At 61.6% G+C, this 57,671-nt stretch carries 51 protein-coding genes and 3 pseudogenes (2 of these 54 cut by a window edge); 36 read left to right on the top strand and 18 right to left on the bottom strand.

Annotated features, from left to right (window positions below; all coding sequences use genetic code 11):
* The 3 genes from A5483_RS08680 to fabG form a co-directional block, all read left to right on the top strand.
* On the top strand, window positions 1–697 hold the 3' portion of the coding sequence (locus tag A5483_RS08680) for an ABC transporter ATP-binding protein (RefSeq protein ID WP_042843102.1). The gene continues 47 nt to the left of window position 1, outside the view; 697 of the gene's 744 nt are visible here — the last part of the coding sequence; the start codon falls outside the window, past its left edge; its stop codon occupies window positions 695–697.
* Window positions 679–2,292, top strand: a complete 1,614-nt coding sequence (locus A5483_RS08675) for a hypothetical protein (protein ID WP_063811592.1) — start codon at window positions 679–681, stop codon at window positions 2,290–2,292. The genes A5483_RS08680 and A5483_RS08675 overlap by 19 nt, the downstream gene beginning before the upstream one ends.
* A 94-nt stretch (window positions 2,293–2,386) precedes the next feature.
* Window positions 2,387–3,148 carry a 3-oxoacyl-ACP reductase FabG gene (fabG, locus tag A5483_RS08670; protein WP_002549873.1) on the top strand — a complete coding sequence of 254 codons (762 nt, stop codon included), beginning with the start codon at window positions 2,387–2,389 and terminating at the stop codon, window positions 3,146–3,148.
* A gap of 1 nt (window position 3,149) precedes the next feature.
* Here the strand turns inward: fabG and A5483_RS08665 are convergent, their stop codons facing one another.
* From A5483_RS08665 to trmB, 6 genes are all read right to left on the bottom strand, one after another.
* Entirely contained in the window at window positions 3,150–3,962 is an 813-nt protein-coding gene (locus A5483_RS08665; protein ID WP_063811590.1) for an ECF transporter S component, read from the bottom strand.
* Window positions 3,959–5,614 carry an ABC transporter ATP-binding protein gene (locus A5483_RS08660; RefSeq protein WP_063811588.1) on the bottom strand — a complete coding sequence of 552 codons (1,656 nt, stop codon included), beginning with the start codon at window positions 5,612–5,614 and terminating at the stop codon, window positions 3,959–3,961. Before A5483_RS08660 ends, A5483_RS08665 begins: the two co-directional genes overlap by 4 nt.
* Window positions 5,611–6,873: a CbiQ family ECF transporter T component gene (locus A5483_RS08655; protein WP_193790467.1), complete on the bottom strand. Its 1,263-nt coding sequence runs from the start codon at window positions 6,871–6,873 to the stop codon at window positions 5,611–5,613. The genes A5483_RS08660 and A5483_RS08655 overlap by 4 nt, the downstream gene beginning before the upstream one ends.
* A 74-nt stretch (window positions 6,874–6,947) precedes the next feature.
* Entirely contained in the window at window positions 6,948–7,568 is a 621-nt protein-coding gene (locus tag A5483_RS08650) for a class I SAM-dependent methyltransferase (RefSeq protein WP_063811586.1), read from the bottom strand.
* Entirely contained in the window at window positions 7,565–8,404 is an 840-nt protein-coding gene (gene truA, locus A5483_RS08645) for a tRNA pseudouridine(38-40) synthase TruA (protein WP_063811584.1), read from the bottom strand. The genes A5483_RS08650 and truA overlap by 4 nt, the downstream gene beginning before the upstream one ends.
* Window positions 8,401–9,072: a tRNA (guanosine(46)-N7)-methyltransferase TrmB gene (trmB, locus tag A5483_RS08640; protein WP_042843105.1), complete on the bottom strand. Its 672-nt coding sequence runs from the start codon at window positions 9,070–9,072 to the stop codon at window positions 8,401–8,403. Before trmB ends, truA begins: the two co-directional genes overlap by 4 nt.
* A gap of 449 nt (window positions 9,073–9,521) precedes the next feature.
* On the opposite strand from trmB, the gene A5483_RS08630 reads away from it, so the two are divergent.
* On the top strand, window positions 9,522–9,815 hold the full coding sequence (locus tag A5483_RS08630; protein ID WP_082864032.1) for a DUF1540 domain-containing protein: 294 nt from the start codon (window positions 9,522–9,524) through the stop codon (window positions 9,813–9,815).
* A gap of 131 nt (window positions 9,816–9,946) precedes the next feature.
* Here the strand turns inward: A5483_RS08630 and A5483_RS08625 are convergent, their stop codons facing one another.
* Window positions 9,947–10,852: a hypothetical protein gene (locus tag A5483_RS08625; protein WP_002549904.1), complete on the bottom strand. Its 906-nt coding sequence runs from the start codon at window positions 10,850–10,852 to the stop codon at window positions 9,947–9,949.
* 152 nt (window positions 10,853–11,004) lie between these two features.
* On the opposite strand from A5483_RS08625, the gene A5483_RS12635 reads away from it, so the two are divergent.
* The 4 genes from A5483_RS12635 to glmM all read left to right on the top strand — a co-directional run bounded on the left by A5483_RS12635 (window position 11,005) and on the right by glmM (window position 16,987).
* On the top strand, window positions 11,005–14,229 hold the full coding sequence (locus tag A5483_RS12635) for an endo-beta-N-acetylglucosaminidase (protein WP_063811580.1): 3,225 nt from the start codon (window positions 11,005–11,007) through the stop codon (window positions 14,227–14,229).
* A 264-nt stretch (window positions 14,230–14,493) separates the two neighbouring features.
* Window positions 14,494–14,937 (top strand): 50S ribosomal protein L13, encoded by a 444-nt coding sequence (gene rplM / locus A5483_RS08615; RefSeq protein WP_003866468.1) that lies wholly within the window; start codon window positions 14,494–14,496, stop codon window positions 14,935–14,937.
* A gap of 22 nt (window positions 14,938–14,959) precedes the next feature.
* On the top strand, window positions 14,960–15,481 hold the full coding sequence (rpsI, locus tag A5483_RS08610) for a 30S ribosomal protein S9 (protein WP_002549886.1): 522 nt from the start codon (window positions 14,960–14,962) through the stop codon (window positions 15,479–15,481).
* A 153-nt stretch (window positions 15,482–15,634) separates the two neighbouring features.
* Window positions 15,635–16,987, top strand: a complete 1,353-nt coding sequence (glmM, locus tag A5483_RS08605) for a phosphoglucosamine mutase (RefSeq protein ID WP_003866451.1) — start codon at window positions 15,635–15,637, stop codon at window positions 16,985–16,987.
* Between the two features lie 103 nt (window positions 16,988–17,090).
* Here glmM and coaA read toward each other — a convergent pair whose 3' ends face one another.
* The 3 genes from coaA to A5483_RS08590 form a co-directional block, all read right to left on the bottom strand.
* Window positions 17,091–18,074 carry a type I pantothenate kinase gene (gene coaA / locus A5483_RS08600; RefSeq protein ID WP_002549930.1) on the bottom strand — a complete coding sequence of 328 codons (984 nt, stop codon included), beginning with the start codon at window positions 18,072–18,074 and terminating at the stop codon, window positions 17,091–17,093.
* A gap of 135 nt (window positions 18,075–18,209) precedes the next feature.
* A complete protein-coding gene (locus tag A5483_RS08595) occupies window positions 18,210–19,223 on the bottom strand; it encodes an esterase/lipase family protein (protein WP_063811579.1) in 1,014 nt (337 codons plus the stop codon).
* A 128-nt stretch (window positions 19,224–19,351) separates the two neighbouring features.
* Window positions 19,352–20,371, bottom strand: coding sequence for an esterase/lipase family protein (locus tag A5483_RS08590; protein ID WP_063811577.1), 1,020 nt, complete (start codon window positions 20,369–20,371; stop codon window positions 19,352–19,354).
* 179 nt (window positions 20,372–20,550) lie between these two features.
* On the opposite strand from A5483_RS08590, the gene glmS reads away from it, so the two are divergent.
* The 3 genes from glmS to A5483_RS08575 all read left to right on the top strand — a co-directional run bounded on the left by glmS (window position 20,551) and on the right by A5483_RS08575 (window position 24,320).
* Window positions 20,551–22,398 (top strand): glutamine--fructose-6-phosphate transaminase (isomerizing), encoded by a 1,848-nt coding sequence (gene glmS, locus A5483_RS08585; RefSeq protein ID WP_063811575.1) that lies wholly within the window; start codon window positions 20,551–20,553, stop codon window positions 22,396–22,398.
* Between the two features lie 39 nt (window positions 22,399–22,437).
* A complete protein-coding gene (locus A5483_RS08580) occupies window positions 22,438–22,785 on the top strand; it encodes a holo-ACP synthase (protein ID WP_002549860.1) in 348 nt (115 codons plus the stop codon).
* Window positions 22,786–22,874: 89 nt separating this feature from the next.
* On the top strand, window positions 22,875–24,320 hold the full coding sequence (locus A5483_RS08575) for an NAD(P)H-hydrate epimerase (protein WP_042843106.1): 1,446 nt from the start codon (window positions 22,875–22,877) through the stop codon (window positions 24,318–24,320).
* A gap of 67 nt (window positions 24,321–24,387) precedes the next feature.
* Here the strand turns inward: A5483_RS08575 and A5483_RS08570 are convergent, their stop codons facing one another.
* The gene (locus A5483_RS08570) at window positions 24,388–25,527 is read right to left on the bottom strand and encodes a glycosyltransferase family 4 protein (protein WP_063811573.1); all 1,140 of its coding nucleotides are present in this window, start codon (window positions 25,525–25,527) and stop codon (window positions 24,388–24,390) included.
* Between the two features lie 647 nt (window positions 25,528–26,174).
* On the opposite strand from A5483_RS08570, the gene A5483_RS08565 reads away from it, so the two are divergent.
* From A5483_RS08565 to A5483_RS08555, 4 genes are all read left to right on the top strand, one after another.
* A complete protein-coding gene (locus A5483_RS08565; protein ID WP_042843107.1) occupies window positions 26,175–26,867 on the top strand; it encodes an ABC transporter ATP-binding protein in 693 nt (230 codons plus the stop codon).
* A complete protein-coding gene (locus A5483_RS12245; RefSeq protein ID WP_063811571.1) occupies window positions 26,867–29,206 on the top strand; it encodes an FtsX-like permease family protein in 2,340 nt (779 codons plus the stop codon). The genes A5483_RS08565 and A5483_RS12245 overlap by 1 nt, the downstream gene beginning before the upstream one ends.
* A gap of 541 nt (window positions 29,207–29,747) precedes the next feature.
* Window positions 29,748–30,236, top strand: coding sequence for a hypothetical protein (locus tag A5483_RS12630; RefSeq protein ID WP_082864038.1), 489 nt, complete (start codon window positions 29,748–29,750; stop codon window positions 30,234–30,236).
* Window positions 30,212–31,687: a DEAD/DEAH box helicase gene (locus A5483_RS08555; RefSeq protein WP_042843109.1), complete on the top strand. Its 1,476-nt coding sequence runs from the start codon at window positions 30,212–30,214 to the stop codon at window positions 31,685–31,687. The genes A5483_RS12630 and A5483_RS08555 overlap by 25 nt, the downstream gene beginning before the upstream one ends.
* 9 nt (window positions 31,688–31,696) lie before the next feature.
* On the opposite strand, the pseudogene A5483_RS08550 reads toward A5483_RS08555, so the two are convergent.
* A pseudogene (locus tag A5483_RS08550) lies at window positions 31,697–32,377 on the bottom strand (HNH endonuclease family protein).
* 206 nt (window positions 32,378–32,583) lie between these two features.
* Here A5483_RS08550 and tsaE point away from each other — a divergent pair.
* The 6 genes from tsaE (at window position 32,584) to A5483_RS08520 (ending at window position 37,701) form a co-directional block, all read left to right on the top strand.
* The gene (tsaE, locus tag A5483_RS08545) at window positions 32,584–33,474 is read left to right on the top strand and encodes a tRNA (adenosine(37)-N6)-threonylcarbamoyltransferase complex ATPase subunit type 1 TsaE (RefSeq protein ID WP_002549897.1); all 891 of its coding nucleotides are present in this window, start codon (window positions 32,584–32,586) and stop codon (window positions 33,472–33,474) included.
* Window positions 33,474–34,133, top strand: a complete 660-nt coding sequence (gene tsaB / locus A5483_RS08540; protein WP_003866493.1) for a tRNA (adenosine(37)-N6)-threonylcarbamoyltransferase complex dimerization subunit type 1 TsaB — start codon at window positions 33,474–33,476, stop codon at window positions 34,131–34,133. Before tsaE ends, tsaB begins: the two co-directional genes overlap by 1 nt.
* Window positions 34,133–34,600, top strand: coding sequence for a ribosomal protein S18-alanine N-acetyltransferase (gene rimI / locus A5483_RS08535; RefSeq protein ID WP_063811569.1), 468 nt, complete (start codon window positions 34,133–34,135; stop codon window positions 34,598–34,600). Before tsaB ends, rimI begins: the two co-directional genes overlap by 1 nt.
* Complete coding sequence (gene tsaD, locus A5483_RS08530; protein ID WP_003866507.1) at window positions 34,593–35,636, top strand: tRNA (adenosine(37)-N6)-threonylcarbamoyltransferase complex transferase subunit TsaD; 1,044 nt, start codon at window positions 34,593–34,595, stop codon at window positions 35,634–35,636. The genes rimI and tsaD overlap by 8 nt, the downstream gene beginning before the upstream one ends.
* Window positions 35,637–35,766: 130 nt before the next feature.
* Window positions 35,767–37,101 carry a C1 family peptidase gene (locus tag A5483_RS08525; RefSeq protein ID WP_003866457.1) on the top strand — a complete coding sequence of 445 codons (1,335 nt, stop codon included), beginning with the start codon at window positions 35,767–35,769 and terminating at the stop codon, window positions 37,099–37,101.
* A 264-nt stretch (window positions 37,102–37,365) separates the two neighbouring features.
* Window positions 37,366–37,701 carry a hypothetical protein gene (locus A5483_RS08520; RefSeq protein WP_141563358.1) on the top strand — a complete coding sequence of 112 codons (336 nt, stop codon included), beginning with the start codon at window positions 37,366–37,368 and terminating at the stop codon, window positions 37,699–37,701.
* Between the two features lie 404 nt (window positions 37,702–38,105).
* On the opposite strand, the gene A5483_RS08515 is transcribed toward A5483_RS08520, so the two are convergent.
* Both A5483_RS08515 and A5483_RS08510 read right to left on the bottom strand, forming a co-directional pair.
* Complete coding sequence (locus tag A5483_RS08515) at window positions 38,106–38,936, bottom strand: ATP-binding cassette domain-containing protein (RefSeq protein ID WP_241497700.1); 831 nt, start codon at window positions 38,934–38,936, stop codon at window positions 38,106–38,108.
* A 138-nt stretch (window positions 38,937–39,074) separates the two neighbouring features.
* Window positions 39,075–39,599: an EXLDI protein gene (locus tag A5483_RS08510; RefSeq protein ID WP_063811567.1), complete on the bottom strand. Its 525-nt coding sequence runs from the start codon at window positions 39,597–39,599 to the stop codon at window positions 39,075–39,077.
* A 403-nt stretch (window positions 39,600–40,002) separates the two neighbouring features.
* Here A5483_RS08510 and A5483_RS08505 point away from each other — a divergent pair, with 403 nt between their 5' ends.
* The 4 genes from A5483_RS08505 to A5483_RS08490 all read left to right on the top strand — a co-directional run bounded on the left by A5483_RS08505 (window position 40,003) and on the right by A5483_RS08490 (window position 43,640).
* Entirely contained in the window at window positions 40,003–40,494 is a 492-nt protein-coding gene (locus A5483_RS08505; protein WP_063811565.1) for an NUDIX hydrolase, read from the top strand.
* A 125-nt stretch (window positions 40,495–40,619) separates the two neighbouring features.
* Window positions 40,620–41,789, top strand: coding sequence for an ABC transporter substrate-binding protein (locus A5483_RS08500; RefSeq protein ID WP_063811564.1), 1,170 nt, complete (start codon window positions 40,620–40,622; stop codon window positions 41,787–41,789).
* Between the two features lie 55 nt (window positions 41,790–41,844).
* Window positions 41,845–42,891: a FecCD family ABC transporter permease gene (locus A5483_RS08495; RefSeq protein WP_063811626.1), complete on the top strand. Its 1,047-nt coding sequence runs from the start codon at window positions 41,845–41,847 to the stop codon at window positions 42,889–42,891.
* Window positions 42,888–43,640 (top strand): ABC transporter ATP-binding protein, encoded by a 753-nt coding sequence (locus A5483_RS08490; protein ID WP_063811562.1) that lies wholly within the window; start codon window positions 42,888–42,890, stop codon window positions 43,638–43,640. The genes A5483_RS08495 and A5483_RS08490 overlap by 4 nt, the downstream gene beginning before the upstream one ends.
* A 27-nt stretch (window positions 43,641–43,667) precedes the next feature.
* On the opposite strand, the gene A5483_RS08485 is transcribed toward A5483_RS08490, so the two are convergent.
* The gene (locus A5483_RS08485) at window positions 43,668–44,093 is read right to left on the bottom strand and encodes a hypothetical protein (protein WP_063811624.1); all 426 of its coding nucleotides are present in this window, start codon (window positions 44,091–44,093) and stop codon (window positions 43,668–43,670) included.
* Window positions 44,094–44,344: 251 nt separating this feature from the next.
* Here A5483_RS08485 and A5483_RS08480 point away from each other — a divergent pair, with 251 nt between their 5' ends.
* The 5 genes from A5483_RS08480 (at window position 44,345) to groL (ending at window position 49,562) form a co-directional block, all read left to right on the top strand.
* Complete coding sequence (locus A5483_RS08480; protein ID WP_002549859.1) at window positions 44,345–45,535, top strand: THUMP-like domain-containing protein; 1,191 nt, start codon at window positions 44,345–44,347, stop codon at window positions 45,533–45,535.
* A gap of 12 nt (window positions 45,536–45,547) precedes the next feature.
* Entirely contained in the window at window positions 45,548–46,363 is an 816-nt protein-coding gene (locus tag A5483_RS08475) for an LppM family (lipo)protein (RefSeq protein WP_003866444.1), read from the top strand.
* An 87-nt stretch (window positions 46,364–46,450) separates the two neighbouring features.
* Entirely contained in the window at window positions 46,451–47,452 is a 1,002-nt protein-coding gene (locus A5483_RS08470) for an LppM family (lipo)protein (protein WP_063811560.1), read from the top strand.
* 206 nt (window positions 47,453–47,658) lie between these two features.
* Window positions 47,659–47,955: a co-chaperone GroES gene (groES, locus tag A5483_RS08465; protein WP_002514778.1), complete on the top strand. Its 297-nt coding sequence runs from the start codon at window positions 47,659–47,661 to the stop codon at window positions 47,953–47,955.
* A gap of 11 nt (window positions 47,956–47,966) precedes the next feature.
* A complete protein-coding gene (gene groL, locus A5483_RS08460) occupies window positions 47,967–49,562 on the top strand; it encodes a chaperonin GroEL (RefSeq protein WP_002549889.1) in 1,596 nt (531 codons plus the stop codon).
* Window positions 49,563–49,726: 164 nt separating this feature from the next.
* Here groL and A5483_RS08455 read toward each other — a convergent pair whose 3' ends face one another.
* Window positions 49,727–51,397, bottom strand: a complete 1,671-nt coding sequence (locus tag A5483_RS08455) for an alanine/glycine:cation symporter family protein (RefSeq protein ID WP_063811623.1) — start codon at window positions 51,395–51,397, stop codon at window positions 49,727–49,729.
* On the opposite strand from A5483_RS08455, the pseudogene A5483_RS12445 reads away from it, so the two are divergent.
* The 5 genes and pseudogenes from A5483_RS12445 (at window position 51,389) to A5483_RS08430 (ending at window position 56,417) form a co-directional block, all read left to right on the top strand.
* Window positions 51,389–51,739 (top strand): annotated as a pseudogene (locus A5483_RS12445) (hypothetical protein). The gene A5483_RS08455 and the pseudogene A5483_RS12445 sit on opposite strands and share 9 nt — an antisense overlap.
* Before the next feature lie 6 nt (window positions 51,740–51,745).
* On the top strand, window positions 51,746–53,275 hold the full coding sequence (gene mptB, locus A5483_RS08445) for a polyprenol phosphomannose-dependent alpha 1,6 mannosyltransferase MptB (protein ID WP_063811621.1): 1,530 nt from the start codon (window positions 51,746–51,748) through the stop codon (window positions 53,273–53,275).
* Window positions 53,276–53,372: 97 nt separating this feature from the next.
* Window positions 53,373–54,887, top strand: coding sequence for an IMP dehydrogenase (gene guaB, locus A5483_RS08440; RefSeq protein WP_002549887.1), 1,515 nt, complete (start codon window positions 53,373–53,375; stop codon window positions 54,885–54,887).
* A gap of 33 nt (window positions 54,888–54,920) precedes the next feature.
* Window positions 54,921–56,024, top strand: coding sequence for a GuaB3 family IMP dehydrogenase-related protein (locus A5483_RS08435; protein ID WP_002549955.1), 1,104 nt, complete (start codon window positions 54,921–54,923; stop codon window positions 56,022–56,024).
* Window positions 56,025–56,081: 57 nt separating this feature from the next.
* The gene (locus tag A5483_RS08430; protein ID WP_063811558.1) at window positions 56,082–56,417 is read left to right on the top strand and encodes a chorismate mutase; all 336 of its coding nucleotides are present in this window, start codon (window positions 56,082–56,084) and stop codon (window positions 56,415–56,417) included.
* Between the two features lie 15 nt (window positions 56,418–56,432).
* Here the strand turns inward: A5483_RS08430 and cysE are convergent, their stop codons facing one another.
* The gene (cysE, locus tag A5483_RS08425) at window positions 56,433–57,005 is read right to left on the bottom strand and encodes a serine O-acetyltransferase (protein ID WP_063811556.1); all 573 of its coding nucleotides are present in this window, start codon (window positions 57,003–57,005) and stop codon (window positions 56,433–56,435) included.
* Window positions 56,995–57,183: pseudogene (locus A5483_RS12135) on the bottom strand (hypothetical protein). Before A5483_RS12135 ends, cysE begins: the two are co-directional and overlap by 11 nt.
* A 12-nt stretch (window positions 57,184–57,195) precedes the next feature.
* Here A5483_RS12135 and guaA point away from each other — a divergent pair.
* Window positions 57,196–57,671, top strand: the 5' portion of a protein-coding gene (guaA, locus tag A5483_RS08415; protein ID WP_063811554.1) for a glutamine-hydrolyzing GMP synthase. It continues 1,078 nt past the right edge of the window; only the first 476 of its 1,554 coding nucleotides appear in the window; it begins with the start codon at window positions 57,196–57,198; its stop codon lies beyond the right edge, outside the window.

The raw sequence follows: 57,671 nt of genomic DNA, 5'->3' as shown, positions 1-57,671 counted from the left end.
CAACCTCACGATGTGGGTTCCGCGGGGATCGATGTTCGGGTTCGTCGGCCCCAACGGCGCCGGTAAAACGACGACTTTGTCAATGGTCACCGGGCTGTTGCGTCCCGACGCCGGCCGGGTGGAGGTACTTGGCCATGACGTCTGGGCCGATCCGGCTGCGGCTAAGGCTCAGATGGGCGTCCTGCCTGACGGAATGAAGACCTTCGACCGTCTTTCCGGGCGAGAGCTGCTCCGCTTTTGTGGGATACTGCACCGTCTCGACGAGGCCACTGTCAATGAACGCGTCGACGGGCTCCTAGATGCTCTTGGACTGACGGAATCTGCGGACACTCTGGTCTGCGACTACTCCGCCGGTATGACCAAGAAAATCGGTTTGGCCTGCGCCATCGTTGCCGATCCTGCCGTCCTCGTTCTCGACGAGCCCCTCGAGTCCGTCGATCCAGTATCGGGTCAAACGATTCGGTCTATTTTGCGCCGCTTCGTTGCCGGTGGCGGGACGGTCATCATCTCTAGCCATGTCATGGAGCTTGTCGAGTCCCTATGCGACTCGGTGGCCGTCATCGCGCAGGGGCACCTTCACGCGATCGGGACCCTCGACGAGGTCCGTCAGGGCAAGTCGCTGCAGGATAGGTTCGTCGAACTGGTCGGTGGGAACGCCAACACGGGGGAGGGGCTCACGTGGTTGCGCAGGTCCTAAAGCACCAGTGGAGCACCACCCTGGCTCCCCTTCGCAAAGGTGCTAAGCCGGCCGAGATCTTCGGACTCATCCTCCTGGTTCTCATGTCCTTGTTTCTCGGCGGAAACTACTTCGCCTATGTGCGGGCAGCCGGGCAACTCGGCATCGATGCGCGCGGTGCCAGCACCGCCGTGGCCGGGGCGTCGCTCATCGTCTTTTGGGTCATCGTGCCGGTGCTTTTCGGCGCTCAGCCTACCTACACAGATCCGTCGCGATACGCGGTCTTTTCGCGGCGGGCGGGGGAGCTCATGCCCGCTTTCGTTGTCGTCGGGCTGTTGGGCTGGGGAGGGATCGTCACTCTTGTGGCGTCGGTCTCACATATCTTCGCGTGGTCGAGTGCCGGGGCTGCCCCGATCGTGGCCGCTGTGCTTGGTGACTTGCTGGGATGGGCAGCTGCCCTGATCGCATCGAACCTCCTGCTGGCAGCGATGTCGATCGTGATGGCCAAGCGGCGGTTTCGTGAGGCCACGATGGTCCTTGTCGCGCTGTTGTGCTGCGGTCTTGGCGTTGGGATGCAGGTTGTGATGAAGGCCGACCCAGTCACCCACAGGATTCCGGTCAGCGCGGGGCGGATCGTCGGATGGACCCCGCTGGGCTGGGCATGGTCAATGCCGTGGGAGGCTGCCCGCGGTTCCTGGCTAGCTTTCGTTATTAAGCTCATCGTCAGTATCGCCGCGGTGGCCGTTATGGTGTGGGCGTGGCAGGCCATCGTCGCGCGTCGCCTCGTAGCCCCGGTCGGGGACGGCGCAAGCGCTGCGAAGGTGAAAGCGGCGAATCGGATCGACCGGATGATGTCGGCCACCCCGACGGGGGTGATTGCTGGACGCACCCTGAGGTACCTCAAGCGGGATCCCCGAATGGTGTCCCTGCTCCTCGACATTTTCCTCGTCCCGCTGCTGGCCGCTGTCCCGATGCTCGTCAATGGCGGGGACGAGGTGCGTAGCCCGCAGGCGGCTCTCATCGTCACCGCGATCCCGTTTGCCGTAATGCTCATTGCGACGCCGATGTACGTCGGGTCACTCATCAGCTACGACGGAACGGCGCTGTGGCACCACATCGAGGCGTCGGTCACGGGGGAAGAGGATCGACGCGGTCGCGCGATTGCTGTTCTCCTCGTCACGATGCCGGTCAGCCTGGTGCTGGCTGTCGTTATCACGGGGTGGTGCGGCCAGTGGGAGCTGCTGCCGGTGGTGATGACAGAGGCGTTAGGGGCTCTCCTGCTCTCGACCGGGATCGGCTCCTGGATGGGGGTCGTCAATCCAATGCGGGTTGCGGAGAACCGCAAGGGCAGCGGGTTTAACTCAGGATCGTCGGCCGGTGCCGGGTGCCTCGGGGGCCTTCTCGGTATGGTGGCAGGGATTCCTGTTGCGATCCCCATGATTGCCCTCGTGGTGCTGGTGGCGATGGAGGAAAATGCATGGTGGAGCATCCTGCTGGCTTTCGTTGGCGGGCTGGGATGGTCCTTCCTGGTGCTGCACTTCGGGATCGTAGTAGGCGGACGACGTCTCGACCGCACCTGGGACAAGGTGCTGACGAAGATCACCCCGGTGGGGTGACGTGCCCGGTCGGGGACACCGATTCGCGGTGTTTCCACGCCAGCTTGCTACCATACGTGTGTCTCCTGCGATCAACGATGTTGGAGGAGTGACAATGACTGGACTGCTTGCTGGTCGTACCGCGCTGGTGAGCGGTGGGACCGCTGGAATCGGTCGCGGAATCGCGGAGGTACTCACATTCCACGGTGCCCGTGTCGCCGTGACCGGTGTGACCGAGGAAAGGTGTGCGCAGGCGCGCGCCGATGGACTCGATGTTTACCAACTCGACGTGCGGGACAAGAAAGCCTGCATCCGTGTGGTGAATGATGTTGCTGCCGAGTTTGGTGGCCTGTCCGTGCTCGTTGCTAACGCTGGTGTGTATCCCCAAGTTCGTCTCGCCGATCTTGGCGATGACCAAATTGACTTCATCTTTGACGTGAATGTCAAGGGCATGGTGCATATGGTGCAAGCGGCCACGCCAGCCCTGAGTGAGTCTGGTCGCGGACGCATCGTGGTTACATCGTCGATTACCGGCAACATCACCGGTTATCCAGGATGGTCGCACTACGGTGCCACCAAGGCGGCACAGATGGGATTCATCCGCTCGGCCGCGATGGAGCTGGCGGGCGACAAGATCACCATCAATGCAGTGATGCCGGGCAACGTCGTAACCCCAGGTCTGGAAGCGCTCGGCGATGACTACCTCGCTGAGATGGCGAAGGCCGTGCCGCTGGGGATGCTTGGTGAGGCCAAGGATATCGGTGAAGCGGTGGCGTACCTCGCGTCGGATGGGGCGCGCTATGTGACCGGTCAGTCCATCGTGGTGGATGGCGGGCAGATCCTGCCCGAGGGGCCAGACGCACTGGCGGAAATGTAGGTTAGCTTTCGTCGGGGCTGGTATGGACTGCATCCGGCATGAACTGGGCACGTCGGGAGGCCCGCCGTAGTACTCGGAGGACCGGGCCTCCTAACAGCGCCAGGCAAACCACGTTGGTGAGTGCACGTCCCAGATTCCATCCCATGGACGTCGCCAAGTTGAACAACACGAAATGCCACAGGTTCGTCAGTGGGGACGCGTGCGGGTCGAAGGACAGCTGGGTGCTGGTGCCGAGGTTAAAGGGCCAGAAAGCGAAGTCCATCAACCATCCGTAGAGGAAGGCTGAGACGAATCCCCAACCACACAGCCAGGCGATCTCGGCTCTTCCCCGCGCGCGGGGGAGCAGCCCCGCTCCCAACCCGACGAACCCAGAGGCGATCATCTGGTAGGGCAGCCACGGCCCGAAACCTGCGGTGAGTAGGGCGGATGCGAACATTGTGGTGGTGCCGAGGACGAAACCGAAGGCTGCACCGAACACTCGTGCCCCGGTAATCATGAGGATGAAGACGAAGGAAATCCCCGCCAGCGACGGGCTGAGGGTACGTAGTGCTGCCCCGCACGCGGTGAGGACACCGATCATGGCGAGGGCCTTGACGTCGATCCCGTCCGAACTGAGTTGGGAGACCACCACCGCCAACACCACGGGCAGGATCGCGGCGAAGAGAAATGGGGTGCGCGTCTCATAGTCGGCGGCGCTTCCCGGATTGAGGAAGAGCGGCCAGCAGAAGGCCAGCAGCCCCATAACGGCGGTGGCGATGAGCAGCACCCGAGATGTCGCTGAGGTGCGGACGGCGACGTGCTGCCTACTGCTCATCGGTGGCTTCCTGCCGGGATGCTCACAAGCCTCTCGACGTCGGCAATCGTCATGACGTCGGCCGGATGAAAGACCTTGGCGATTTGTGGACTGAACCCAGGCGAGGAGGTGCACACTGAGCGCGTGGATCCGTCGGCAACTACTTGGCCGGTGGCCATGACGATGGTGCGATCTGTCGTTGTTGCGGCGAATTCCACGTCATGGGTGGCCAGTAGCACCGCTGCTGGTTCCCCGGTAGCGCCGGCGGCAATATCCCGGACGATTCGTGTGAGCTCGTTCTTCATGGCGTAGTCGAGACCGCGGGTCGGCTCGTCGAGGAGAAGAACGTCGGGGTGGCTGGACAGCTGAATTGCCAGGACGAGGGCCAGTCGCTGGCCTTCTGACATGTCCCGGGGATTGCGATCTTCCGGCAGTTCTACCTTGAGACGGGACAAGATAGCCCGCGTGGTGCCCTCAGGCACTTCGGACTCCTTGTCAGCCTGGGCACACTCCTGCGCGACGGTCGGTAAGTAGAGCAGGTCGGAGGCTGACTGCGGGACGAGGCTCACCATCTGTCGGGCGGTAGCGGCGTCGGCCTTGCGGGGGTCGGCCCAGGAACCGTCGTGGTTAACCAGCACTGTGCCTGAGGACTTCGTCGCCCCCTGGATCGCCCACATCAGGGACGACTTACCTGATCCATTTCGCCCCATGAGGCAGGTGATGGTGCCACGGTCCACGGTGATCGTCATGGCGTCGACGGCGCGGACTTGGCCGTAATTGACTCCAAGAGTTTCCAAACGCAGTACCTCGGTGCCGCCGCCTCGCCAGGTCATCGCCTCGGAGGGACGCGGAGCACGTGGGAGGTCCGGATGCGGACCGACCCGACGACGAGCTTCACGCACTGATAGCGGGACAGCCGACCATCCCATGGTGCGACTCAGGGCAACCAATGGCGGGACGACATCGGCGCGAGCTAACACGTCCTCGGGACGTCCCTGGACCACCGAACCATCACCGGGTAGCCACCAGACGGCGTCGGCGGCATGCATAACGCGTTCTAGGCGATGCTCGGCGAGGACCACGGTTAAGCCGACGTCATGGACCAGTGTGGTAATAGAGGCAAGTACGTCCTGGGCTGCTGTGGGATCGAGGGCGCTGGTCGGTTCGTCGAGCACAAGGATGCGAGGTTGGGCGGCCAGAACGGCGGCGATGGCTACCCGCTGTTGTTGGCCGCCAGACAGGCTCAGTAAGGCTCTGTGACGCAGATCGGCGATCCCCATGAGGTCCAGGGTTTCTTCGACTCTCTTGCGCATCACGGACGGCGAGATCCCCAGCTGCTCCATGCCGTAGGCGATCTCGTCCTCCACGGTGTCGGTAACGAACCCGGCGACCGGGTTCTGCCCGACCACACCGACGACGTCGGCTAGTTCCCGGGGGCGGTGGGTGCGGGTGTCGCGCCCGGCGACTGTCACAGTGCCGTCGAGGCGCCCGCCAGTGAAGTGCGGGACGATCCCGTTGAGAGTCCCCAGCAGGGTCGATTTGCCGGTGCCAGTGCGCCCGGCGACTAGGGTCAGGTCCCCTTCCTTGACGGTGAGGTCAATATTCCTGAAGATCGGAGTCGAGGCCCCCGGGTGGGTTATCGACACGTTCGACACGGTGATGACATCGCTCATGACTGGGGTACCTCATCTTTTCGGGGTGTCCACGACGCGGCCTGCTCTGGGTCAGCCTGGGTAGATCTTTGGGGTGCAGGGGTGAAAATCCCAGGTAAAGCGGCCGTTATCGCGAGGAGGAGCATCGCCGGTTCCAGCGGTGGCCAAAGCACTGGCGAGGTGGAGACGGTGATGGCCTTGGGGCTGGTTCGAGACAGCCAGATCATGGCGACTACCACGGCTGCTCCGCACAGGCATGACGCCGTCGCCTGCCAGGTCCATGGGTCAGGGCGGTACCGACTCACCTGGAGGCGTCGTCCCGAGATCCGTAGCCCGATGACCGAGCCGATGATCCCGGCGATAATGAGCACGATGCCGATGTGCTGACCCATCCGGTCGGCCAGGAACCACGAACATAGGCTGCCGGGGGCGCAGGTTGACGGATTGGCGGCGAAGGCCCCGGTCGGGTTGGCGAGCACGCCGTAGCATCCGAGGGTCAGCGCCATCACAGACACTACGAGCAGAACGCTGGTTCCAGGGCGGACGCGACGGTTGTCACGGGTGCGCCCGTATCCACGAGACTCCATCCCACGGGCTAGGGACATCGACATCTCCACTGAGTCCTCCAGCACTGGGACGAGCACGGCCGCCAGGGTGCCAATCCCTGTTCTGGTGTCTCCGCGCAGGCGTCGGGCTCGTCGGACCCGCTGTGCCGAGGCGATGAGTTGGGGAAACACCGATAGCGCGATGACGACGGCCACCGAAATGTCATGTAGTGCCGCCGGCACGGATTTAAGGACGCGTCTGGGGTTGGCCAAGGAGTTTGCGGCACCAAAGCAGGCCAGCATTCCGGCTAGTCGGAGGGCGTCGTAACTGGTGGCGGCTAGCCCCTCAGCAGTTACCGGCCCGCCGAGGCGAATCCCGGCCGCCCAGTCGGGCAGGGACACTTCGGGAAGACGGAAGAGCACCGTCCCTCTGCCGTTACCACCCATAAGAATCTGAAAGAACACGCGAATGATGAGGACTGTGAGGGCCATACCGGCATAGACCCCTGCGGACTGGGCCCACGGCTCGTCAGTGCGCCGCAAAGCAACGACGAGGGCGACGGCTCCGGTGATGAGGACGACGAGAAGCGGATTATTGGTGAGGCTGATGGCGATACCGCAGCCTGCCGCCCAGGCCCACCACGACCACGGGTGGACGGTCCTGGTATTGTCTGGGGCGCTCGCTACCGCAATCTCGACGACCGGGTCGGGCGTCCTCGTCACCAATCTGGACACGGTTCAGCGCCGGTTCCAGGCGTCGTGAGGTACGGCTTGGCTTTCCATTGGCACCATTTCAGTTTATGACCAGGTCAGGCGTCGACGTCGATGACCCGGAACCCTTTCGCGGAAGCGATCCGGGCCGCATTGAACCCCTGCTCACACAGCCAGCGGGTGAGAGAATCTGCGCCGAGGTTTTTCCCAACGACGAGGTGAGCGACCCCCTCGTCGCTTAGACGCGTCAGCCACGTAGTCAAGATCTCGTGTAGGACCGCCTTGCCCACCCGGATCGGCGGGTTTGACCAGATCTCGTCGAAACGGAGGTCAGGGTCGACCTCCTCTGGGCGACAGGCGTGGACGCGCCCGCCGACCCCGAGGGCTTTGGCGTTGCGGGTCGTCAAGTCGATGGCTAGGTCGTTGACGTCGACGGCGATGACCTGGGATCCAGGGCAGGCCCGGGCCAGCGCACAGGCGATCGGGCCGTACCCGCAGCCGAGGTCGAGGAACGTGCCGTCGGACGGTGGCGGGGTCACCGATCTCATGAGGACAGCGGTTCCGGGATCGAGCCGAGCCCCCGAGAACACCCCACCGGCCGTCGTCATCGGCATGGAATCATCCCGGATATTTACGGTGATAGTGCGGGTCTTGACCGGCCCTTCTGGGGTGGTGAAGTAATGCGTGGGCGAGTGGTCGTCGCGGCTGGATTGGCTCATCGGTCCTCCCAACAGGGTTCGCAGATGTCGTCGTGGCTTCGACGGGAACGGGCCTGGGCGGCGCGCTCGGCAAGGTTCTCGTCGGTGGGGTAGCCGACCTCCTCGAGGGTGAGTCCGCAGGCCGGCATGACGAGCACCGATGATGCCCGCGAGGTGGAGGCGGCGACCTCGTCGAGCCAGTCTTGGCCGCGCCGCCCTGAGGCGACTGCGGTGAGAGCCCCAACGAGGGATCTCACCATGGAGTGGCAAAACGCGTCGGCGCGGACGGTCACCTCGATGGTGCCGCACGGGTTGTCGAGCCGTTCAGCGTGGCAGTCGAGGAGGGTACGGATTGTTGTGGCACCCTCGCGGTGTTTGCAGAAGGCGGCGAAGTCGCGCAGCCCGAGAAGGGAGGTGCCGGCGGTGTTGAGGCGGTTGAGGTCGAGGTGTCCCCGCACGGGTGCCACATGGAAGCGCGTCACCGGGTCAGGGCGGGAGGACTCGTCCCACAGGCGGTAAACGTAGCGACGCCACAGCGCCGAGAACCGGGCGTCGAACGTGCTGGGAACGGGGCGTACTGATTTGACGACGACGTCAGGGTCAAGGGCCCGGGAGAGCCGACGCAGCATCGCCGAGGTGTCGACGTTGTCGGGGAGGTCGACATGGGCCACCTGGCCGCGGGCATGAACGCCAGCGTCAGTTCGCCCGGCCACCGTCAGCGGGGTGGGTTCGTCAATCCGCAACACCCGAGGGATCCATGTCTCTAGCTCGCCTTGGACGGTGCGACGGTCGGGCTGTGCGGCCCATCCGGAGAAATTCGCCCCATCGTAGGCAATGTCTAGGCGCCAGCGGGTCATGGCTGCTCCACGCGACGCCAGGTGAGGTCATGGACGGTCCGTCCGGCCGTCAACCCCTTGTTCTCGTAGCGGGTCACCGGACGTTCGGACCAGCGCGGGCTAAATCCGTCCGGCCCGGCGTCGATCGGCTCGAGTAATGGCTCGGCCGAGAGCACCTCGAGCATCCAGTGGGCGTAGTCATCCCAGTCGGTTGCTAGACGCCACAGACCGCCCGGACGCAGCCGCGACGTCACCAGCCGGGCCGTGTCGGGGTTGACGATGCGACGCTTGTGGTGACGCTTCTTGTGCCATGGGTCAGCGAAGAAGGTCCACAGTTCATCGAGGTCGTCGGGTCCGAAGAGGTGCTCCAGCCCTGCTGTGGCGTCAGCCATGATGATCCGGGCGTTGCTTGCACCAGCGTTCTCGAGTTTGTTCAGGGTCGTCGCGATGGAGGGTAGATAGACCTCGAAACCAATGAAGTCTCGCTCGGGATGGGCGGCCGCCAGCGTTGCCAGCACGTCGCCAGATCCGATGCCGATTTCCACGGTGAGCGGGGCGGTGCGACCGAATATCGCGGGGAGATCCAGACGGGACCCGGGTGCGACCGAAGTACTGGTGGCGTCGCGGGGGACGTCGATCAGGTATGTGCTGGCCAAGGTGTTCATGGCCCGTTGTTGGGAGACGTTCATCCGGGGGGATCGGCGCACGAAGGAGACGACGCCGCGCCGGACCCGGTCACCCGAGCGATGTGCCCCGGCTGACACTTCGACCCCCAGCCCCGGCTGGTGGCGGCGGTCCTGGGCGGGGGAGGCGTCGGCGGGCTGGGACGGATCGGGGGGAGCGGAGTCGGGTCGCACGGGCTCGAATGATAGTCGATGGCTCTGAGTGACGCTGTGGGTTCGCTGGACGAGGTGATGGAACAGCAATCCCCCTCAGGAGTTGGTGAACATGAATGTTTTGGAATTGGTGGCATTGTGGAAAGTGAGGTCGGAAAGAGCGTGGGAAAGAAGAGATCGATCTTCTCTGATTCCAGGCGGCATTCCTTGCTGGCAAGGGATCTGAGATCAGCCTAGCCTTGCTTGCGGGTGGTATTTCCAGTGCTTATCGTTGAAAACGTCAGGCACGCGGTGGTCATTTTATGAAAGGTCTCGACATGCCTACCGCAACTCCCGTTGTTTCTTGTTCCGTTACCGATTGCGCTTTTAACGACTCCGGCTGCACCGCCTTCGCGATGACCGTCGGTGGGGCTTCTGGGCTACCCACTTGCGCAACTGTTACCCATCTCGATGCTCGCGCCGGGCTGTCTTCGGCCAATGGTCGCGTTGGCGCGTGCCAGCGCATGGAGTGCGTTCACAATGACAAGCTCATGTGCACTGCCCAGGAGGTCGCAGTTAGCGATACCGCGACCTGCACCGCTTACGAGACTCGCTGAGTCGCGTACAGGCATCTGCTGTTTCTGCACGGATAGCCATCAGGTATCGCCTCCGGCGCAACTGACCGCCGTGGTTCAGGCGTGGGCCCCCTCGGGGGAGAGAGGGCCCACGCTACCTCGGGATCCGGTTGTCAGACACGCGTAGGGCGTACCGGATCCGAGCTCAGGGGGAGCCGGGCCACAGCGGCCTTCAGCTCGGTAAGGGACGTGGCGTCCTGCTCTAGGGGTATGAACATCGCACCCGTTTGGTCAGGGTTGACGTACATGAGGGTCAGCCCGGTGCGATCGATGTCAGCGCAGAATACCCGGCCCACGGTATGCGGGCACGCGTGGTGAGTCGCGCGAGACCAGCAGCTGCAGCCGAGCACAGTTTTCTTGCGTACCCCGTCGCACAGCTGCGAGAGGTGGAGGTTGCCGAGTGAGGCGACGATGTCCAGGGCGGAGAGCTCGTCCTCGGCAGATGGGAAAACTTCGTCGGCGGGAATGTCGTTAATGAGGGCAGGGATGTCGATCTCGGTGCTGCCCATGGCGTCGTGAAGGATTGCGCGATGCGGGGCGATGACCCCGATGAGTGCGTCGTCGAATCCAGCGATGATCGACACCTCGCTCGGCAGCACGTCCGTGGCCAACAGGTGGTCGATCTGGTCGGGAGTCAACCAGGTGACTGTTGCGAGCACATGGAGGGAGGCTGCCAGGAGGCGGATGGCCGGTTCCGGGGCATCCTTAGAGATTTCCAGACGAACATCGGTGGGCAGTCCAGCCGGGACTTGGCACAGGGCCTGGGTGGGGTGGGAGCGCAGGGCGACGAGGAAACGTCCTGACGCCGTGATGCCGTGGGCTTGGAGATCGCAGGTCCACTCCTCGGGGCTTTCATGAGCGGAGATCATGCTGTGGGCCACCATTGTTGCCATACCGGCACCGCTAAGGATGCGGCGAGCCAAGGAGGAGCAGCGCTGCGACAAGGTTGATGCGATTCGATCCGTGTCCTTCTGGGCGCCGGAGTTGTCGGAGGTGTCACCGTGTCGTGGAGCAGTCATTGTCACATCCTTTAGCCTTAGGTGAGCCTAATCTAACACATGACTCGATATGGTGGCGGGGCGGCCGTCGAATCCGGGGGCTTGGACTGTCTTCCGCGGTGAGCTAAAGCGATTTACTATTGAGCGGTACTTTCATCGTAGAAAGGAACACCGTGAAACGAGCGCTCATCGCCGGGGTCGCTGCCCTGGTGGGGCTCGCGGCCCTAACATCCCCTGCTGTCGCCGATGACTCCGTCGCACCCGTGGGAGCTCATGCCCTGGCACCGGCCCAACCTCGCAACGCTGGGCATCGACTTCAAGACATCCGAACATGGCGCCCTCAGACCGATCCTTACGCCCGGTACCTGCGCGCCGAGGTGCCCCTGCAACCCCGTATCGCTGGCGACCCGTCCACCCAGATCCGACCGGAACTAGATGCCAAGGCTCAGGTCATGCTCATGCAAGGCGATTATGGAAACTCCTTCTTCGGGAATTTCCGTGCCAATGACGGGTTCGCCCACAACGTCCTCAACTTTTGGCAGTATGCCGATTACTGGAGCCCTTGGCATGGGTCAGCGACCGCATGGACCCCACAGTCGCTCTACGACCCCGCCACCAGTGACTGGCGGACGCGCAACTTCGAGTTCGGCGTCGTGGACATCCCTCATCCCGCATACACCAATGCCGCCCATCGCAACGGTGTCAAGTCCATCGCGACAATATACTTTGACCCGGCTTTCCGTCCTGGGCTGACCTTTAAAGAAGCCTTCGATAAAGATCCCAAATCCCAGGGGTATGTCATCGCCGAAAAATTGGTCGAGATGGCCAAGTGCTTCGGATACGACGGGTATTTCCTCAATGAAGAGGAAGGCAGTCTTCAAGACGCGAGGTTCAAGCCGTTCATGAGCTATCTCACGTCGAAAGGGCTCTACACCCAGTGGTACACGAACTCTCCAGGTACGTGGTCCTCGGCCAAGGCTGGGCTGCTAGACCACGGCAGGATCATGAACTCAGTGTTCCTCAACTACAGCTGGCCGGGGACTCAGGCTCAGTCGATCGAAGCGGCCAAGGCCGAAGGGTATGACCCATACCAGTCCTTATTCTTCGGGGTCGAGGCGAACCAAGCGGGGTTCAATGGCAAGCATCGGACCGCGACCGAACTGCCGAACCTGTACAAGTCGAGGCGGAATCACAGCCCCAAAGCCTCCGTTGCCCTTTTTACCCCTAGCGACATGTACCAACGAGGACTGGCCGATGCGGTCAAGCCCAAGGACGCGCACAAGGACGTGCCACTGTTCCAGCAGGACCCCTACCAGTGGATGGTGGCTGAGCGTGAGCGGATGTACTTCTCAGGAGTGACGTCAAACCCGAAGGACACCGGCTCCCATCCTGGCCATTCCCGTCCGGACGTCGGCGTGGCAGACTCGTCTTCCTGGGTAGGAGTCGCCGACTTCACCCCGGCCCGCTCGGTCATCGGCGGGAAGCACTTCTACACTGACTTCAATACCGGGCACGGCATGAAGTGGTATTCGGCGGGCGACGTCTCGGCTGATGCATCGTGGACCGACATGGACGCTCAGTCGATCCTGCCAAGCTGGCAGTGGTGGATCGACACCGATGGGACACGCCCCTCGGTTGACTTTGACTATGGTTCCTCAGAGCGGCGCAAGGACGTTCATGGTGCTCCGGTCAGGCTGCCGTACCGTCAGGTCGGGGCCTGGCGCGGCGGGTCTTCCCTCGTCGTCCACGGGACGATGAGCAGACCGACGACGTTGCGGCTGTTCAAAACCCGGTTGGCCATGACAGCCGACACGAGCATGCCCATCACCTTCCGCAAGAGCTCGAAGGACCACGGCACCATGCGGGCCGCCCTCGTTTTCGCTGACGATCCCGGTCGCGTCGTCACGGTTGACGTACCCGGCAGCGATGTTAAAGGTGGCTGGCGTACCGCTACGCTCCACCTGGGCCGGTTTGCAGGCCGGACGCTGACCACCCTCGGATTGCAGTTCGAAGCTGCCTCCGACTACCAGATGAATGTCGGTGCCATCTCGGTGCGTGACGGTTCGAGGGCACCTGCGGCGCCGCGCAAAGTGCATCTTGACACGGTGTACGACGACGGGCAGGCCGTCCTATCCTGGCAAGCCGCGCCGTTCGACGAGGTCGCTGAGTATGTCGTCGAGTCGATGGGTCCGAACGGCAGGATCGTCCATCTGGCCTCCGGCTACACCGATCTCGCCTATCTCAAGGCAGTGCCGGGGACGACCGGGAAGGTCACCTTCAGGGTGCGTGCGGTGGGCCATGACGGTCAGATGTCAGCCCCCTCGACGGTGAGCTACGACTACTCCGCCCAGCCTCGCCACATTAAGGTGGCCGAGGCTGCGACGGCGTCGAAGCTGCTCACTGATGCTGCCAGGCCGGGAATGCTCGATGTCACGTGGGACGCCGCGGGTGCGAGGGCGTCGATATGTCGGGTCGACGTCCACCTCGTTGACATCGCGAAGGGCGACATCGACAACCAGCCCTACGGCCTTGACGTGCCCTGCGCTGCGGGGCACGCCGCGGTGCCGGTTCCGGTGCGCGAGGGGCATCCCTACGACCTCACGGTGACGACCGGTCATGGGCTGGGGCTGAGCTACCGTGGTCGCACTCATGACTCGTGGGCCGCGCCGGTGACCCTCGATGACATTGTCGTGGAGAAGAAGCGGTCAGGATTCCACATGAGGAATCTCACTTCACCCGACTGGTACGGCCTCCAGATCACGTGGAAGGGGACGGGCGGCACTGCCAGGAAACTCACGACGATTCGTCGCGGCGGATCGGTGCGTGGGGGATGGGGCGCTGGCCCGACGACTGACGACCCGTCTGCTTTCCATTCCTTTCCCTCGTCTCAGGGAACCCTTGTTATGACGGTGACCGACTATGCCGGCAACACGACCACCCAGCGTTTCGCGGTCAAGAATAACGATCTGGTGCGTCCTGCCACCGCTCCCCGATTCACCGTGGTCGGGCTCCAGCGGCAACGGGTGATGGTCTCAGACCCGATCACTCCGGTAAGGATCTCGGTGTCCAGCCAGCAGCCGGTGTCCTGGCGACTTCGCGGTGCATTGCCTGCCGGGCTGCGCTGGACCAACGACATGTCAGCGAACGGACTGACCTCCTTGGCCGCCACCCTCTCGGGATCGCCGAGATCGGTGGGCAACCATCGGATTGTGGTGGAGGCGAGCGACCTGTTTGGCAACACGGTGACACGAAGTGTCATGGTGGAAGTGGGCCGCGGTGGAGTCCCGGATGGTCCCGGTGGATCACCCGGACCATCTGCTTGCGCGAGTGGTAGTCCCGCCGTTGTGCCCGGGCCCGGATCAGCTCGGCCGGTGAGGATGCCTCTCAGTGGGCGCTGACCGGGGAAGAGCCGGCCAGGGGCCGATTACCGTTCGGCAATTCGCTCTTTGTCTGGTGAGTGTGTAAAATGCTCACGTTGCCCTCGAGCAAACGGGAGTTGACCGCCGCGGTCGCTCCGTCTGTCCGACACAGCGATGTCGTGATGCGGTTCCGGTCTCCGGCGTGTCACGCCGTTGAGTGAAGGAATCGCCCGCAGAGCACCACCATGTTGCAAGATCCCTGTGCGTGACTTCACGCATGGGACCGAGTTCGAGAAGGTACCTGTGACCACCTATAGCCCCAAAGCCGGCGAGGTGCAGCGCAACTGGTACGTCATTGACGCCGAGGACATCGTTCTGGGTCGTCTGGCTACCACCGTTGCCAACCTCCTGCGCGGCAAGCACAAGCCGCAGTACGCCCCCCACATCGACACCGGTGACTTCGTCGTCGTCGTCAACGCCTCCAAGATTGCGCTGACTGGCAAGAAGGCCACTGACTCGCTGCGTTACGACCACTCCGGGCGCCCGGGTGGCCTACGCGTCACCAGCATCGGCGAGATGCTTGAAAAGGACCCGCGTCGCGCCGTGGAGCGCGCGGTGTGGGGCATGATGCCCAAGAACAAGCTGTCGCGTCAGCAGCTCAAGAAGCTGAAGGTGTACGGCGGCCCTGAGCATCCGCACGCTGCGCAGAACCCGCAGCCTTACGAGATCACCCAGATCGCCCAGTGATCGCCCACGAAGGATTGTGACAGTGACTGACACCCCAACCGAGAACCTCGAGAACACCGAGGTCACCCCGTTCACCGAGGGCGACCGTGAGATCGCCTACCGCACCGATTCCAACCCGACCGTGGCCGCTGGTGAGTCCAAGCGCCCCGCCATGATTGCCGCCGGTGCCGCCACCGGCCGTCGCAAGGAAGCTATCGCCCGCGTCCGCATCATTCCCGGCTCCGGCCAGTGGAAGATCAACGGTCGAACCCTGGACGAGTACTTCCCGAATAAGGTCCACCAGCAGATCGTGACCGACCCCTTCGCTACTGCTGGTGTCGAGGGCGCCTACGACGTCATCGCCCGCATCGGTGGCGGCGGCGTCACCGGTCAGGCTGGTGCGCTGCGTCTGGGCATTGCCCGCGCCCTGAACAATGTTGACGCCGAGGCCTCGCGCCCGGCCCTCAAGAAGGCCGGCATGCTGACCCGTGACGCCCGCGTCAAGGAGCGCAAGAAGGCTGGACTCAAGAAGGCCCGTAAGGCTCCGCAGTACTCGAAGCGTTGATCTGTTTCCCAGAAACTCGGGGCGGCTCTCCTGCGATGGAGGGCCGCCCCGAGTTTTATTTATGGAGGCTAGCGGTCCTACAAGCAGCCGGAATCCTGTTCCACAGCGGGTGTTCTGCCCGGCTGATACAGGTGGTGGGTACAGTGGGTCCTCGTGGCACGACTATTTGGAACTGACGGAGTGCGCGGTGTGGCTAACCAGGACCTCACCGCCGAGTTGGCCCTCGACCTTTCGGTCGCGGCTGCCCACGTTCTGGGTGAGGCGGGTGCTTTCGGGCACCGCCAGCCCACCGCGCTGGTAGCACGCGATCCTCGCGCATCTGGCGAGTTCCTCGAGGCCGCTGTCTGCGCTGGGCTGGCTAGCGCTGGTGTCGACGTGTTGCGCGTCGGCGTGATCCCGACCCCTGCGGCGGCCTACCTCGTCAATGAGTACCGCACTGATTTAGGCGTCATGCTCTCGGCATCTCACAACCCCATGCCTGACAACGGCATCAAGTTCTTCTCCCGCGGTGGTGTGAAACTTCCCGACGACCTTGAGGACGCCATCGAGCAGCGTATGGGTGAGCCGTGGGCTCGCCCTATTGGCGACAAGGTCGGTCGCATCCGCTACACCCCGCAGGCCGTCGACACCTACGTCGATCACTTGGTGCGCTCGCTGCGCCAGCAGGACACCCTCAAGGGGATGAAGATCGTCTTAGACACCGCCAATGGTGCCTCCTTCCACACGGCAACGGCTGCCTTCGCCGCCCAGGGGGCCGAGGTCGTCGCGATCCATGACCAGCCGGATGGCCTTAATATCAATGAGCGGTGTGGCTCTACTCACCCGGAGAAGCTGCAGGCCAAGGTCGTCGAGGTCGGAGCTGACATGGGATTGGCCTTCGACGGCGACGCTGACCGTTGTCTGGCTGTCGACCATGAGGGCAATATCGTCGATGGGGATCACATCATCGCGATTCTCGCGTTGGCCCTGCAGGAGGACCACCGTCTAGCCTCCAACACCGTAGTCGCGACGATCATGAGCAACCTTGGCCTTATCATCGCGATGCGCCAGCATGACATTCACGTCGATCAGACCAAGGTTGGTGACCGTTACGTCCTTGAGTCGATGAACGCTAATGGGTTCTCGCTGGGTGGGGAGCAGTCCGGGCACGTCATTATGAGTGAATTCGCAACCACTGGTGACGGTGTTCTCACCGGTTTGCACCTGGCTGCCCGCGTCGCCCGTACTGGCAAGACCCTTAAGGAACTGGCCTCGGTGATGACCCGTCTGCCGCAGGCCCTCATTAATGTGCGTGGCGTCGATAAGTTGCGAGCTGGTATCGATCCAGACGTTAACAAGGCGGTTGCCGACGCTAATCAGAAGCTCGGTGACACGGGTCGAGTGGTGCTGCGTCCGTCGGGTACTGAGCCAGTCGTGCGGGTCATGGTCGAAGCCGGTAGCCAGGACGAGGCTGATCAGATGTGCTCCGAGCTGGCCGACATCGTTAAGACCAGTCTGGCGTTGTGAGCGTCAGAGAGATTTTTCGTCGCCGTCCCGACGCAGACCTATCCGGGTCAGACGTCGGGGCGGCGGGATGACTGAGGGATAGGCCCGGCGAGACGGGACTGACTCAGACCTTCCTGATCCACACATTGCGGACCTCGTGGTCGGGGCCCTTATGCAAGATCGCGGTAGCCCGACCGCGGGTGGGCAGCACGTTCTGCACTAGGTTTGGGCCGTTGATAGTGTCCCAGATCTCCTTAGCGATGGCGATGGCCTCATCGTCGGGCATTCGTGCGTACTCGCCAAAGAAAGAGCGAGGATCAGTGAACGCGGTTTGCCGCAGGGTGAGGAACCGGTTGATGTACCACCGAATGATGTCGGCTTCCTCGGCATCAACGTATACCGAGAAATCGAAGAAGTCGCTCAGAGCCAGTCCCATCGTCCCGTCACTGTGCCGTCGGGGCGGTTGCAGAACGTTAAGCCCCTCAATGATGAGGATGTCGGGCTGGCGGACGACGAGCTGTTGGCCCGCAACGATGTCGTAGGTGACGTGAGAGTACACCGGGGCGGTGACCTCAGGCATCCCGGATTTGACGTCGACGACGAATTTCAGCAGGGCTTTGCGGTCGTAGGATTCGGGGAATCCCTTGCGTGAAAGCAGTCCGCGTTCTTCGAGTACCTGGTTGGGGTAAAGGAATCCGTCGGTCGTCACGAGGTCCACGACGGGCCGGCGCGGGGAACATCCCAACAGTTCGCGCAGCAGACGCGCCACGGTTGACTTGCCAACTGCCACAGACCCGGCGATCCCAATGACAAAAGGGGTGCGTTTCATGCCGTGGCGGGTGAGTTGTAGAAAGTTATTGGAGGCGTCGAACAGGGCGCCAGTGTGCATGCAGTACAGGTGGATGAGTTGAGTCAGGGGGCGGTACACCTCGACAACGTCGCGGTGGCTGGTGGGATCGCCGAGACCACGGATGCGGTCCAGGGTGGCTTCGTCGACATCGATCTCTGTCGAGTCCGAAAGCGCAGCCCATGATTCTCGAGACAGTTCGATAAACGGCCCCGGCTCGGTGTTGTCGTCGTCGACGGGGGTGGTGGGGGTCAGGTTCATCGGGCGCCTCCGAATGGTTGATCGTAGTGACTGTACTTCACTGCGCTGCGACGTTGGGAGCGTGGGTTAGACATGATGGGCACGTTTTCGAGTAGCCCTGCGAAAAACGTGCCCATCGGGTGTCTTGTTTGCGATCTACCTGGGCATGAATGGGCGGAACGTGCAGGTAACCGGGGTGGCCCGCTCGGGATCCAAGGCGTTGAGGACAACCTGGAGGGTCATCGGGTCATAGGGGATATTCGTGTGGGCGCTGAGGTCCAAAGGGCAGACGTCTTGGATGACAATGTTCTTGGCCCCGGGCTCATTGATGAAGGTGCTGTTCCACGGAAATACTCGGTTGTCGTACCGGGTGGCGATGACGGTGTACTTAATACCGGGGACGGTCATTCCATCCGCGTTGAGTTCCTTGAGGAATGTGGAGCCCCGCAACTGTTGGGGCAGGGATCCCAGGTTTCGAAACTGTGCGGCAGCATTGAGGACAGTGCTGAGTGGATTTCCACTATCGTTGACGAGCTTCTCCAGGCCGAGGAGGCTTGTTCCTGTGTTGGAAGGAACTAAACCAACCAGATGATGGACCTTCTTCGCTCCTCCGTAATATTTGATGTACGCGCGCGGCAGGGGTCCGCCGCCTTGTGAATGGCCGATGAGGTCGACCTTCTGAGCGCCGGTCGCCTTGAGTACCTTATCGACGAAGTGGGCCATGAAGGCTGCGGTCGAGTAGATGTTGCCGCTGGTCTGTGCAGCTTCCACCAGCGGATGTGTTTCTGGGTTGTAGTTGAACGTGTAGGCGCAGAATCCGGCTGCTTTGAGGCGGGGTCCGTAGTACGACCACGTGATGAAGGCGTCTTCGGAGGTGCCCGGGATGAGCACGACAGGGTGGGTGCCCTTCCTTGGCTTGCAGGTGAAGTCGTTGGTGCCCGGAACCTTGGCACCGGGGTGCTTTTCCGCAAACCTGATTGCAGAGGTCCAACTGGGCATGCTTGGCCCCTCGATACTGGAGGGGATTCCGTCGGGGCTGTGAGGTGCGCTAACCCCGCCTGGATGGTCGGGGGTGATGTCGGCAGGTGGACTGGCGAAGGCGGTGGTCGTTGTGCTCATGGCAATCGCCACCGTGGCAAAGAGGGTCGTGAGTAACCAGTTTTTCTTCATGGATCTCCTTAGGATGTATCCGCAGTTGTTGGTCACTGCGCCGGCAGGGGGGTGATGCTGGCCTCACGACGAAGTGTGGGGCCCTCGATATGAAGGCCCCACAGTCGGGATGGGGCGGTATCAGATGATTAGCCGATGAACGGCTGGAATACGCATGTCACTGGTTGTGCGTGATCGGGGTCCAGAGCATTGACGGCCATCTGGTAGACGTTCTCGTCGTAGGTGAAGTTGACGTGGCTGGCGTGATCGTCGCTGCAAGTGTTCTGGACGAGGATGTTCTTGACACCCGGCTCGTTCAAGAAGGCGTTGGTGAATGGCACCACGATGTCGTCGTAGCGGCCTTCGATGACCGTGTACTTGATGCCGGGGCGGGTCACCGGGCCGTTGCCGTAGAGCTCCTTGTTGAAGTTGGAGGAGCCGAGTTGCTGCTCATAGCTGGCGATGCTGGCCTTGGCGAAGGTGGCCTCGATCTTTTTGTGCTGTGCCTCGGAGACAGACTCGTTGAGGAACTTTGAGACAGCCCGGGGTCCCACGCCGTGGTTCGACGGGGCAAGGGCGATGAGCTTGCCGACTTTCTTGTCTCCGCCGAGCTTGGTGATGTAGTAGTTCGGCAACGGGCCGCCGCCCTGGGACCATCCGATAAGGTCGACCTTTTTGGATCCGGTGGCCTTGAGGACACGGTCGACGAAGCCGGACACAGCCTTCGCAGACACGCGGATGTCACCGGTGTAGGCGAAGTTCGGCAGCATCTTCAGACCGTTGAAGTTGGGGGAGAAGACGCAGTAGCCGAGTTTGGTGAGCTTCGGGGCGTACATCGACCACGATGCGTAGGCGTCGGAGTTGGTGCCGGGAAGCAGGACGACGGGGTTGTGTCCTTCGCTCGGCTTGCAGCTGAAGTTGTTGGCTCCCTGCGGGTTAGTGCCAGGGTGGACCAAGGCGTACACAGAAGCAGGGTAGGTGAATAGCTTCGTCGGGCCGTCGCCGGCAGATGGAATGCCATCCGGGCTGCCGGGCATCGTGATTTCTGGTGGAACTGACGTGTCGCTGTCAGCGGCGTGTGCGGGGGTGGCTGAGAAGGTCGCGAAGGCGGTGGCCACGACGGTCGTCAGCGAGGTCAAGGCCGCAGCAATCCTCTTTGATCTGTTCATGTTTTCTCCATATCTTGCGTTGATGCAGGATGCGGGTTTGACGCTATGAATCAACGGGGTCACGAGAGGCGTCAGGCGGCGAATTGGGGCAGATGTGCAATCGGGCGTGTTGGATGATGTTCAAACGTTCAGGCGTTTCAGTTCGCGGAAACGCTCATGGTTCATGTACGTTTCTTGCCATGTGCGGAATTGTTGGTTACTGCGGCCATCGACAGGCTGAACGTGTCATCATCGACGGACTCCGACGTCTCGAGTACCGAGGATATGACTCGGCTGGTTTGGCGGTCGTGGCGGACGGGAGCCTGTGCCGAGCCAAGAAGTCAGGCAAGCTGGCTCACCTCGAGGAGGAACTGGCCGCTCATCCGCTCCCGGAGTCCAACCAGGGTATCGGTCACACCCGGTGGGCCACCCACGGTGCCCCGACCGATGAGAACGCCCACCCTCACCTTTCCTTCGACGGGCGCGTCGCCGTCGTTCACAACGGCATTATCGAGAACTTCGCCGCACTGCGCGCAGAGCTTGAGGATCAGGGCATCACCTTTTCGTCGGAGACTGACACTGAGACTGCCGCTCATATGCTTGCCTTGGAGATGCAGCAGGGTTCCTCGCTGGTAGAGGCCATGGGGGCAGTAGCGTCACGGCTCGAAGGAGCCTTCACACTGGTGGCTGTCAGCCCAGACGCCCCCGACACGGTGGTGGCCGCTCGTCGCAACTCTCCGCTCGTCGTCGGGCTGGGGCAGGGGGAGAACTTCCTCGCCTCTGACGTAGCGGCGTTCATCGAACACACCCGCAAGGCCCTCGAACTCGGTCAGGATCAGGTCGTTGTGCTCACTCCCGACGACGTCACCGTCACCGACTTCGAGGGCAATCCGGGCCAAGCCCACCCGTACCACGTCGACTGGGACCTGTCAGCGGCCGAGAAGCAGGGTCACGACTGGTTCATGCGCAAGGAGATCTTCGAGCAGCCGCGCGCCGTGGCTGACACTCTGTTGGGCCGTTGGTCTGACCGTGGCGAGTTAGTCCTTGACGAGGTGCGCATCTCGCCGGAAGAGTTGCGCCGTATCACCAAGATCGTGGTCGTCGCATGTGGGTCGGCGTACTACGCCGGCATGGTTGCCAAGTACGCCATCGAGCACTGGACGAGGGTCGCCTGCGAGGTTGATCTGGCCAGCGAGTTCCGCTACCGCGACCCGATCATCGACCCCACGACGCTCGTTGTGACAATTTCCCAGTCTGGTGAGACGGCCGATACCCTCATGGCCATCCGGCACGCTCGCGAGCAACATGCCAAGGTCATTGCGATCTGCAACACCAACGGCGCGACGATTCCCCGCGAGTCCGACGCTGTCATCTACACCCACGCTGGCCCCGAGATTGGCGTGGCTTCAACCAAGGGGTTCCTCACCCAGGTGGTCGCCTGCTACCTGCTGGGCCTCTACCTGGCCCAGGTGCGTGGCATGAAGTACGGAGACGAAATCCGCGGCGTGATGTCCGAGCTCGACCAGATGCCTGGCAAGATTCAGGAGGTTCTCGACGAGATCGAACCGGTTTACGAGTTGGCTCGTGTGATGGCGAAAGAAGAGGAAGCGGTCTTCTTCCTCGGCCGCCACGTCGGTTACCCGGTGGCACTCGAGGGTGCTCTCAAGCTCAAGGAGATCGCCTATATGCATGCCGAGGGCTTTGCTGCTGGCGAGCTCAAGCACGGCCCCATCGCTGTCATCGAGGAGGGCACCCCGGTCTTTGTTGTTGTGCCACCGCAGGGGCGAGATCAACTTCACGACAAGGTGGTCTCCAACATCCAGGAAATCCGTGCCCGTGGTGCGAGGACGATCGTGCTTGCCGAGCGAGGCGACGATGACGTCAAACCGTATGCTGACACCTTCGTCGGGCTGCCGGCCTGCTCGACCTTGCTCCAGCCGCTGGTAGCGGCAGTGCCGCTGCAGGCTTTCGCCTGTGAACTGGCCACCGCCAAGGGCCACGACGTCGATCAGCCACGGAATCTGGCCAAGTCCGTCACGGTGGAGTGAGTAGGCGCTCGGGGCTGACGGCCCCCTAATCTTGTCCTCATGGTCATCGGAATCGGGGTGGACGTCTGCGACATCGCTAGGTGGCAGGCTGCGGTACGACGCCACCCTGGGGTGGCCCGCAAGGTGCTCACGCGTGCTGAGGCTGCGCTGCCGGCGCACTCTCAGGCAGCCCGATTTGCGGCCAAGGAGGCCCTGTACAAGGCGTTGAGCGGGGGAGAGGGGCTTTCTTGGCAGGACTGCGAGGTGGTCGCTGACGGTGGTGCGGTAAGGTTCGAGCTTCGTGGGTCGCTGGCTCGACGCGCCGAGGAGCTCGGCGTGCGTAGGGTCCATCTCTCGTTGGCCCACGACGCCGGTGCCGCGGTGGCGATGGTGGTCTGCGAGGGTTGAGTCGCACGTGTCCAACCCGGCCCTTCTGCCGTGGTTGAATGAGTACCGATCTGCAGCGAGGGCCTCGGATGGGGCTGAAGGGAATCGTCATGGCAATTGTCTGCACCGCCGAGGCCACTCGGGCAGCCGAGCAGAGGTGGTTCGATACCCACCCGGGACAAGACCTCATGGACATTGCCGCTCATGCTGTCGCGCGAAAAGCTCAAGAGCTTCTGCTCGGCGGCGTCGTTGATGACCTTATGCCTGATTGGGCAGCGTCCCAGTGCGTTCTCGTCCTGGTTGGTAGCGGGAATAACGGCGGTGATGGACTGTTCGCGGCCGCGGCTTTGGCGCAGCGTGGGTGGCGGGTCGAACTGGCCCAGGTGATGGGTCAGCCGCACAAGGCTGGCATGGCTGCTGCGCTTGACGCTGGTTGCATCCGTGTCTCGCTCGGAGAGGTCACCAGCCACTCATACGATCTCGCGATTGACGCTGTCCTAGGGATTGGGGGCCGGCCAGGTATTCCGCAGTCCCTAGAGCGAATCGACACCTGGTTGCGTACTCGCGGGATCCCGCTGCTCGCAATCGATGTGCCATCGGGTCTGGATGCGGATTCTGGTGAGGTGGAGTCCTGTGTTCATGCCGCTCACACCATTACTTTTTCCAGCCTCAAGTGGTGTCATATTGCTCACCCGGCCGCCCGCTATTGCGGCGAGTTGGAGGTTCATGACATCGGCCTTGACCTTGTCGACGATGATGACAGGCCTCTCGATGGTGTCGACGAGTACTGCGACCTCACTGAGATGGCATCGCTGTGGCCGGTCCCCGGCGCGCGCGACGACAAATACTCCCGCGGGGTCGTCGGCATCGATACCGGATCCGAGAGGTTTCCGGGGGCGGCTGTGCTTGGCGTTCTTGGAGCGCTGCGCACCGGGCCAGGAATGGTGCGATTTTCCGGACCCGGCGCCATCATGGCCTTCTTGCTGAGCCGGGCTCCGTCCGTTGTTATTGGTGAGGGACGCGTCCAATCCTGGGTTGTTGGATCTGGTTGGGACGCTCACGATGACAACGCCAACCGATTCTCTCAACGGGTGGCTGAAGGCGTTCCTATGGTGATCGACGCTGATGCCCTGGACTTTCTCCCAGCCCAGTTGCCGGAGGGATGTCTGCTCACGCCCCATGCCGGGGAGTTGGCTCGAATGCTGTGGGTAGAGCGTAGTCAGGTCGAAGAGGACCCGCGTGGGTCTGCGGTCCGTGCGGCCCGGAGGTTCGGCGCGACCGTCCTACTCAAAGGGTCTATCCAATGGGTTGCCCGACCTGATGGGGTGGTTCGTGCCGCTCTTCCTGGGCCCGCATGGACCGCTCAAGCTGGGTCTGGTGACGTTTTGGCTGGGATGTGCGGCACTCTCATGGCTGCCGGACTACCTGCTGACAGAGCGGCTCTGTGCGCTGCCGGGATGCAGGCCGCCACGGCCATTTCGATGCCTGGGCCGTACGCTCCGGACCAAATTGCCGAATTGCTGCCCGGAACGATCACAACGGTTCTGTCACGCTGATCAGCCCTTGCTCCAAGGACTGATCAGGACTGATCAGAAAGATTCGGGTAGGCGTTCGAAAGGAATGTCAGAGGGTGGCACGAATCCTCGTTGAGCGCCCGGCTAGCCGGATTGCTTCTTCATAATGTTCGACGAGTTCGCTGCACAGGTTCTCCCAGGTGCGATTCTCGATCGAGGCTCGTGCCGCCACACCCATGGCGCGCCGCTTGTAGTCGTCACCGACGAGATCGACGACGCGTGAGCGGAAGTCTGTCATGTCCCCGGCCTCATAAAGCCATCCAGTGCGAGACGGGTCAATGAGGTCGATGGGACCGCCCTTGCGTGGACTAATGACCGGGACGCCACAAGCCTTAGCTTCTTGAACGGCCTGGCAGAAGGTTTCCAGCTCGCCTGTCGCGCAGAATACGTCCATGCTGGCGACGGCGCGGGGAAGATCCTCCCCGCCGAGACCGCCGGTGAAAATGGCATGAGGAAGCTGCTTTTCCACCTCGGCGCGAGCTGGACCATTTCCGACGATGACGAGCCGGGTGTGAGGGATGTCGGCGAGGTTGGCCATATCGGCGACCCGTTTCTCGGCAGCTAGACGCCCCATATACCCGACGACCACCTCGCCGTTGGGAGCCCATTCGTCGTGCAGCTGCTGAGAGCGCTTCGACGGGTGGAATCGCACTTTGTCAACGCCGCGTCCCCAGATGCCCACCCGAGGTACGCCATGGCTGACGAGTTGGTCACGAGAGAAGGTGGAGGGTGCGTAGGTCGCCACAGCGAGGGAGTGGATTTGACGCACGCGGTACCAGCCGTAGAACTCGAGCTTGCCGAGTCCATAGCGGCCTGCGTAGGACGGGATGTCGGTCTGATAAATCGCCACTATGGGTATACCGAGGGAGGCTGCCGCCATGGCGCCCTTGTACCCAATCATGAATGGCCCAGCCAGATGCACGACGTCAGGCTCGAACTCTGACAGGTAACGCTCCATCGTCCACTGCGGGCTGGTGGAGACACGTACGTCTTGGTAGCCCGGCCAGTGCAGGGAGGCTAGTGGAATGACGGGGAATCCGGCGTACTCGCGCGGCGTCTGGGCATCACCGGGGGCGAGCACGAGGGCCTCATGGCCGTGACGCCGTAGGTGCTCCAGAATCCGCAGCACCGAGTTCGTCACTCCATTGACCAGGGGGAGGAATGACTCAGTGATGATCGCAACACGCACAATTTCATGGTAGCCGGGACATACGACGCCTTGGTGGGGTTGCGGTGTCGTAGTGGTGAACGTGGAGCAACGAGATCACCTGCGGTTGGTGGGCAAAGATGTCCGAGGTGCGCCACCCCACCACTTGCGGGGGCTGTGTGCGAGCCTTGTTGTCCCCGCCCCGCCAGATATATGTAGGATATGCTGACGCCAAGTGGTCGACAGATTGCGGATGGCTCAAAAACTTACTCAACGAGGAGTCGTTATGATTCGATTGTCCAAATTAGTGAGTGCAGGAGTTCTCGCTGCCATGTTAGGGGGAAGCTTTGCCGTTGCGGCCCCTGCGGCTCATTCCGGTTCTCTTGAATTGTTCGCTGATCCGCATTACAAGGCGCGTATCGGATATCGAACAACGACTGGAAGTTGGAATATAAGTCGAGGCAACAATGATGCCCTAAGTTCGGTTAAGAACCAGACGAACTGGTCGGCTGCATTTTGGTATGATGCAAATCAGCGAGGTCATTGCTGGGATTATGCTCCTCATACGAATGACCCCTATTTCTGGTGGTATGACGACAATCAAGCATCATCCTTTGCCTTGGGGCGCGGGTGTTGAGTCGGCTTTCTCCCCGAGTCACATCGCCGTCAACAGTAAGGTCAATGGAAAGATGGTAGCTGCTGGCGGTGAGGTCATCAGGATATCTGGGGTGTCCCATAATTTCTCGACCGCGCACAATCGCAATCTCGCCCTGGACGATGTTACCGTCTCCATGCCGCCGGGGGTAATGACCCTGCTACATGGCGTGAGCGGATCAGGGAAGACGACATTGCTCAACATCGTGTCGGGGCTATTGAGGCCGACGTCGGGCACGGTGTTCGTTGAAGGGAGCGACATTTATTCCCTGTCGACGCCCGAGCGTGACGATATGCGCCTTAATCGAATCGGAATGATCTTCCAAGAGCACTCCCTCATCGCCGATTTCACGGCGCGGGAGAATGTTGAACTCATCCTTCGGGTGCGTGGATTCGGCTCTCGTTCCCGCACTATGGCGACCGAGGCTCTCGAACGGGTTGGGATCGCCCACCTCCAGGGTCGCTATCCTCGACAACTATCCGGGGGTGAGGCCCAACGGGTCGGGATAGCCCGCGCCATCGCTGGAGATCGCGCGATTCTGTTGGCCGACGAGCCAACCGGTCAGCTCGATCGGCGCAATTCCCAGCTGGTCTTCGAGCTGCTGCGCGAACTTGCTGAGGATGGCGAGGGTCGCACCGTCGTGCTCTCTTCTCATGACCCTACTGCCAAGGAGTATGCGCACCGATCCTGCGAATTGGTTGACGGCCACCTGGAGGGCGTCCACTGATGTGGATGTGGAATCTAGCTGCTTTGGTGTTGCGCTCTCGGAAAAGCTGGTTGCGCATGATTCCGTTGGCTACTGCTTTACTCATCATGACCGTTAGCCTTGGAGTAAATCGTTCCATCAGCCTGAGTTCGGAACAATCGGTGAAATCGACGCTCGGGGCAGCCGATGGCTTGGTAAGTCCGGGGTTTTCGATATTTGCTGGATCATCATCTCCTACCCTGCCCATTCATCGGTGGAATGTCCGCCAAGCCACGCCATATCTTGAAACTCAAGTTTCCGTGAAGGGTTTTCCTGAGGAGGTGCACTATCAGGAATCTAGCGTGCCGGGCGCACATACTGAGGGAAAATATAATCTAATCTCGGGAAGATGGCCTACGAAGTCCTCTGAAGTGGTTATTAACTCATCCTTGAGGCAAGAGATTAGTGGCAGAAAAAATCTTATCCTGGAACCCGGGGACTATCGTCTTTCTATCGTTGGGACGGTTGGAGCAACGTTTGATAAATCATCTCGCGAGATCCTGGCTCATCCTGGAACATGGCAGGCGTGGCCCCTGACTCAGAAACAGGCCAAAATATCCGGGGTGAGTGGAAACCTTCTTGTTTTCTTCACCTCGTCTGATCCAGCTGCCACGTGCAGTAAGATTAATGACGATTTGGGCTCTGATCCTGTCGATTCTGATGCATGTACGACCAGGAATCAGCTCCTCTCCAAAGAATCTGCACCGCTATCTGGGAAGAAGATCGTCGAGCAGTATCTGGCGTGGTTCCTCGTCGCCGGTTTGGGAGCTGGTTTGGCTGCTGCGGCCGCTACGACGTCGGCACGCCGAATCATCGCGCCCCTTACTGCTATGGGTGTGCCGCGCCGCAAACTGGCTCTGTCGCTGCGAGTCATCACCTTGTTCATGAGCGTCGCCACTGCGGCAGCAAGCCTCGTCGCCGGCGAGCTGCTTGTCATAGCTATTCGGCCACTGCTGGCCCGTTTCTCCGATAACCCACTCTCGCCTATCTCATTGCCTACTATTAGCGCCCTCACCTGCCTGGTTGCCGCCGTCTTGACCGCCGTCGTCATGGCGACCCCGAGCAGTCAGCGGGAACGCAAGGTTCATGGCACACGCATCAATGTGAAAATGGCCCGTCTGTTGGCTTGGGGCGGCGCCATCGTTGCCTGCGCCCTCTTGGTATGGGCTTCAGCGGCAGCGAAAGCCTCGCTGATTTCGGTGGCCATTGTTTCCGTGGCCTCGTCGTTGGCGGCAGGACTGGTGGCACCGTGGTTACTGACCTTGGTCTCAGGACGCGAAGTCCCACCCGGCCGTAGGCTGGCCGCGTCTCGTGCCCTTCGCCGCCGGGGGTCATGGCACGGACTGTTCGCTGGACTTACAGCAGGTCTCATTGCTGCTACTGCTACAGGTCTGCTTATTGTTGCCTCACTGTTCGCACAGATGAACGCCACCAGTTCCACAGGTATCCCGCACGGTATGGCCTACTTCCTGACAGAGCCGGGGTTCTCCCCCCGTCTGCCTGGCAACCTCGTCACACAGTTCGACGATGACTTGCATGGTGCCCGCAAGGTGCCGATGGCATATGGTTCCAGCAACGACCGCACTGGCAATTCTGTGGCGTGGTGGGCCTTTCATGACGTCGACGACGTCGCCAGTATTTTCCCCCTGACTGATGGTCAGCGTCGTCAGTTGCAAGCGGCCGGAAGCCTGCGGGTCACCACCGATGAGCAAGCTCCCAACACCGATATCACCGTGCCGCGAGATCTTGGCTGGCTTGGGCAGATTAAGGTCATCGGGCATGGGGATGCCTCACCAGCTAAGCCAAGTGGCTCGTCGGTGAGTAAAGGGTTCCTATATGTCGGTCTGAGCCCAAACCAGGAGGACATCGCCTACCACTGGGCCACGACACACCGCATCGACCCCTCTTATGTCATGGCTCCACGAATCGCACCCAAGGTTCCCCTGCCCACGGCGACCCTCGTGGCTACCGGGCTGTTCACCATTATCACGATCATCATGATTGGTTCCCTGGCCCGAGACGAGCGCTTGGCTCAGAGGCGACTCACTGCGTACCTGCGACGCCTCGGACTAACACCGCGCTGGGTCGACAGTGTGATCTTCTTCGAGGTCGCCATGACGTGTGTCGTCGCGGTGGTCGCTGGCATTGTGGGGTCGCTGCTCGCCCTGCTGGCTACGAGCCGAATCATGCCCGGCACCATGGACTTGGTCCACGGCGGATGGTGGGTTCTGGCTGCGCTTGCAGGATCGGTCATGGTCGGTTCGGTTATTGGGGCCGCCATCCACCGTCCCTACTCGTGGAACACGACTATCAGCGACTAGCTCGTTCCTTCGGGAATGTGGTCGATTTCGCCAATGTCGCCTGGTTGGCGTAGAGTACCCGCGTTGGCAACGGCTCGATTCGTTCGAGCCTATGATGCGTTTCAGTTGCTCGATGTGCCCTCAGGGCATGGCGGGGTCACCGGCTCCGGTTTCACTGCATTCACCTGCACAGCAGCTATTCGCCCAGCCATCGAGACAGACAGCCATCCAGGATTCCATCACCGAGACCCGCTTTGGGTCCGACGTGCTGCGGTTAGATTCCGCGACCCCGTGCAGTGACACTGCGCCTTTTTGCGCGCGGTGGTGTAGGTCGCCCCTGGCCGAGGAGTCCGCTGATCATGAGGGAAGACCCCATTGAGCAACAAAAAACGCAATTCCAAGTCCTTTAAGGCTGACGGCACCCCGAAGCGCCGTTGGACCGCAGCTGAGCGAGCCGCTCGCGGACACAAGCCACGCACCAGGGGAGGGGTCCGTACCGAGCGCACGGATTCCCAAGGTCGCAACTTCGAGGCGTGGACCCCTCGTGAAGACGCGCGTCCCGATGCTGTTGGCGGTGGTAAGGATCGTCGTTTCTCCCCAGATCGACGCGACCATAATGAATGGTCTGATCGCCGCAATGACCGTCGTTACGACCGCCGCGACTCGGATCGTCGACGTGACTGGGATCGGCGCGACGGACGTCACGATGACCGCCGGTGGTCCGATGACGGCGAGTTCCGCCCTCATAAGTCGCGACGACCGGGAAATTACGGCAACCGTGACTGGAAGCGCGATGACCGTCCCGGATCCTCGTGGGATCGCGAGGACCGTCGTGGACAGCGCCGCGACCGTGACCACCACTGGGATAGGCGTGGCGGCGGCCATGGCTTCGATCGCCGGGATTCCCAGGATCGGCGCGAAAGCCGTAACAACTGGCGCGACGATCGCCGGGATGGCCGATGGTCAGACCGTTCGGATCATCGTGGCAACGATTTCTCCCACGAGGGCCACGACGACGCCGACAATATGGATTGGAAGGCCACTGAGCTAACCGATCTCGACGTTACCGGTATCGACCACGAGGGCGGTTTCTCGGCTCTTGGTGTGCCCGACGAAATCGTCGCCGCTTTGGCTAAGACTGGCATTACCGATCCGTTCCGCATCCAGATCGCCGCTATTCCTGATGCCATCGCTGGGCGTGACGTGCTGGGCCGGGCCTCGACGGGTTCGGGTAAGACGTTGGCCTTCGGTGTCCCGCTGCTGTCGCGTTTGTCTGCCACCCCGCGTGAGGATAAGCGGCCTCGAGCCCTCATCCTTTCTCCCACTCGCGAGCTGGCTATGCAGATTGCTGACGTGCTATCCCCGCTGGCCTCCTCAATGGGACTATCGACCATCCTTATCGCGGGTGGTATGAGCTATGGCCCGCAGACCAAGGCTTTCAAGAAGGGGGTCGACCTTGTCGTCGCCACCCCAGGACGTCTGGTTGACCTGTTGGAGACCGGTGACGCCGACCTTTCCGGTACCGTCGTGACTGTCCTCGACGAAGCCGACCATATGGCTGAGCTTGGATTTATGGAGGCCGTTGGCGCGATCCTCGATGCTGTTCCCGCAGACGGGCAGCGCTTACTGTTCTCTGCCACCCTCGACGGTGCTGTCAACAAGCTCGTCAAACGCTATATGCACGAGCCGGTTACCCACGAGGTCGATTCCGATACGGGATCGGTCTCGACGATGACTCATCACGCTTTCCAGATCAAGCCTCACGAGAAGGTAGGACTGATGTGTGAGATCGCTAACCGTAGCGGTCACACCATCGTCTTCGCCCGAACCCAGCGCGGTGCCTCCCGAATGGCCGAGCAGATGCGTGAGGCTGGTGTCATGGCTGGCGCTCTGCACGGCGGCTTAACCCAGGGCGCCCGCGCCCGCGTGTTGGGGTCGTTTAAGGAAGGTTCGCTTCCGGTCCTGGTTGCTACTGACGTCGCGGCCCGCGGGATTGACGTCGATGACGTCACTCTGGTGTTGCAAGTCGATCCGCCGATGAACTCCAAGGATTACCTGCACCGGTCCGGTCGTACTGCGCGTGCCGGGCATGACGGGGCGGTCGTCTCTCTTGTTTTGCCGCATCAGCGTCGCACTATGGCTCGTTTGTACCGTCAAGCCGGGGTGAAGCCGGTAGAGGCCCAGGTGATGCTCGGTGACGACCACGTCGCTGAGGTGGCTGGATGCAGCCCGGCCTTGGGCGCCCCCATTGACGAGAAGGATTATGAGGCTCTCGTCGCTCCCAAGCAGCAGCGTGGCAAGAAGGCCCGTGACGGGAAGCCACGTCGCGGCAAGGGCGGGTACAACCGCGGTGGGCGTGGATTTGACGGGGGTCGTCCCCGCAGTCACGATTCTCGTGATCACCGTGATCGTGGGCATGATTCCCGCGGACGCAATTTCCGTGGTCGCGAGCGCCGCGACATTGAGGCTAAATACGGTCGCTCCGGAAACGACACTTGGTGAGTAATTGAGTCACCGGCCAGGCAACGCATGATTTGGGCAAGTCGAGAGCACCCGAATCATCGCGTTGCGCTCCGCCGAAGTGACTCAGAGATGGTACTTTCGCTTGACAGCGATCTGGCGAGATACGTAGTCACAGCGGTATGACTTGTTTGGCGGCAGCCATGTCACCGCATCCCCGGCCCCCTTGTTCTGGTTGGCCCGTCCTTCGACGGCTAGCAGATTGAGGGGGTCGTTTGCTAGCGCCTGACGCCGGTCCATGGGTAGTTGCTGAGCACCTGTGACCCAGGCGTTTCCGAGCGCGACGACGTGGTCGATCTGCACGACAGCCGAAGTTTCGCGACCGCGTCTCCATGCGATTTTCCGTCCCGTGTAAGGGTCGTGTAATTCGCCGGAGACGACTCGGCACCGGCTGCCGGACTTTAGCTTGGCTCCGACGAGGTCGCGGGCCAAAGCGTCGTCGCGGGTGCCGCAACCGTTATGGCCCCAGGGACGAGTCAGGGCTGAGTCGGAGTTGTCGCTCCACGCCGGGCCGAATTGGTCCCGCGAATAGCCGGTCATCGGCGCACGTCCCTTCACGGGGAGGTCGCTGAGAGCCGCTGCGGCCTGGCCATAGGCTGTCGACCCTTCTTGTGGAACAGCTTTGCGGTACACCCCGACGATCACCAACGATGCGACGATGAGGACCAGCAACCATGCCCATCTCCGTTGCGGCGTCGACGCCATATCGTCACCTTCCTACAGTCTTGCTGGCCAGCGTGGCATCGCTGGCGACATGGTCGTGGACGCTACACCACAGGGCCGCCCAGGCAGAAGACTTGAAGCGATCACCTGTGCTCCTGCCAGAGGACTCGCGACGACGAGGCCAACGGGAGGTTCGGCGACTATCCTGGTCTTTTGTGGAAGAACAGATCAGCTCGCAAGAGTCGGCTCCAGAACTCGCCGTCGCAGTTTCGCAGGACGCTTCGGACCTCGCGCGTGCCCTTGATCTGGAAGTAACGACTGTCTCAACTTGGCTGACCCAGGGCATTGGAATTGTCGCGCGTCACGGCTCGCGGATCGCCGGCCTCGCCCACCTCGTTGATGGCGGTGGTCACGCCGAGGTTGCCGACCTGGCCTTGGCTGCTCCTGGCGATGTCGACGTCGTGACAGCCCTCATCGGTGGGTGTGAACAGATCGCCACGGAGCTGGAGGCACGCACCCTCGTCGTCTCCTGTTTGACGACTTGTCCCGGCCCGGCCTACCACCGTGACGGCGATTGGGTCCGCGTACTGCCCACCCGAGTCGTCATCCCCACCTCCGATGCCATGCACACTTTTGGAGCCGCCCTAGCCAGGGAGCTGCAAGCCGGTGACGTTGTGCTGGCCTGCGGGGATCTCGGCGCTGGCAAGACCACTTTGGCCCAGGGGATTGGGGTGGGGCTCGGCGTTGAGGGGCCGGTTATCTCCCCGACCTTCGTCTTGGCTCGGCGCCACGCCGGTGCCGAAGGACGGCCGGGGCTCGTCCACGTCGACGCCTACCGTCTCGGCTCGGCCGCCGAGCTCATCGACCTGGACCTCGACGAGACTATGGACCAGGCGGTCACCCTCATTGAGTGGGGAGCCGGCATCGCTGAGGGCCTCGGTGGTTCCCACCTCGACATTGACATCCGTCGCAGCGAGGACCCCGCCGACGAGACTCGGGTGGTTTATTTGGAGGGCTTCGGGCCGCGCTGGCAAGGCGTCGATCTGTCGCCGCTGTCTGATCCCCTCGACACCATTTCTTGCGACCAGACCGGAGACAACAACTGATGAACGCCATTGTTCTGGGAATCGACACTTCGACGGCCGTCAGCGTCGGTTTGGCGCGCGGATCCGAGGTGCTCGTCAGCCTGCACTACGACGACCCGCGCGCCCATGCCGAGCAGCTCATGCCCCTCATCCAGCGTGGCTGCGAGGAGGCCGGGATTGCCCTGACCGATATTGGTGAGGTGGCGATCGGGGTCGGCCCGGGCCCCTACACGGGCCTGCGCGTTGGCGTGGCGACCGGAAGGGTACTGGCACACCTGGCCGGTCTTACCCCGCACCCGGTATGTTCCCTCGACATCCTGGCCCGGCAATGGGCTGGGGTCGATGGGGAGTTCGTGGTATGTACTGACGCTCGTCGCCATGAGCTGTATTGGGCTCGCTACGACGCTTCAGCGAATCGTCTTGACGGCCCCAATGTCACTCGCCCTGAGGACGTGCCGAAGGATCTGCCCATCGGTGGTCCGGGATGCCTCGTCCGCGGCCTGACGCCGACCCCGGGATCGCCGGAGCAGCTAGACGCCGGGGTACTTGCGGCATCGTGGCAGACCATGACCGATGTCGGGCTGGAGCCGCTGTACTTGCGTGACCCCGACGCCACCGTTCCGACGACTCGCAAGGCCACCTTGACCCCGACCCGCCTCACCTTGCCCGGTCTCAGGTGATGATTAGGCGTGCCAGCGTGGCCGACCTCGACGCCGTCATGGCCGTTGAGCAAGCGAGCTTTGACCCACCATGGTCGCGTGCCTCCTGGGCCGAGGAGATCGCTGCCGCCGACCACCGCCTCACCTTGGTTGCTGGGGACGACGAGGTTGCTGCCGCCGCGACCTTCCACGGTTTCGACGTCGCCGATCTCGACCGGATCATGGTTACTCCAGCGGCGCGTGGGCGGGGCTTGGCTGTCGCGCTGCTCTCCGGTGGCCTGGACTGGGCGGTTTGCCGGGGATGCCGCGCCATGATGCTTGAGGTCCGCCGCGATAATTATCCGGCCATCTCTCTCTACCGACGCTTCGGCTTCGAGACGATTTCGCAGCGTCACAACTACTACGGCGGCGGGATCGACGCCCTCGTCATGTCCGTCGACTTGTCCCACACCGAGACCACAACCCCACCCGAGGAGAACCATGTGTGAACCGCTCATCCTGGGCATCGAGTCATCGTGCGACGAGACCGGAGTTGGCATCGTCCGGGGCAATGACTTGCTCGCCAACGAGGTCGCCTCGTCGATGGAACAGCACGTGCGATTCGGCGGGGTCGTCCCCGAGGTCGCCTCGCGCGCTCATCTGGAGGCCATCGTCCCCGTCCTGGAAAAAGCTACCGCGACTGCGGGGGTGGATCTATCCGATCTCGATGGCGTTGCCGTGACGGCTGGGCCAGGCCTGGCTGGGGCACTCGTCGTCGGCCTGTCGGCGGCCAAAGCTTTAGCAAGCTGGCTCAACAAGCCTCTGTACGGCGTCAACCATCTGGCTGGACATGTCGCCGTCGACCTGCTTGAGCACGGTGAGCTGCCGATGCCATGCGGCGCTTTGCTCGTCTCAGGCGGCCATACCAGCTTGCTGCGGGTAAACGACATCGCCACAGACATTATTGAGGTCGGCTCGACGATCGATGACGCTGCTGGTGAGGCCTACGACAAAGTGGCCCGCGTGCTTGGCCTGCCGTACCCGGGTGGGCCGGTCATTGATAAGGCTGCCGCCGAGGGGGACCCGACAGCGATTCGTTTCCCACGCGGACTGACGGCTCGCCACGACATGGTTAAACATCGCTTCGACTACTCCTTCTCCGGCCTCAAGACGGCGGTGAGTCGGTGGGTGGAGACCCAGCAGCGTGACGGAGTCGACTTCCGCATCGCCGACGTTGCTGCCAGTTTTCAGGAGGCTGTTGCCGACGTTCTCACTGCGAAAGCCGTCGACATGTGCCAGGAGTATGGCCTCGAGCACTTCCTCATCGGCGGGGGAGTCGCGGCGAACTCGCGACTGCGCGCTTTGCTCGCTGAGCGGATGGAGGCTGCAGGGGTGGAGTTGCGACGCCCGCGTCCGGGGCTATGCACCGACAATGGGGCCATGATCGCGGCCTTAGGTGTGCAGGTTGTCAAAGCGGGGCTGCCGGCGTCGGCCTTGGACATTTCGGCTGATTCAGGATTGCCCATCGAGACGGTGCTTGTCTGAATTTCGGGGTGGTAGGGATCGTCGAAGATGCGAATATGTGGCCTTAAGCTGTTGGCCCTAACGTCGCTCGTAACAGTGCTCTACTGTGCCATTCTGTGAGACATTATTGAGAGATAGGAGCGGATGAGGAATGAGTGAACCCTTCGTTCTTGACGCCAGTTTTAGTACGCTTCGCGCGGAGTCCTTCACCAATGACGCCGTTGGACGGCTGGTGCAGAATGCTGTGACAGGTACCGGTGCTGATACTGTCAGTCTGGACCGCACCCTCGTCAATAGTGTTGACGAGACGACCTCTCAGCGGCTCGATTCCTGGAAGGTAACCGACCAGAAGCATTCCGGACGGTGCTGGGAATTCGCTGGACTTAATGTGCTGCGCGCCAAAGTCATTGATGAGCTTAAAGTTGATGACTTCCAGTTTTCGCAGAATTACATCGCGTTTTTCGACAAGCTCGAAAAGGCCAACCACACCCTGTCGCGTGCTACCGCTACTGCCTCCCGTGATGCCAGCGAGGAGGAGGTGCGCTCCATCATGGACTACCCGAGTGAGGACGGCGGCTGGTGGTTCCAGTTCACTGACATCGTCGCGAAATATGGGTTGGTGCCGTCACGGGCGATGCCTGACACAGAGTCTGCAGGAAATACTGCTCAGATGAATCAGGCACTTGCGACGGTACTGCGTCGGGCTATCGGGCGCATTCGGGAGGCGGCCACGAACTCTGACCCGGCTGAAGGGTCGGCCCACATGGAGGCAGTGCGCAACGAGGCCCTGAACGCGGTGTGGCGGATTTTGGCGATCCACCTGGGGACTCCGCCTACCAGCTTCATGTGGCAGTACCGCGACAAGGATAAGAACTTCCACCGCAAGGGCACCTACACCCCGCTGAAGTATGCCCATGAGATCGTGCCACAAGCCTTCGACCCGTGGGTGGCCCTCGCCCATGACCCGCGCGAAGAACACCCGGTGGGCCGCACCTACGTCCACGAGCACACCCCGTACATGGAGGGTGGCACCCCATATTGGCATCTGTCGGTGGGCCTTGATCTCCTTAAGAAGACCATTGTCGAGTCAATTGCTGACGGTGAGCCGGTGTGGTTCTCCTGCGATGTCAAGAAGCAATTCGACAAAGACCTGGGCATCTGGGATGCGAAGCTGCATGACTACGAGGCCCTCTACGGCATCGACATGGACATGTCGAAGGCTGAAAGGTTGCGGTTGCGTGAATCCGGTGGCACTCACGCCATGACCTTCGTCGGGGTTGATCTGGTTGACGATGTCCCGGTGCGCTGGAGGGTTGAGAACTCCTGGGGTGACGAGGTGGGCCGCAAGGGATTCTTCACGATGAACGACTCGTGGTTCGATGAATACGTCTACGAGGTCATCGTGCCCCGTTCCCGGGTGTCCGATGACATTGCCAAAGCCTGCGACCAGGAGCCCATTGTGTTGCCTGAGTGGGACATGATCTGAGTTCCCTGCCGACATGGATCTGCCCGCCCGCAGCGTGGTGGCGCATGCGATGGATGTCCAGACCGGAGAAATCTTCAGAGCTAGACGTTGCTCCGACCTGACTGAAGTGACGGCGTGGATCACGACCCTGCCGGGCCCGGCTGCGGTCATCTACAGTGACGGTCCCTGATGAGCTCACTTAAGCCGCCCGTGACCTGGTGAGGGCCTGCGAGGAACTGCTGCAGTGACCTGATGCCGGCTCGTCACCGCCTGTCGAATTGGTTGTTGAGGCATGAGATTGTCTACTCGGACGGGCAGGCTTGGGCCGGTGCCCACGATGCCTGGGTGCGACGGCAGCGCTTCGGCTTGCCACTGGTCCAAGCCACGTTCGACGAGGGCTACGACTCCGTTGTCACGATCGCGGCCATGGATGCCGACAGTCCCTGGACCGGCACCGTTCACCGGCCGGGCTGCTTGCGCGGGATCTCCACGTTGACCGGGTTCGCTCTGGCGGTCGAGATCGGTGGCTGGAGCCGATTCACCGGCAACTCCATCGGAGCGATCCGCGAAACACCTATGGGCAGCCACCATGACCGGCGGCGTCTCGTCCCGCTCGCGTGACAGAAACCGCACCGATATCAGGTGTACTGACCGTACAGGTTGGTTGAAGGATTGCGATTCGAGCGTGTGGGTAGGGGAGGGCCTTACTGGTTGGGTGGGACTTGCGACAGAACCCGTTCAACCAGGAAGGCCCTCTGATGTCTCACGCTAACGCAGTACTGATCCCGAGGCATCGCTTGATCGTTGCCGAGCTTGTCGCCGACGGTGGCGTGCCTATCGCTGAGGTTGCAGGGTGGGCCGAGCATTACCATGCAGGACCGGTCCTCACAGCCCCATCGCAGGCCTAACGCCACCCCATCACCGGTGGACCGAAGAGGGCGAGATAGACGAGAGGCTGCGCGAAGGTCAAGGTGAAGTCACCTCGCGCCCTCAGCGTCAACGTCAGGTAGCGTGAAAACAGGCTTTCATGAAAGCTGCTCCTTCCCGGGGGTTGTCGTGATCGCCAAGAACGCCTCTTCAAGGGACGCATCACGGGTGGCGATTGAAGTCATCTCGATGGCGTTGGTTGCAAGGATGCTACTGACCACAGCCGCGTCGCGGTTGGGGTGCTTTGACCGGATGCGGATCCGATCGTCGTCTTGCGTTGTGTCAGGGAAAGAGTCGGTTAATAGGTTGACGGTGCGCTCGGTAATGCTTCCCCCAACGGTGACGACCACCTCTCCCAACGCGTATTGCTCGCGAATTGCTGTGGGGGAACCGCTGGCGACTATCGAGCCGTGGTTCAACACACTGACATTGGATAGATGGTCGGCCACCTCGTCGATGTAGTGGGTCGTGATTAGGAAAGCGGCGCGTGTCTCGTGTCGAGCGGCCTGAACCGTCTGCCACAGAGACAGTCGGGTCGCAGGATTGAGGCCCAGGGTCAGTTCGTCGAGTAAGACCACAGATGGATGCCCCACCGGTGCAAGACCAACCTCGACGACCCTCTTCTGGCCACCGGATAGTCGGCCAACATTCCAGTCCATGAGATAGCCGCAGTTCAGCATCGCTGCAACGGCGTCGACGCTCGCGCGTGCTTGCCGGGCCGACTGCCCGAAACATTGGGCGTGGAAGGTCATCTCTTCCCGGCATGTGAGGCCGTATTGGAGCCCACCCTTCTGGGACACATAACCCAAGCAGGAATGCCCCTCAGATGATCCCCACGCCACGTCACCGGAGTCAGCGGAGAGAAGACCGGCAACGATTCTGACGAGAGTAGTCTTCCCAGCCCCATTGGGTCCGAAAAGCCCTATCATTTCACCGGGGTAGAGATCTAGGGAAACCCGCATAGTGCCGGGATTTCATACCTGCCATGAACGACGTACTTCTTCGTGAGCTGCGCAATAGAGAGTGCTGGCACCGAGGATGTACGGTTTGCGATTGGCGAACGCATCTCAGATATCCAAAACTTCTAGAGGGGGGATGGAGAGGGCTGATTCGACGCGTTCAGCCAAAACAGCGTGTGTCTGACGCAGGTGTTCGGTATCGGGGCATACGACCAGCGTCTTGTCTCCAGTGGTCCAGAAGTCGCGGTCCCAGGTTTCGGGGTGTGACCAGATGTTCTCCTGGCCTGCGGACCAGTTGGGTAGCTTCCTTTGGATCTTGGTGGCGACAGCCAGCTGGTTCTTGGCCGTCTGATAGACGGTGTCGATGCGGGTTCCTTCTGGGACTGGTTGCCTGACGCGAACCAGACGCCGTCCCATGAAGGTGACCCTGTGGTCGACCTCGTCAGTGCGCAGCGCGAGCTCGATTTCCTCGTAGCCCTCATTCGCTCGCTGATGCTTCTTCACGTAGTCGCGGAGCGCCTCCGCGACGGCCGCAGACAGACCGCCAGCGATCTCACTGGCTTTGGTGAACAGGTTCACGTCGTCTTCCGCGACGTACACGTTTCTACTAGGCATGTACATAACTATGCGCATATACGTAGCGCTCGTCAACCCTCTATCCGCATAGGGATCGCTGAACACTGAGCACCTTCGGGCTGCTAGTGCCGCGGGTGTTCGGGAGACGTCAGGGGAGATGGAACATGGCATCTACACCTAGCGGGTTACGCAAGGCCAGCTCGGCCGTGACCTCGTATCGAGCACAGAGTCCGGGAGCGGAGGGGGTAGGATTCAGGACCCATCAGTAGATTATCCCGCCATCGTCCGGCAGTCAGACGCGCAGCATCAGGATAACGCGTGGCCCACGAATTGCTGGACCGGTACAAGGACGCGCAGCCATGTAGACATCAAGCGCCAAGGGTCCCAGATAAGCTGTCGTGACTCGTCGAGGCTGCCCGTCTCTTGCCACTCGTCTCCGTCGTCCTGAGAGGATGTCCTCATGATGACCCCAATCCTCACCACCCTTGGTTTCGTCATGCACCCCGATGCCGAGCGCGTCCTCATGGTGCATCGCATTGCACGTCCTGGCGATGAGCAGCTCGGCAAGTACAACGGGCTGGGAGGCAAAGTTGAGCCGGGGGAGGACGTCGTCGCCGGTATGAAGCGCGAGCTGCGCGAAGAGGCCAGTATCGAGGTCGATGCCATGAGGCTGCGTGGCACCGTCTCATGGCCTGGATTCGGTCGTCGTGGGGAGGATCATTTTGGGTTTATCTTCCTCGTCGACTCCTGGCATCCCATCGGCGATACCATCCCTGACGCTAACGAGGAAGGGCCACTGACCTGGGAGCGCGTCGACTCGCTCGACGAGTTACCGATGTGGGAGGGGGACCGCTACTTTCTGCCGCTGGTTTTTGATCCCGATGTCCCGCAGTTCCACGGCTGTCTGCCCTACTACGATGGTCGACCGATTGGATGGTCGTACTCCGTGTAGACCTCCTGATGCCGGAGGGTGCCGGGGGCTTCCGGCGTCATGCTTGCGCTGAGATTTAGGTAAAGCTAACCTTATGTCCACTTTGTATCGTCGCTGTGCGCCCTACAGGAAGGCCCGCCACTACCATGAATGTCACAAGAACTCTCGGCACCGTAGCCACAGTCGCCCTTGCGCTAGGCCTTGGCGCCTGCGCTGGTGGCGTCCAGGAGAAAGAGTCAGGTGGCCATGCTCCAGCCCTGAAGGTCACCGACGTCGCAGGGCGCACGGTCTCCTTCGACGCCCAGCCGCAACGCGTTCTTTTGGCTGAGGGGCGTGCGCTGATGGCGACTAGCATTCTTAACAAGCAGGATCCGGCCAAGAATGTGGTAGCTATCGGTGCAGACCTCCACCAAGCGGCCCCTAGCTTCGAGTCCGCACTACAACAGGCTCGTCCACGGGTGAGCACACTTCCGACGATTGGCAGCGTCGCTAAGGGTGACGTCACCGTGGAGAATATGCTGTCGTTTAAGCCTGATGCGGTGGTTATGACGCTAGATCAGAAGGAGCCTGCCGAGAAGGCAGGATTCCTTCAGAAAATGGATCAGGCCAAGCTCCCGTACGTTTTCATCGATTTCCGGAGGAAGCCGCTAGAAAACACTACGAAATCAATGTCGACGCTCGGTCAAATCTTTGGCGGAAAGGCTGTTGCCCGGGCCAGCGAGTTCAATAAGTTCTATCAAGCGAAGGTCGATGACGTGTCGCGAAGAATCTCCCGGGAGGGTGACAAACCTCGCACCTTCCTGTGGCGTGCTGCGGGGCTTAAGGACTGTTGCTCCACCTATGCGAATCTCAATCTAGGGGATGTCGTTACTGCCGCCGGGGGGCACAACCTTGGGGCGGATCTCCTCCGGACACCCGCGGGTGATGTCACCCCCGAGAAGGTCGTGGCAACTCAGCCCGATCACATCATTGCCACCGGTGGCTCGTGGGCTAAGGATCCGAAGAAGTCAGAGTCTGTTCCCCATGTCGAACTTGGCTATAACGCCACCGATGACGTTGCCCAGAAGACCTTGGCTGGCCTGCTCAAGACCCCGGGATTTTCCTTGCTCAAGGCCCCAAAGGATGGAAAGATGCACGCCGTCTATCATCAATTCTACGACTCTCCCTTTAATGTTTTCGCACTTGAGCAGTTCGCGGCTTGGCAGCATCCGAAGCAATTCAAGGGTGTCGACCCAACGAAGGATTTCGCTAAATTCCATGATGACTATTTGCCTTTTGGCTACCGCGGCGTGTTCTTCGTGACGCTGAAGAAGTGAATCCGGCGTGAGTGACACTGACGTTTCCCTCGTTCGGGAGGATCCTGCTGCCGGAATGGTGGCCGTGGTGAGGGAATATTACCGGCGTGCCCGTTGGAAATGCTGGGCGATTGTCCTGCTGTCGATCATTGCGGTGGCTGCCTTCCTCATCACCATCGTGGTTGGTCCCGTGGATATCACTCTTCCCCAGCTGATGAGGGCACTGATCAATCCCGCTACGGTGGATGCTCAGACCCGGATGGTGTTGTGGCAATTACGTATTCCGTCCTCGGTAATGGCGGTACTCATCGGGGTGTGCCTCTCGCTTGCAGGTGCTCACATGCAGACGATCCTGGACAATCCGCTGGCGGAGCCCTTCACATTGGGGATCTCTGCAGCGGCGGCTTTTGGGGCGGCCGCCTCTATCGTCTTGGGGTGGACGATCATTCCCAACGCACAATTCAACGTGGCGGTCTGCGCAGCGGTGGCATCCCTTATTGCGGTCGCTATCGTTGCTGGTGTCTCGCGCCGTCGTGAAGATGGCCGGGAGTCCATGATCCTGCTCGGTATTGCCCTGGTCTTTGGATTCCATGCGCTCCTGGCCCTCTTGCAATACCGAGCCACCCCGGAGGCTCTCCAACAGATCGTCTTCTGGACGATGGGCTCCCTGCAGCGGGCCACGTGGACCTCGAATGCCATCATCGCGGCCGTCCTGGCTATCGCCATTCCCATCACGATGAAACACTCCGGGCAGCTGACCGCGCTGAGACTCGGCGATGAGCGTGCCGCCGCCATGGGGGTGAACGTACCCCGGCTCCGGTTGCAGATTCTCATTCTGGCGTCACTACTGGCAGCGGTGACCGTCGCCTTTGCCGGGGTCATCGGATTCATTGGTCTGGTCGGTCCCCATGTCGCCCGCATCCTGGTCGGTGAGGAACAGCGATTCTTCGCCCCTGCTTCTGCGGCTACTGGAGCCTTCCTGCTGGCCACCGCCCATGCCCTATCGATCACCATCATCCCTGGGGTGGCGATACCTATTGGGATCATTACCGCGCTGGTGGGTGTGCCAGTGTTCGTGTCCCTTATCCTCACCCGGCATCGTGTCTTCGGGAGGGCATCGTGAACGTCCGCTTAGCTAACCTGCGTTTGTCCTATGGCCGGCATCACGTGCTCGATGGGGTGAGCCTCGGCCCGCTGGAACGGGGGACAGTCACTGGGCTGCTCGGGCCCAACGGAGCGGGAAAGTCAACGCTCATCAAGACCATCGCCGGGCTGAAGACTCCCACCTCGGGGGAGGTGATCATCAGTGATGACGGTGGCCATATCAACGAATCTCAACTGCGAAACGTCGTGGGCTACCTTCCCCAGGACGTACTTGCCACCGCATCCCTGACCGTCCTTGAGTCGGTCTTAACCTCAGCCCGCAGCAGGAGCAAGACGACGGTGGAGCGTGCTGCCACTATCTTGGAGCGCGTCGGCATCGCGCACATCGCCCACCGGTTCATTTCCCAACTGTCCGGCGGTCAGCGGCAATTGGTGGCATTGGCGCAGATGATGGTTCGCGATCCCCAGATCTTGCTGCTCGACGAACCCACCTCCGCACTGGATCTGCACAATCAGATTGAGGTGTTGCGCCTAGTGCGCAGAGCCGTTGACGGCGGGCCCAAGATGGCAATCGTGGCCCTCCACGACCTGAACCTGGCTGCCTGTTACTGTGACCGCCTGGTGCTGTTACACGAGGGTGGCGTGCACGCCGAAGGGGCGCCCTCGGAGGTCCTCACCCCGGACGTGTTGGAGCGCGCCTATGGGTTTCGTGCCCGGGTGCTCAACGACGATGGCATTCCCGTTGTTCGTCCAGTGATAACCGCGTGATCCGTGAGTTGCGGGCGTTAATTTTGATCAGCCGGCTAACCCGATGATCCACAGGATCAGGCAAACCACTGGAGCCGTCCAGCGAGAACTCCACGCTCCATAGTGGGTCTCTGCGAACATACTGTCTGCTCGCGGGTTACCCCCGGGCAGGCTGTACGGCGCAATCGCTGCGAGCGCAAGGCTTACCGGCAGCAGGATTGAGAACGGTACCGGTGTTGTCACGAGTGGGGTACCCGCAAGGATTCCCATCACCATAATGCCGCCCAGAGCCAGCATCATGGCGACTGCAGTGACGGCGTCCTGCCCGGAACCGTCCGGTTCAACGAAGGATTCCACGAAGGTCAGCAGGGCAGGGGCCACGATGATCGCAATGAAGAGCAGCGCCCAGCTGACGTTGGTGTGGGCGTCCCAGTTGAGAGGCTCGGTGCGTGACGCGTAATAGGTCGTCGCCATGGCGCCCAACTGGAATGCCGAACCGATGAAGTGATGGATGTACCACCCTGCTGAACGGCGCGACGGATCCTCCCCGGAAGTCGTGTTCTTCGACTCCTGGGATTGCAGGCGCTGGGTAAATCTCGGTCGATTCTCGTAAGTGGTGATGGCCACGACAGTACTGGTTGCTCCTCGTGCGGAAAACGGTGCATTCCGATGTCTCGACCCCGGATTCTACCCACATCGTCAGAAAGTACCTCTAGAGTGGCAACGTGGATCGCACTGTGGCACGGCGTCTAGTTAGCGACGAGGGACGCGAAGCTCTTGACCTAGCGAGTGTCGAAGCTGATCCCGACTCGTTGGTGGCTGCCACCAGGCTGCGTCGTCACATAGATGCCGATCTCGCCGCAGCAGTACTTGACCAAATCAGCCTGAGGCGTCGGGCTGTTGCGAAGATCGGACCGGCTGCAGCGTCGATGTTGTGGACTCGTGATGGTCTGGAGCAAGCCACCCGGGGAGATGTGTCGCGATGGCGTGCAGATCGCCTTAAAGACGCCGGATTCACCCACGTTGTTGATCTTGGCTGCGCCTGCGGGGCAGATGCACGAGCGTGCCTTGATGCCGGCCTTGAGGTGACAGCCGTCGAGGTTGATCCGGTAACAGCCGAGCTAGCGCGCCACAATCTGCCCGAAGCGCAGGTGATGTGTGCTGACGCTACCGCGGTCTTCGCTGACGTCCCCAAGGGGGCCAACACAGTCGTCATGCTCGATCCGGCTCGGCGCACGAGCCGGGGGAGAACCTGGCGGCTAGAAGATGTGCAGCCGCCATGGTCATTTGTTGCGAGCGTGCTCAAATCGGTGCCCGCGGTCGTCAAACTAGGGCCTGGTGTCGATCGCTCCCAGCTGCCAGATCTGCCCGTCACCTATGTCGGACACCGTGGAGACTTGGTTGAGGCGACGGTGTGGTCCGGGTTCGCAGACCAGTGGCCGGGGGACCGAGCAGTGCTGATTGGCCCGGTGGGAATAGAAGAACTCCCCGGGAGGTGTCCTGCCCCTGCACCTGGTGAACTTGGCCCCTTTGTGGCTGAACCTCACGCCGCCGCCATCCGTGCCGGCAGCCTCTCAGCGATCGATGAATCGCTGCACGCAGTGTCGGAGGGTATCGCCTACCTCACCGCAGACGAACCCGTCGCCTCGCCGTGGCTGACGTGGTTCGCCGTGAAGGAAGTCCTGCCTCTTGACGTCAAAGCGTTGCGTTCCTGGGTCCGTAAGCACCACGTCGGAACCGTAGAGATCAAGAAACGCGGCGTCGAGGTGGACCCCGTGATATGGCGGCGCAAGCTTAAGCCTTCGGGGCCGAATTGCGTAACGTTTATCTGCACCCCGACGACCGGAAGTGCCAAGGCGCTGGTATGTGATCGCGTAAGGCTGCCATGCGGCATGATTGGGGCAGGCCAGGTGTGATGTTATGAGTCTATGTTGACCACTTGGTGCCGGGCGAGATATCTCCTTGCCGTGCTGTTGGCTCCGCTCGTCCTGCTATCCGGCTGCGGGAAGTTCAATGCTGGTTTCGTCATTAAGGACGAAGACCATATCGACGTCGCCGTCGCCTTCGGGGTCCTCAAATCTGGCACCAATGGGGATGGAAGTGATCAGTCCAAAAAACTTATCAAGCGACTTCGCGGCTGCTCCGGGTTGACTCCACCGAGTGCCAGTCTGAGAGGCAAGGTGAAGGCCAAGCCATTCGACGACGGCACGTACGCCGGCTGCACCATTACTGGCACCGTGACGGCAGCCGACATCGCTGCTCGATCCCCCCGGCCTAGTAGCGGTGTGAATCCGTCTGCAGGCTCGCCGCGAGGGCACAAGGCAGGCGTCCCGGTCGACATTGCTTTCGATGACGAGACGATTCGGTTCCACTTTGACGGGTCAGACCTGTCTGACTCTGTGCCGGGTGTTGACCCCTCTGACATCAGTGACATGGCCGGCATCAAAGATTTTAAGGTGTCGGTGACCTTCCCCGGCACGGTCCTCAGCCACTCTGGATCGAGCAAAGTTGACGGGAACACTGCGACGTGGACCGACGTCAACGATCTTCTCTCAACCGGTGGTTTGACGGCGTCAGGCAAGAGTCAGAGTGGCCTTCCCGGCTGGGTGTGGGTTGTCGGTGCATTAGTGGTGCTGGCTATTGGTGGTGCCGTGGCTGCAGTGATTATTAATAACAGGTGGCAGGTCTGCTCGCGTGGTGGGGAGCGGCACCGGGACGCTAATGGAGGTGTGCGCGGGGCCTAGTTACCGCTTCTAGACATTCCGTGTGCCGTGAGTAGTCAGAAACGGGTGGTACGGATCTACCGTTACTGCCCCCGTCCGTGATTCCATGTGTTCATGCTGAGTGTTTCGCGTCACATGAGACGCTGTCTCGTTTTAGTTCTCGCCCCCCTCTTGTTACTTGCCGGGTGCGTAAAATTTGACACTGCCATGGAGATCAAGGATGAGAACCACATCCATCTCAAAAGCACGGTTGGTGTCTCCAAGTCAATAGCCAGCGCGTACAGTGACCGCCTCGCCACTGAGCTTTCCAACTGCAACAACTCGATGGGGTCCGCCGGTACCGGCTCGGGCAACAAGATCGAGAAGTTCGAGGACAAGGATTACGTCGGGTGCATCGTTGCTGGGGACACCACCGCTGCTGACCTCAACAAAGACCGCGGCATGCAAGCCACCTTCGACAAAAAAGAGGTGTCTTTCAGGATGACCTCGGACTTGTTCCGCGATGGTGGGCGCTCTGACCAAGCTATTGACGCGAGTATGTTCAGCGACTTTAAGGTTTCCGTGACCTTCCCAGGCAAGGTCCTCAGCCATTCTGGATCGAGTAAGGTCGACGGGAACACCGTTACGTGGACCGATCCGAAAGACTTGTTCTCCAGTTCGGGGCTGACCGCAACGAGTAAGCGCTCCAACGGCATACCGACGTGGGTTTGGATCGTTGTCGCCCTCGGCGTCCTCGCCATTATCGGCGTTGTTGTGGTCGTCCTTAACAAGGAAAAGAACCACAAGCCCGGGCAACCGGACAATGGTGGCGTTCCGTGGACCATGCAGTACCCAGGCGACGGGCAGCCACAGGGGCAGCCGCAGCAGTGGAACGGTCAGCTTTACCAGGGCGACCCTCACGTGCAGCCTCCCTACCAGTATCCGAACCAATATCCGAGGCAACAGGGGCCGGGTCAGCCCTGGGCTAATCAGTCTTGGGATACTGCCTCGGGTGACGCGACGAATGCGCCCCAGGCCGGCCCGAACCCGACCCCGCATCAGGGCTCGCAGCCGGGCCAGCAGACTCCGTCAGATCCTGATGACTTCTGGAAAAACCACGGTTCGCATTGATGTGCGCCGATTCTCGGAGGGTCATTTCTGGCACTCCCGTTGCCTGAGTGCCAACGACGGGTGTACTTTCGTGGTTGGCACTCTCGTGGTGAGTGTGCCAACGGATCTGAGGCACCCGCGACGCCGATGGTCCGTCGCGCTCGGGGCTCGCAACCCCTGGCGAGAGACAACGACATAATCCGTCTTCAGTAGAAAGGGGTCTTGACGTGGCAACCACGATCAAGCCGCTCGAGGACCGCGTCCTCGTCCAGCCTCTCGAGGCCGAGCAGACCACCGCTTCCGGACTCGTCATTCCGGACACCGCTAAGGAGAAGCCGCAGGAGGGAAAGGTCATCTCCGCGGGCCCCGGTCGCGTCGACGACAAGGGCACCCGCGTTCCCATGGACGTTAAGGAGGGTGACGTCGTCATCTTCTCCAAGTACGGCGGCACCGAGGTCAAGTACGACGGCCAGGAGTACCTGCTCCTCAACGCCCGCGACATCCTCGCCGTCGTCGAGAAGTGAGGCGCTGATACATGGCAGCCAAGCAACTTCAGTTTGACGAGGAGGCTCGTCGCTCCCTCGAGCGCGGTGTCGACACCCTCGCCGACACCGTGAAGGTGACCTTAGGTCCCAAGGGCCGTTACGTCGTTCTTGACAAGAAGTGGGGAGCCCCGACCATCACTAACGACGGCGTGACCGTCGCTAAGGAAGTCGACCTCACTGATCCGTATGAGAACCTCGGCGCCCAGCTCGCCAAGGAGGTCGCTACTAAAACCAACGACGTGGCCGGCGATGGAACCACCACCGCCACCGTGCTCGCCCAATCCCTCGTCCACGAGGGGCTGCGTGCCGTGGCTTCCGGGGCGAACCCGGTCGGCCTCAAGCGCGGTATCGAGAAGGCCGTCGACGCCGTCGTGGAGGAGCTCCGCTCTATTTCACGCGCCATCGACACCACCTCGGACATGGCCAGTGTTGCCACCATCTCCAGCCGTGACGAGACCATCGGCGCCCTCATCGCCGAGGCTTTCGACAAGGTTGGTAAAGACGGGGTTATCACCGTCGATGAATCGCAGACCTTCGGCACCGAGCTTGACTTCACCGAGGGCATGCAGTTTGACAAGGGTTACCTGTCGCCTTACATGGTGACCGACCAGGATCGCATGGAGGCTGTGCTTGAGGATCCCTACATCCTCATTCACTCCGGCAAGATCTCGTCGATGAACGACCTGCTCCCCCTGTTGGAGAAGGTTATTGCTGCTCACGGCAGCCTGTTTATCGTGGCCGAGGACGTCGACGGAGAGGCCCTGAGCACCCTCGTTGTCAATAAGATCCGCGGCACCTTCAACTCGGTGGCAGTTAAGGCCCCGGCCTTCGGTGACCGTCGCAAGGCAATGCTGCAGGACATCGCCACCCTCACCGGTGGTCAGGTCGTCGCTCCCGAGGTCGGGCTCAAGCTCGATCAGGTGGGCCTCGAGGTCCTGGGCCGCGCCAAGAAGGTTGTCGTTACCAAGGACAACACCACCATCGTTGACGGCGCTGGTGACAAGGCCGACGTCGCAGGTCGCGTCGCCCAGCTGCGTGCTGAGTACGACAACTCGGACTCCGAGTGGGACCGCGAGAAGCTTCAGGAGCGTATCGCCAAGCTCGCTGGTGGTGTGTGCGTCATCCGCGTGGGTGCGGCCACGGAGGTCGAGCTCAACGAGAAGAAGCACCGCATCGAGGACGCTGTCTCCGCGACCCGTGCAGCCATTGAGGAGGGTATCGTCGCCGGTGGCGGTTCTGCCCTTATCCACGCTGCTCACGTGCTCGATGGGGATCTCCACCTTGACGGGGATGAGAAGGCCGGTGTGCAGATCGTCGCTAAGGCTGTTCGCGAGCCGCTGCGTTGGATTGCCGAAAACGGTGGCGAGCCCGGCTATGTGATCGTCTCCAAGGTTGCCGAGATGGAGCCCGGCCACGGCTACAACGGCAAGACCGGTCAGTACGTGGATCTCATCGCTGACGGCGTCATTGACCCGCTCAAGGTGACTCGTTCGGCTCTGGCCAATGCCGCCTCTATCGCTGCCCTGTTGCTCACCACCGAGACCCTCGTGGTGGACAAGCCGGAGGACGAGGACGACGACAAGTGAGGCTGACTCACTGATTCAATCAGTAATGGGCCCCAGAACCTCGAGGTTCTGGGGCCCATTGTGGTGTCACAGGCGCCGTTGTCGTTGCAGGTCTGCGCCACTTGAGGAGGTACCTCAAGGGCCATGCAGACGTAGGCGCATTGTGCCCCCTACGTCTCGGTGTGTCAGTCTTGGAGCGGCTTACCTTCCCGGTCCATGGTGTTGAAAATCTCATGGTCTTCCGGCAGGTGCTGCAGGTAGTCGCGTTCGGTATCTGGGGCGGTGTGTCCCAACTGAAGCTCCTCACTAAGAGCATCCTGGGCTGCGGCACGCAGGGCGTACTCGACATCGGCATTCTCGAGTTGTTCTGGGGTCGCCTCGTTGGCGACCATCATGCCGACTTGGGCATCCTCGGGGACCTGCGGGATGACTCCGGCGTCGACACGCTCACGGTGCCCCTTGATTTCACGAGCGACGACGCGCGCTAAAAAGTACATTCCCAGCACGTTCGGCACCGCCATGAGGAAGAGCATGGCGTCGGCCAGACCAAGAATCGAGGTCATATTTGTCGCAGCCCCGATCACCAGCAGGATAAGGAAGAGGGCGTTGTAGATGCGCTCGGCGGTATTCGAATTGCCGAACAGGTAGCCCACGGCCTTCTTGCCGTAGAACGAGTACGACAGCATCGTCGAGAATGCGAACAGCACCACGGCTAGCGTCAGTAGGGAGCTGAACCACGGGGCAACGGTCTTCAGCGCCTGGGCGGTCATCTGCACGCCATCGGCGCCACCGTTCCGGTAGACCCCGGTGATGATGATAGTGATGGCCGTCATGGTGCAGATGACGACTGAGTCGATGAAAGGCTCCCACATAGCAACGAAGCCTTCTTGGGCTGGTCGGCGCGTCTTCACCGCAGAATGGGCGATGCCAGCGGTACCGACACCGGCCGCATTCGAGAAGGCCGCACGTTGGACACCGACGATCAGTACTCCGAGGATTCCTCCGGCGACGCCGTGGCCGGTGAAGGCGCCGGACCAGATGGCCTCAAAGGCACTGCCGACTTGGGAAATGTTGGCACCAATGACCGCCAGACACATGATGACGTAGAGGATGCCCATGAACGGCACAATCTTGGAGGTTGCGGCGCCGATCTTGGAAGCACCGCCGACGATGACGATCCCGACGAGGATCGCGAAGACCAAGCCGACGACCCACATGTGAGTGCCGATCCAGGAGTCTGGACCGCCGGCGAACATCGCGAGCTGATACGCAGCTTGGTTGGACTGGAACATGTTGCCAGCGCCAATGACGCCGAAGGCGGTGCAGATAGCGAAGAGGGCAGCAAGGACGCGGCCCAGTTTGGGTTTGCCGATCGACGCAAGACCGTCACGCAGGTAGTACATCGGGCCGCCAGAGGTGGTTCCGTCCTCATTGAGGACGCGGAACTTCACGCCGAGCGTGGCCTCAGACATTTTGACGCTCATACCCACTAACCCGGCCGCGGCGATCCAGAACGAGGCTCCCGGGCCGCCGGTCGCGATCGCGATGGCGACACCGGCGATGTTCCCCAGGCCGACGGTGCCTGACAACTCAGTTGCGAGGGCCTGGAAGCTGGTGACGTCACCGGGATCGGTGTGACGGGAGAAGTGGCCCCGCATCACGTGGCCGGAGTGACGGATCGATGCTGGACGCAGCTGCTGGAAGCCGAGGTAGATGGTGAAGAACACGCCGGCTCCGAGCAACCAAGCCAGAATGAGCGGGAACTCATTTCCCCCTGGCAACGGTATGGCCCAGAACACCGCGTCAGAAATGGCGGTAGCAATGGGGGAGACGAAATTGTCGATGGCCTGATCCAAGCTCAGTGGAGCCGGAACAAGGGTCTCGAGGCCTGCGGGAACGGGTGATGACAGGATGCCAAGTGGCACGAATGGTCCTATCCGTTGACGACATGGGACACCAAGCCCGGCAACACGACGGTGCGGTACCAGCCATCTGTGATGACCGATCTCAGCGCGTACAGGCACCGGCGACTCGGCGGGCGCGGCCACCCAGTCATCGCCATGACCGCGGGCAGGGTCGCGCCTGTGGCGGAGCAAAACCGCCTCGGATACCTTAGCGGGTGGGTGTGTCAGGCGGCCCAAAACCTTCGACACTGGCGCTTCTTCGCGACGCCGTACGGGATGTTTCCCCTACGCTGAGTGGTGATGACCGCGACCGCTTCCTCTTACGAATCTCAGCCTGTCCTGGCGCATAGCCAACCAGATTGGCGACGTCTGGTTGAGGTGTTGACGGTGGGGTTTGTTGGCTCTCTGATGGTGACGTTGTGGGGGTGGGGTTCTCCTCAGGGCGGGATGCCTGCGCATGTGCGTCCGATCGGTGTGGTAGTGGCCCTCGGCGGTATCGCCGGATTGATCGTCATGATCATCGCGTGGTTGCGGTCTCGCAAACTTGTGGGACGCCGCGTACTGATTCTGATCGTCTGGTCCCTGCCACTGGTCTTTAGCCCGCCGTTGTTGAGTCAAGATGGATGGGCCTACGCGGCTCAAGGCTGGATTCTCACCCAGGGGATGGACCCATACCTCGTCCCGCAAGGTCTGGCTGAGGCTCTCGGCAAGGCTGTCGACACGCCGTGGCAAGAAACGACGGCGGTGTATCCTCCGGGATCATTGTGGATTCAAGCAGCTATGGTGAAGATTGCTCACGCGGATCCTATGCGGTCAGTGATGCTTATGCGAGTGCCCGCTGTTATCGGCATTGCACTCATGGTGTGGGCCGTCCCTCGCTTAGCACGCTACGCCGGAACTGACCCCGATCATGCCCTGTGGCTGGCAGTGTGTTGTCCATTGACGACGTTGAGTGCGGTCGGGGGCATGCACAATGATGGACTTCAGGTGGGTTTGTCCCTCAGCGCACTCGTTGTGGCAGTACGCCTGGCGTTGATTGGCCGCGGATGGCTCGGGCTCGTTTTTGGCGGGGCGCTCGTCGGCCTGGCTGGGAGCGTCAAGCAGCCCGGCGTGTTGGCCGGGGTTGGCGTCGTCGCTCTGGTCCACGTCAATGCGGTGCGTCATGGTGGCCGTCAGTGGTCAACGCGCAATTGCTGGTCGGCGCTATTCGCTCGCATCGCAGCTGGTGCAATTCCCGCCCTAGCTGTATTCGGCGGGATTTCCGCCATCCATGGGTTAGGCCTGGGATGGCTCAATAGCACGGCCGGTAGCCCGGTGTCAGTTACCAGTGACTCTCCGATTGCGTTCGTCGTACAGATTTTGCGAGGTAGCGGAGGCGTCCCGTTGGACAAGCTGGTTGGGCCGGCGACTGGCGTCAGCCTGGTGCTTACCGTCGCTGCCATGATCTGGTGTTGGGTGCGGTGGGGCCCCATTCCGCCGTGTCGCCTTGGACTGGGCCGAATTACATCGCGTAGCCGTGACTTGGATAATGCCGGCACCGGCCAAATTGGCAGCCCGCTTCGACTGCAGGCGGGCGTCATGATTGTTTTTGCTGCTTTTGGGGCGTCCTTGCAGCCCTGGTATCTCATCGGTCCGCTGGCATTGCTCGCCTCGGTTCAGTTGCGACGGACCCACCGCGACGTCGTCATTGGTGGCGTCGTCGCTACCGCCATACTCACCATGATGCAGTGGTATTGGTCGCCATATGTGTGCCTGCCGCTGGTAATCGCGGGATATCTCATCGTCTGGCGGGTCCCGAAACTATGGGCTTTCGTAACAGCGGCGAATTGACGGGATTGTCTGGCCCAAAGCGGGCGGCCGGGCCACGGGTGAGGACTGCCGACGCGAGCGGCGATAAGATAGCGACCATCCCGGCGAAAGGTGGCTTATGACCTCGGAATCCCGCCCGACCACGATTGAGGAGTTGGCACCGCTGGCCCTCACCTTCGATGACGTTCTGCTCCAGCCAGTTGAGAGCAACGTCATTCCCTCTCAGGTCAAGACGACGACAAGGGTTTCTCGCAATATTTCGATCGCGATTCCGCTCGTCAGCGCGGCGATGGATACCGTCACCGAGACTCGGATGGCGGTCGCTATGGCGCGTGAAGGTGGCCTTGGCATCCTGCACCGTAACCTGTCCATTGAGGATCAGGCTGCCATGGTTGATCAGGTGAAGCGCTCTGAAGCAGGCATGATCGACGAGCCCATTACGATCTCCCCGAATGCCACCTTGGCTGACGCCGAAGAGCTGTGCCACACCTACCGAATTTCCGGTGTGCCCGTCGTCGATGATAACGAAAATCTGGTCGGCATCATCACCAACCGTGACATGCGCTTTGAGGACAACCCACAGCGCTTTATCCGCGAGGTCATGACCCCGGCTCCGCTCGTCACGGCTCCAGTGGGAACCAGCCCGTCCGATGCTCTTTCTTTGCTGGCTGCCCACAAAATCGAGAAGCTGCCGCTCGTCGACGCGGACGGTAAGTTGCGTGGACTGTTCACCCTCAAGGACTTCGTCAAGACCGACAAATACCCCAACGCCACCAAGGATCCGCAAGGACGGCTACGCGTGGGTGCCGCAATCGGGTTCTTCGGCAACTCGTGGGATCGGGCTATGGCGCTAGTCGAGGAGGGGGTTGACCTCATCGTCGTCGACACCGCCCACGGCCACACCCGGGGCGTCTGTGACATGATCGCCCGGCTGAAAGCTGAGCCGGCCGCCCGGGGAGTTGATGTCGTCGGCGGCAATATCGCCACCTATGAGGCAGCTAAGGCGTTGTGCGAGGCCGGTGCTGACGGTGTCAAGGTCGGTATTGGGCCGGGGTCAATCTGCACCACCCGCGTCGTTGCCGGGGTTGGCGTCCCGCAGGTGACCGCGATTTTTGAAGCTTCCAAGGCCGCTAGTCAGTATGACGTGCCGGTTATCGGGGACGGCGGCCTACAGTACTCCGGCGATATTGCCAAGGCGCTCGTCGCCGGAGCTGATTCCGTCATGCTCGGCTCGTTGCTGGCTGGTTGTGAGGAGTCCCCAGGTGAGCTTGCCTTCATCAACGGCAAGCAGTTCAAGACTTACCGTGGCATGGGATCAATGGGGGCCATGTCGGCGCGCGGTGAGAAGCTGTCCTATTCCAAGGATCGCTATTTCCAGGGCGATGTTACGACCAACGACAAGATCGTCCCGGAGGGCATCGAGGGGCAGGTGGCCTATCGCGGGCCACTTGGCTCAGTGGCCTACCAGTTGGTCGGCGGACTGCGTCAGTCGATGTTCTACACCGGCGCTCGCACGATCGACGAGTTGCACGAGCGGGGGCGTTTTGTGCGCATCACCTCGGCGGGTCTACGCGAGTCTCATCCGCACGACATTCAGATGACGGTCGAGGCCCCCAACTACTCTGCCCACTGACGGGCGAGCCGGACATCCGGCAGGAAAGGAATCATGTACGACATTGGACGCAGCAAGCGTGCCACCCGGGCCTACAGTCTGGACGACATCGCCCTCATTCCCTCCCGGCGCACCCGTGGCACCGAGATGGTGAACCTGGAGTGGCGCATCGACGCGCTCACCTTCGATTTTCCCATCGTGGCCGCCCCGATGGACTCGGTCATGAGTCCGGCGACGGCTATTGAATTTGGGCGTTTGGGTGGCCTGGGGGTGCTCAACCTTGAGGGCTTGTGGACCCGCTACGAGGATCCCACTCCCTACCTCGAGGAGCTGGCTGGGATGGGCGACGATGTCGCCACTACCCGTCGGATGCAAGAGATTTACGCCGAGCCGATCAAGGCTGAGCTCATCACCGAACGGATGGCTGAGATTCGGGCCGCTGGAGTGCCGGTGGCGGGGTCGCTGTCACCAAAGAATGCCTCGCGCTTCTCCGAGACGGTGGTCAATACCGGAGCCGACTTCTTCGTTATCCGTGGCACGACGGTGTCAGCGGAGCACGTGGCCAGCGGTGACGACATTCTGGACCTGCGTAGGTTCATTTACGAGCTGGACGTACCCGTTATCGTCGGTGGTTGCGCCACCTATCAGGCAGCTTTGCACCTCATGCGCACCGGCGCCGCTGGCGTCCTCGTGGGGTTCGGTGGGGGAGCGGCCCACACCACCCGTCAGGTGCTGGGTATTCAGGTGTCGATGGCATCTGCAATAGCCGACGTTGCGGAAGCGCGCCGTGACTACATGGATGAGTCGGGGGGACGTTACGTTCACGTCATCGCCGATGGTTCAGTGGGTCGTTCTGGTGACATTGCCAAGGCTATCGCCTGCGGCGCTGACGCCGTTATGGTCGGTTCTCCGCTAGCTCGGGCTACTGAGGCTCCCGGCAAGGGATGGCACTGGGGAGCCGAAGCATGGCACTCCGATCTGCCGCGTGGTGCTCGGGTCCACTTCGAACCAGTCGGGACCCTCGCCGAGGTGCTCAATGGCCCGTCTCGCGTCCCGGACGGCACTATGAACCTTGTGGGGGGATTGCGTCAGGCTATGGCAACCACTGGTTACTCGGAGGTGAAAGAGTTCCAGCGCATCGAGCTGACGATTCGCTAACTGTCCCACTAGGCAGAACGGCGCTCCGGCGAGCGGTTGGATGGCTAGCCTTCGGCCATGAGTAAAGTGCCCGAAGAATTGGTCGTGTTGCGCGGCGCGATCGACAACATGGACGCCGCCCTCATCCACCTGCTCGCCGAAAGGTTCCGGATCACCCGCGAGGTAGGTCGCCTCAAAGCTGAGCGTGGTTTACCACCGGCTGATTCCGCCCGTGAGGCTGAGCAGATCGCGCGGTTGCGCCAGTTAGCCATCGAGTCGAACCTCGACCCCGAGTTCGCGCAGAAAGTCATCACGTTCATCGTGGCCGAGGTGGTGCGTCACCACGAGGCTATTGCAGATGAGTCCGGCGACGATTGTGCACATAGCGGATGCCGGAAGGACGACGGCGTCTGACAGTTGAGTCATAGCTCAAGCGATGACGTCGCCCTGGTGCACCTTCGACGGGATTCCGACGACGACCGTGCCGGGGGCGACATCTTTGATGACCAAGGCGTTGGCACCGATCTTACAGTCGTCGCCAACCGTGATGTCGCCAATGATTTTGGCTCCGGCGCCGATGAGGACACGATTGCCAATCGTGGGATGACGCTTGAACTGTCCGCGAGCGCGGCCACCGAGGGTCACTTGGTGGTACATGAGGACGTCGTCACCGATGACAGCCGTCTCACCAATAACGACGCCCATGCCGTGGTCGATGAAGAATCGGCGTCCGATAGTCGCTCCCGGATGAATCTCAATGCCGGTGATGTGACGAGATAGTTGTGATAACAACCGCGCTAGTGGTCTCAGGGCGGGCTTCTTGACCCACATGGCGTGGGCTAGGCGATGCGCCCAGATGGCGTGGACACCTTGGTAGGCGATGGCGACCATAAGCTTCGAGGTAGCGGCGGGATCCTCGCGCATGGCGGCGTCGAGGTCCTCCATCGCGCGTTCCTTGCATTGCTTGAGGGTCCGGAGCAAGGTCGTCGTCTCAGTGCTCATATGTCAACCTCGGTTCTGCCGGTGAATAGTGCCGGTGGATGAAACCATATCGAGCTGAGGTTCTCCGGCCAACGGGGACGGTTGGGTTGACGTCATTGCGCGGCATCGTGGCGCGGTCGACGAGGTATTCGCAGCGATATGGGGACCGCGAGTGGCGTCGGGTGGGGTCTTGGGCCATAGACTCGCCCTTATGGAACAACTCCACGACGTCGTTCTGGTGGTCGACTTCGGCGCGCAGTACGCTCAGCTCATTGCCCGCCGGGTGCGTGAGGCGAATGTTTATTCCGAGATCGTCCCGCACAGCATGCCAGTGCGCGACATGCTCGCCAAGGAACCCGCGGCCATCATTCTTTCGGGTGGCCCGGCCTCGGTCTACGCACAGGGTGCTCCCAGCGTCGACCCGGCCCTGTTTAACGCTGGTGTGCCGGTGCTGGGCATCTGCTACGGATTCCAGGCTATGGCCCAGGCCCTTGGCGGTCAGGTGGCTCATACCGGAGCATCGGAATATGGACGCACCAGCCTATGCATTACTTCCTCGGGGCAGCTGCTGTCGCGTATTCCCCACACCATCAGCGTGTGGATGAGCCACGGCGATTCCGTCTCTCGTGCCCCGGAGGGATTCTCGACGCTGGCCCGCACCGCGGGTGCCCCGGTGGCGGCATTTGA

Origin of the sequence: Cutibacterium namnetense (assembly GCF_001642025.1) — a bacterium.
Taxonomy (GTDB): domain Bacteria; phylum Actinomycetota; class Actinomycetes; order Propionibacteriales; family Propionibacteriaceae; genus Cutibacterium; species Cutibacterium namnetense.
Note: the sequence above shows the minus strand (reverse complement) of the source record. Positions and strands in the feature narration are given on the sequence as shown.

What these genes read in the sequence shown, in the direction of transcription:
- A5483_RS08565 (WP_042843107.1), top strand. Translation starts at nt 26,175, where the DNA reads ATGGTAGCTGCTGGCGGTGAGGTCATCAGGATATCTGGGGTGTCCCAT.
- A5483_RS08500 (WP_063811564.1), top strand. Translation starts at nt 40,620, where the DNA reads ATGAATGTCACAAGAACTCTCGGCACCGTAGCCACAGTCGCCCTTGCG.
- A5483_RS08660 (WP_063811588.1), bottom strand. Translation starts at nt 5,614, where the DNA reads ATGAGCGATGTCATCACCGTGTCGAACGTGTCGATAACCCACCCGGGG.
- A5483_RS08590 (WP_063811577.1), bottom strand. Translation starts at nt 20,371, where the DNA reads ATGAACAGATCAAAGAGGATTGCTGCGGCCTTGACCTCGCTGACGACC.
- A5483_RS08505 (WP_063811565.1), top strand. Translation starts at nt 40,003, where the DNA reads ATGATGACCCCAATCCTCACCACCCTTGGTTTCGTCATGCACCCCGAT.
- A5483_RS08495 (WP_063811626.1), top strand. Translation starts at nt 41,845, where the DNA reads ATGGTGGCCGTGGTGAGGGAATATTACCGGCGTGCCCGTTGGAAATGC.
- A5483_RS08475 (WP_003866444.1), top strand. Translation starts at nt 45,548, where the DNA reads ATGTTGACCACTTGGTGCCGGGCGAGATATCTCCTTGCCGTGCTGTTG.
- A5483_RS08575 (WP_042843106.1), top strand. Translation starts at nt 22,875, where the DNA reads ATGGCAATTGTCTGCACCGCCGAGGCCACTCGGGCAGCCGAGCAGAGG.
- A5483_RS08595 (WP_063811579.1), bottom strand. Translation starts at nt 19,223, where the DNA reads ATGAAGAAAAACTGGTTACTCACGACCCTCTTTGCCACGGTGGCGATT.
- A5483_RS08435 (WP_002549955.1), top strand. Translation starts at nt 54,921, where the DNA reads ATGTACGACATTGGACGCAGCAAGCGTGCCACCCGGGCCTACAGTCTG.
- A5483_RS12245 (WP_063811571.1), top strand. Translation starts at nt 26,867, where the DNA reads ATGTGGATGTGGAATCTAGCTGCTTTGGTGTTGCGCTCTCGGAAAAGC.
- A5483_RS08625 (WP_002549904.1), bottom strand. Translation starts at nt 10,852, where the DNA reads ATGACTGCTCCACGACACGGTGACACCTCCGACAACTCCGGCGCCCAG.
- tsaD (WP_003866507.1), top strand. Translation starts at nt 34,593, where the DNA reads ATGTGTGAACCGCTCATCCTGGGCATCGAGTCATCGTGCGACGAGACC.
- groL (WP_002549889.1), top strand. Translation starts at nt 47,967, where the DNA reads ATGGCAGCCAAGCAACTTCAGTTTGACGAGGAGGCTCGTCGCTCCCTC.
- A5483_RS08515 (WP_241497700.1), bottom strand. Translation starts at nt 38,936, where the DNA reads ATGATAGGGCTTTTCGGACCCAATGGGGCTGGGAAGACTACTCTCGTC.
- A5483_RS08580 (WP_002549860.1), top strand. Translation starts at nt 22,438, where the DNA reads ATGGTCATCGGAATCGGGGTGGACGTCTGCGACATCGCTAGGTGGCAG.
- guaB (WP_002549887.1), top strand. Translation starts at nt 53,373, where the DNA reads ATGACCTCGGAATCCCGCCCGACCACGATTGAGGAGTTGGCACCGCTG.
- A5483_RS08525 (WP_003866457.1), top strand. Translation starts at nt 35,767, where the DNA reads ATGAGTGAACCCTTCGTTCTTGACGCCAGTTTTAGTACGCTTCGCGCG.
- tsaB (WP_003866493.1), top strand. Translation starts at nt 33,474, where the DNA reads ATGAACGCCATTGTTCTGGGAATCGACACTTCGACGGCCGTCAGCGTC.
- trmB (WP_042843105.1), bottom strand. Translation starts at nt 9,072, where the DNA reads ATGAACGTCTCCCAACAACGGGCCATGAACACCTTGGCCAGCACATAC.
- glmS (WP_063811575.1), top strand. Translation starts at nt 20,551, where the DNA reads ATGTGCGGAATTGTTGGTTACTGCGGCCATCGACAGGCTGAACGTGTC.
- A5483_RS08555 (WP_042843109.1), top strand. Translation starts at nt 30,212, where the DNA reads ATGGATTGGAAGGCCACTGAGCTAACCGATCTCGACGTTACCGGTATC.
- fabG (WP_002549873.1), top strand. Translation starts at nt 2,387, where the DNA reads ATGACTGGACTGCTTGCTGGTCGTACCGCGCTGGTGAGCGGTGGGACC.
- cysE (WP_063811556.1), bottom strand. Translation starts at nt 57,005, where the DNA reads ATGAGCACTGAGACGACGACCTTGCTCCGGACCCTCAAGCAATGCAAG.
- A5483_RS08430 (WP_063811558.1), top strand. Translation starts at nt 56,082, where the DNA reads ATGAGTAAAGTGCCCGAAGAATTGGTCGTGTTGCGCGGCGCGATCGAC.
- truA (WP_063811584.1), bottom strand. Translation starts at nt 8,404, where the DNA reads ATGACCCGCTGGCGCCTAGACATTGCCTACGATGGGGCGAATTTCTCC.
- A5483_RS08665 (WP_063811590.1), bottom strand. Translation starts at nt 3,962, where the DNA reads ATGAGCAGTAGGCAGCACGTCGCCGTCCGCACCTCAGCGACATCTCGG.
- A5483_RS08630 (WP_082864032.1), top strand. Translation starts at nt 9,522, where the DNA reads ATGAAAGGTCTCGACATGCCTACCGCAACTCCCGTTGTTTCTTGTTCC.
- coaA (WP_002549930.1), bottom strand. Translation starts at nt 18,074, where the DNA reads ATGAACCTGACCCCCACCACCCCCGTCGACGACGACAACACCGAGCCG.
- A5483_RS08510 (WP_063811567.1), bottom strand. Translation starts at nt 39,599, where the DNA reads ATGCGCATAGTTATGTACATGCCTAGTAGAAACGTGTACGTCGCGGAA.
- A5483_RS12630 (WP_082864038.1), top strand. Translation starts at nt 29,748, where the DNA reads ATGCTGTTGGCGGTGGTAAGGATCGTCGTTTCTCCCCAGATCGACGCG.
- A5483_RS08650 (WP_063811586.1), bottom strand. Translation starts at nt 7,568, where the DNA reads ATGAGCCAATCCAGCCGCGACGACCACTCGCCCACGCATTACTTCACC.
- mptB (WP_063811621.1), top strand. Translation starts at nt 51,746, where the DNA reads ATGACCGCGACCGCTTCCTCTTACGAATCTCAGCCTGTCCTGGCGCAT.
- rimI (WP_063811569.1), top strand. Translation starts at nt 34,133, where the DNA reads ATGATTAGGCGTGCCAGCGTGGCCGACCTCGACGCCGTCATGGCCGTT.
- A5483_RS08485 (WP_063811624.1), bottom strand. Translation starts at nt 44,093, where the DNA reads ATGGCGACGACCTATTACGCGTCACGCACCGAGCCTCTCAACTGGGAC.